Origin of the sequence: Zhenpiania hominis, from assembly GCF_014333425.1 — a bacterium.
GTDB lineage: Bacteria > Bacillota > Clostridia > Peptostreptococcales > Anaerovoracaceae > Hominibacterium > Hominibacterium hominis.
On sequence record NZ_JACRYT010000001.1, the window covers coordinates 288,358 to 346,028 of the forward strand.

53 protein-coding genes and 1 pseudogene (2 of these 54 only partly in view) are annotated in these 57,671 nt (G+C 48.6%); 47 read left to right on the forward strand and 7 right to left on the reverse strand.

Annotated features, from left to right (window positions below):
* The 5 genes from H9L42_RS01475 to H9L42_RS01495 all read left to right on the forward strand — a co-directional run.
* Window positions 1-699 carry the 3' portion of an NAD(P)-dependent oxidoreductase gene (locus tag H9L42_RS01475; RefSeq protein WP_187301673.1) on the forward strand. Its footprint begins 186 nt before the window's first position, so only the last 699 of its 885 coding nucleotides appear in the window; its start codon lies off the left edge, out of view; the stop codon is at window positions 697-699.
* 84 nt (window positions 700-783) lie between these two features.
* A complete protein-coding gene (locus tag H9L42_RS01480; RefSeq protein WP_187301674.1) occupies window positions 784-1,503 on the forward strand; it encodes a cupin domain-containing protein in 720 nt (239 codons plus the stop codon).
* Window positions 1,504-1,670: 167 nt separating this feature from the next.
* Window positions 1,671-3,149 carry a sodium:solute symporter family protein gene (locus H9L42_RS01485; RefSeq protein ID WP_187301675.1) on the forward strand — a complete coding sequence of 493 codons (1,479 nt, stop codon included), beginning with the start codon at window positions 1,671-1,673 and terminating at the stop codon, window positions 3,147-3,149.
* Window positions 3,150-3,650: 501 nt separating this feature from the next.
* Entirely contained in the window at window positions 3,651-5,456 is a 1,806-nt protein-coding gene (locus tag H9L42_RS01490) for a sigma-54 interaction domain-containing protein (RefSeq protein ID WP_187301676.1), read from the forward strand.
* Window positions 5,457-5,546: 90 nt separating this feature from the next.
* Entirely contained in the window at window positions 5,547-7,349 is a 1,803-nt protein-coding gene (locus H9L42_RS01495; protein ID WP_187301677.1) for an ABC-F family ATP-binding cassette domain-containing protein, read from the forward strand.
* 32 nt (window positions 7,350-7,381) lie between these two features.
* Here H9L42_RS01495 and H9L42_RS01500 read toward each other — a convergent pair whose 3' ends face one another.
* Window positions 7,382-8,515, reverse strand: a complete 1,134-nt coding sequence (locus H9L42_RS01500; protein ID WP_187301678.1) for a helix-turn-helix transcriptional regulator — start codon at window positions 8,513-8,515, stop codon at window positions 7,382-7,384.
* A 263-nt stretch (window positions 8,516-8,778) separates the two neighbouring features.
* On the opposite strand from H9L42_RS01500, the gene H9L42_RS01505 reads away from it, so the two are divergent.
* The 17 genes from H9L42_RS01505 (at window position 8,779) to H9L42_RS01585 (ending at window position 24,043) form a co-directional block, all read left to right on the forward strand.
* On the forward strand, window positions 8,779-10,077 hold the full coding sequence (locus H9L42_RS01505) for an ethanolamine utilization protein EutH (RefSeq protein ID WP_187301679.1): 1,299 nt from the start codon (window positions 8,779-8,781) through the stop codon (window positions 10,075-10,077).
* Complete coding sequence (locus H9L42_RS01510) at window positions 10,064-12,487, forward strand: glycyl radical protein (RefSeq protein ID WP_187301680.1); 2,424 nt, start codon at window positions 10,064-10,066, stop codon at window positions 12,485-12,487. The genes H9L42_RS01505 and H9L42_RS01510 overlap by 14 nt, the downstream gene beginning before the upstream one ends.
* A 32-nt stretch (window positions 12,488-12,519) precedes the next feature.
* The gene (locus tag H9L42_RS01515; RefSeq protein ID WP_187301681.1) at window positions 12,520-13,437 is read left to right on the forward strand and encodes a glycyl-radical enzyme activating protein; all 918 of its coding nucleotides are present in this window, start codon (window positions 12,520-12,522) and stop codon (window positions 13,435-13,437) included.
* 441 nt (window positions 13,438-13,878) lie between these two features.
* Window positions 13,879-14,436, forward strand: a complete 558-nt coding sequence (locus tag H9L42_RS01520; protein ID WP_187301682.1) for a sigma-70 family RNA polymerase sigma factor — start codon at window positions 13,879-13,881, stop codon at window positions 14,434-14,436.
* Entirely contained in the window at window positions 14,433-15,197 is a 765-nt protein-coding gene (locus tag H9L42_RS01525) for a hypothetical protein (protein ID WP_187301683.1), read from the forward strand. The genes H9L42_RS01520 and H9L42_RS01525 overlap by 4 nt, the downstream gene beginning before the upstream one ends.
* Window positions 15,188-16,075, forward strand: a complete 888-nt coding sequence (locus H9L42_RS01530) for an ABC transporter ATP-binding protein (protein WP_187301684.1) — start codon at window positions 15,188-15,190, stop codon at window positions 16,073-16,075. Before H9L42_RS01525 ends, H9L42_RS01530 begins: the two co-directional genes overlap by 10 nt.
* Window positions 16,056-17,294, forward strand: coding sequence for an MraY family glycosyltransferase (locus tag H9L42_RS01535; RefSeq protein WP_243235601.1), 1,239 nt, complete (start codon window positions 16,056-16,058; stop codon window positions 17,292-17,294). The genes H9L42_RS01530 and H9L42_RS01535 overlap by 20 nt, the downstream gene beginning before the upstream one ends.
* A complete protein-coding gene (locus H9L42_RS01540) occupies window positions 17,295-17,966 on the forward strand; it encodes a M15 family metallopeptidase (RefSeq protein WP_187301685.1) in 672 nt (223 codons plus the stop codon).
* Window positions 17,967-18,204: 238 nt separating this feature from the next.
* Window positions 18,205-18,519 carry a PadR family transcriptional regulator gene (locus tag H9L42_RS01545; protein ID WP_187301686.1) on the forward strand — a complete coding sequence of 105 codons (315 nt, stop codon included), beginning with the start codon at window positions 18,205-18,207 and terminating at the stop codon, window positions 18,517-18,519.
* A gap of 29 nt (window positions 18,520-18,548) precedes the next feature.
* A complete protein-coding gene (locus H9L42_RS01550; RefSeq protein ID WP_187301687.1) occupies window positions 18,549-18,806 on the forward strand; it encodes a DUF2812 domain-containing protein in 258 nt (85 codons plus the stop codon).
* 381 nt (window positions 18,807-19,187) lie between these two features.
* Window positions 19,188-19,943: an EFR1 family ferrodoxin gene (locus H9L42_RS01555; RefSeq protein ID WP_187301688.1), complete on the forward strand. Its 756-nt coding sequence runs from the start codon at window positions 19,188-19,190 to the stop codon at window positions 19,941-19,943.
* A 14-nt stretch (window positions 19,944-19,957) separates the two neighbouring features.
* On the forward strand, window positions 19,958-20,776 hold the full coding sequence (locus H9L42_RS01560) for an aldo/keto reductase (protein WP_187301689.1): 819 nt from the start codon (window positions 19,958-19,960) through the stop codon (window positions 20,774-20,776).
* Window positions 20,777-20,808: 32 nt separating this feature from the next.
* A complete protein-coding gene (locus tag H9L42_RS01565) occupies window positions 20,809-21,468 on the forward strand; it encodes a GNAT family N-acetyltransferase (RefSeq protein WP_187301690.1) in 660 nt (219 codons plus the stop codon).
* Window positions 21,469-22,062 (forward strand): histidine phosphatase family protein, encoded by a 594-nt coding sequence (locus tag H9L42_RS01570; protein ID WP_187301691.1) that lies wholly within the window; start codon window positions 21,469-21,471, stop codon window positions 22,060-22,062.
* A gap of 114 nt (window positions 22,063-22,176) precedes the next feature.
* Entirely contained in the window at window positions 22,177-22,548 is a 372-nt protein-coding gene (locus tag H9L42_RS01575; protein WP_187301692.1) for a GntR family transcriptional regulator, read from the forward strand.
* A gap of 3 nt (window positions 22,549-22,551) precedes the next feature.
* Window positions 22,552-23,415, forward strand: a complete 864-nt coding sequence (locus tag H9L42_RS01580) for an ABC transporter ATP-binding protein (RefSeq protein ID WP_243235603.1) — start codon at window positions 22,552-22,554, stop codon at window positions 23,413-23,415.
* Entirely contained in the window at window positions 23,399-24,043 is a 645-nt protein-coding gene (locus H9L42_RS01585; RefSeq protein WP_187301693.1) for an ABC-2 transporter permease, read from the forward strand. The genes H9L42_RS01580 and H9L42_RS01585 overlap by 17 nt, the downstream gene beginning before the upstream one ends.
* Window positions 24,044-24,333: 290 nt before the next feature.
* On the opposite strand, the gene H9L42_RS01590 is transcribed toward H9L42_RS01585, so the two are convergent.
* Window positions 24,334-25,035, reverse strand: a complete 702-nt coding sequence (locus H9L42_RS01590) for an ATP-binding protein (protein ID WP_187301694.1) — start codon at window positions 25,033-25,035, stop codon at window positions 24,334-24,336.
* Window positions 25,036-25,565: 530 nt separating this feature from the next.
* Between H9L42_RS01590 and H9L42_RS01595 the strand changes: the two genes are divergently transcribed.
* The 7 genes from H9L42_RS01595 to H9L42_RS01625 all read left to right on the forward strand — a co-directional run bounded on the left by H9L42_RS01595 (window position 25,566) and on the right by H9L42_RS01625 (window position 34,334).
* Window positions 25,566-26,045, forward strand: a complete 480-nt coding sequence (locus H9L42_RS01595) for a MarR family winged helix-turn-helix transcriptional regulator (protein WP_187301695.1) — start codon at window positions 25,566-25,568, stop codon at window positions 26,043-26,045.
* Entirely contained in the window at window positions 26,038-27,486 is a 1,449-nt protein-coding gene (locus H9L42_RS01600) for an MATE family efflux transporter (protein WP_465270632.1), read from the forward strand. Before H9L42_RS01595 ends, H9L42_RS01600 begins: the two co-directional genes overlap by 8 nt.
* Window position 27,487: 1 nt before the next feature.
* Window positions 27,488-28,849: an MATE family efflux transporter gene (locus H9L42_RS01605; RefSeq protein WP_346726256.1), complete on the forward strand. Its 1,362-nt coding sequence runs from the start codon at window positions 27,488-27,490 to the stop codon at window positions 28,847-28,849.
* A gap of 97 nt (window positions 28,850-28,946) precedes the next feature.
* Entirely contained in the window at window positions 28,947-31,373 is a 2,427-nt protein-coding gene (locus H9L42_RS01610; RefSeq protein ID WP_187301696.1) for an InlB B-repeat-containing protein, read from the forward strand.
* 156 nt (window positions 31,374-31,529) lie between these two features.
* Complete coding sequence (locus H9L42_RS01615) at window positions 31,530-32,744, forward strand: ATP-binding protein (protein ID WP_243235605.1); 1,215 nt, start codon at window positions 31,530-31,532, stop codon at window positions 32,742-32,744.
* Between the two features lie 80 nt (window positions 32,745-32,824).
* Complete coding sequence (locus tag H9L42_RS01620; RefSeq protein WP_346726257.1) at window positions 32,825-34,042, forward strand: D-alanyl-D-alanine carboxypeptidase family protein; 1,218 nt, start codon at window positions 32,825-32,827, stop codon at window positions 34,040-34,042.
* 16 nt (window positions 34,043-34,058) lie between these two features.
* Window positions 34,059-34,334 carry a putative Se/S carrier protein gene (locus H9L42_RS01625; RefSeq protein ID WP_187301697.1) on the forward strand — a complete coding sequence of 92 codons (276 nt, stop codon included), beginning with the start codon at window positions 34,059-34,061 and terminating at the stop codon, window positions 34,332-34,334.
* Between the two features lie 60 nt (window positions 34,335-34,394).
* Here the strand turns inward: H9L42_RS01625 and H9L42_RS01630 are convergent, their stop codons facing one another.
* Window positions 34,395-36,275 carry a heavy metal translocating P-type ATPase gene (locus H9L42_RS01630; protein ID WP_187301698.1) on the reverse strand — a complete coding sequence of 627 codons (1,881 nt, stop codon included), beginning with the start codon at window positions 36,273-36,275 and terminating at the stop codon, window positions 34,395-34,397.
* 166 nt (window positions 36,276-36,441) lie between these two features.
* Window positions 36,442-37,743 (reverse strand): branched-chain amino acid transport system II carrier protein, encoded by a 1,302-nt coding sequence (gene brnQ / locus H9L42_RS01635; RefSeq protein WP_243235607.1) that lies wholly within the window; start codon window positions 37,741-37,743, stop codon window positions 36,442-36,444.
* A gap of 255 nt (window positions 37,744-37,998) precedes the next feature.
* Between brnQ and H9L42_RS01640 the strand changes: the two genes are divergently transcribed.
* The 4 genes and pseudogenes from H9L42_RS01640 (at window position 37,999) to H9L42_RS01655 (ending at window position 41,773) form a co-directional block, all read left to right on the forward strand.
* The gene (locus H9L42_RS01640) at window positions 37,999-39,717 is read left to right on the forward strand and encodes an AMP-dependent synthetase/ligase (protein WP_187301699.1); all 1,719 of its coding nucleotides are present in this window, start codon (window positions 37,999-38,001) and stop codon (window positions 39,715-39,717) included.
* Window positions 39,718-39,759: 42 nt separating this feature from the next.
* Complete coding sequence (locus H9L42_RS01645) at window positions 39,760-40,299, forward strand: TetR/AcrR family transcriptional regulator (protein WP_187301700.1); 540 nt, start codon at window positions 39,760-39,762, stop codon at window positions 40,297-40,299.
* A gap of 147 nt (window positions 40,300-40,446) precedes the next feature.
* A pseudogene (locus H9L42_RS01650) lies at window positions 40,447-41,379 on the forward strand (AAA family ATPase); the annotation flags it as partial.
* 1 nt (window position 41,380) lies between these two features.
* Complete coding sequence (locus H9L42_RS01655; RefSeq protein WP_207734889.1) at window positions 41,381-41,773, forward strand: glycosyltransferase family protein; 393 nt, start codon at window positions 41,381-41,383, stop codon at window positions 41,771-41,773.
* Here H9L42_RS01655 and H9L42_RS01660 read toward each other — a convergent pair.
* Entirely contained in the window at window positions 41,766-42,677 is a 912-nt protein-coding gene (locus H9L42_RS01660; RefSeq protein ID WP_187301701.1) for a S66 peptidase family protein, read from the reverse strand. The genes H9L42_RS01655 and H9L42_RS01660 overlap by 8 nt on opposite strands.
* 105 nt (window positions 42,678-42,782) lie before the next feature.
* Here H9L42_RS01660 and H9L42_RS01665 point away from each other — a divergent pair, with 105 nt between their 5' ends.
* The 8 genes from H9L42_RS01665 (at window position 42,783) to H9L42_RS01700 (ending at window position 50,966) form a co-directional block, all read left to right on the forward strand.
* Window positions 42,783-43,031, forward strand: a complete 249-nt coding sequence (locus tag H9L42_RS01665; RefSeq protein WP_187301702.1) for a type II toxin-antitoxin system Phd/YefM family antitoxin — start codon at window positions 42,783-42,785, stop codon at window positions 43,029-43,031.
* A complete protein-coding gene (locus tag H9L42_RS01670; protein ID WP_187301703.1) occupies window positions 43,031-43,294 on the forward strand; it encodes a Txe/YoeB family addiction module toxin in 264 nt (87 codons plus the stop codon). The genes H9L42_RS01665 and H9L42_RS01670 overlap by 1 nt, the downstream gene beginning before the upstream one ends.
* Window positions 43,295-43,533: 239 nt before the next feature.
* Complete coding sequence (locus H9L42_RS01675; protein WP_187301704.1) at window positions 43,534-44,415, forward strand: MurR/RpiR family transcriptional regulator; 882 nt, start codon at window positions 43,534-43,536, stop codon at window positions 44,413-44,415.
* 195 nt (window positions 44,416-44,610) lie between these two features.
* The gene (locus H9L42_RS01680) at window positions 44,611-45,414 is read left to right on the forward strand and encodes an ABC transporter ATP-binding protein (RefSeq protein ID WP_187301705.1); all 804 of its coding nucleotides are present in this window, start codon (window positions 44,611-44,613) and stop codon (window positions 45,412-45,414) included.
* Between the two features lie 24 nt (window positions 45,415-45,438).
* The gene (locus H9L42_RS01685; protein WP_187301706.1) at window positions 45,439-48,105 is read left to right on the forward strand and encodes an extracellular solute-binding protein; all 2,667 of its coding nucleotides are present in this window, start codon (window positions 45,439-45,441) and stop codon (window positions 48,103-48,105) included.
* A gap of 26 nt (window positions 48,106-48,131) precedes the next feature.
* Window positions 48,132-48,902: a phosphonoacetaldehyde hydrolase gene (gene phnX / locus H9L42_RS01690; RefSeq protein WP_187301707.1), complete on the forward strand. Its 771-nt coding sequence runs from the start codon at window positions 48,132-48,134 to the stop codon at window positions 48,900-48,902.
* Between the two features lie 141 nt (window positions 48,903-49,043).
* Window positions 49,044-50,204 (forward strand): M20 metallopeptidase family protein, encoded by a 1,161-nt coding sequence (locus tag H9L42_RS01695; protein ID WP_187301708.1) that lies wholly within the window; start codon window positions 49,044-49,046, stop codon window positions 50,202-50,204.
* 165 nt (window positions 50,205-50,369) lie between these two features.
* Entirely contained in the window at window positions 50,370-50,966 is a 597-nt protein-coding gene (locus tag H9L42_RS01700; RefSeq protein ID WP_187301709.1) for a PAS domain-containing protein, read from the forward strand.
* 95 nt (window positions 50,967-51,061) lie between these two features.
* On the opposite strand, the gene rpsT is transcribed toward H9L42_RS01700, so the two are convergent.
* Both rpsT and H9L42_RS01710 read right to left on the reverse strand, forming a co-directional pair.
* Window positions 51,062-51,334, reverse strand: a complete 273-nt coding sequence (rpsT, locus tag H9L42_RS01705) for a 30S ribosomal protein S20 (RefSeq protein ID WP_187301710.1) — start codon at window positions 51,332-51,334, stop codon at window positions 51,062-51,064.
* A 107-nt stretch (window positions 51,335-51,441) separates the two neighbouring features.
* Complete coding sequence (locus tag H9L42_RS01710; protein WP_187301711.1) at window positions 51,442-52,143, reverse strand: acyl-[acyl-carrier-protein] thioesterase; 702 nt, start codon at window positions 52,141-52,143, stop codon at window positions 51,442-51,444.
* A gap of 111 nt (window positions 52,144-52,254) precedes the next feature.
* Between H9L42_RS01710 and gpr the strand changes: the two genes are divergently transcribed.
* The 6 genes from gpr to glpK all read left to right on the forward strand — a co-directional run.
* Window positions 52,255-53,142 carry a GPR endopeptidase gene (gene gpr, locus H9L42_RS01715; RefSeq protein WP_207734890.1) on the forward strand — a complete coding sequence of 296 codons (888 nt, stop codon included), beginning with the start codon at window positions 52,255-52,257 and terminating at the stop codon, window positions 53,140-53,142.
* Between the two features lie 22 nt (window positions 53,143-53,164).
* Window positions 53,165-54,073, forward strand: coding sequence for a stage II sporulation protein P (gene spoIIP, locus H9L42_RS01720; protein ID WP_187301713.1), 909 nt, complete (start codon window positions 53,165-53,167; stop codon window positions 54,071-54,073).
* A 5-nt stretch (window positions 54,074-54,078) separates the two neighbouring features.
* Complete coding sequence (locus H9L42_RS01725; RefSeq protein ID WP_187301714.1) at window positions 54,079-54,264, forward strand: hypothetical protein; 186 nt, start codon at window positions 54,079-54,081, stop codon at window positions 54,262-54,264.
* A 74-nt stretch (window positions 54,265-54,338) separates the two neighbouring features.
* Entirely contained in the window at window positions 54,339-56,150 is a 1,812-nt protein-coding gene (lepA, locus tag H9L42_RS01730) for a translation elongation factor 4 (protein WP_187301715.1), read from the forward strand.
* Window positions 56,137-57,303 carry a radical SAM family heme chaperone HemW gene (gene hemW, locus H9L42_RS01735; RefSeq protein WP_187301716.1) on the forward strand — a complete coding sequence of 389 codons (1,167 nt, stop codon included), beginning with the start codon at window positions 56,137-56,139 and terminating at the stop codon, window positions 57,301-57,303. Before lepA ends, hemW begins: the two co-directional genes overlap by 14 nt.
* A gap of 24 nt (window positions 57,304-57,327) precedes the next feature.
* Window positions 57,328-57,671 carry the 5' end (the start) of a glycerol kinase GlpK gene (gene glpK / locus H9L42_RS01740; protein WP_187301717.1) on the forward strand. Its footprint extends 1,153 nt past the window's final position, so only the first 344 of its 1,497 coding nucleotides appear in the window; the start codon lies at window positions 57,328-57,330; the stop codon falls past the right edge of the window.

The following is a 57,671-nucleotide window of genomic DNA, read 5'->3' on the forward strand; positions in this document are numbered from 1 at the left end:
ACTATGGTTTCCGATGGCCCAACTCTTCACGCGGTTGCCTTTGGTGATACCGGTTATGTAGCAGGTCTGAGCGCGGGCAAAATCGCAGTTGACATGAGTACGGTTTCCGTTGAGGAATCCGCCAAAGTAAACGAAGCGGTAGAAGCCGCAGGCTGCAAACTGCTGAGAGCGCCGGTTACCGGAAGTACTGTATTGGCACAGGCAGCGACTTTGGGAATTCTGGCTTCCGGCGATAAAGAAACCTATGAAAAAGTTCTGCCGATGTTTGAAAAACTGGGTGCGAATCAGTTCTATCTGGGCGGAGCAGACGAAGCGAGAGTTCTGAAACTGGCTATCAACACGATGATCGCGACAACCATGCAGATGGAAGCGGAAGCGGTTGTACTGTGCGAAAAAGCGGGTCTTGATGTAGGACAGGTTACCGAAGTAATCGCGGGTTCCGCAGTTGGATCCGGCATCTGCAAATACAAGGCCGCGACCATTACAGAAGGCGAATATCCGGCAGCGTTTAGTGTAAGGCTGATGATGAAGGATCTGGATCTGGCTCTGGCCGTTGCGAAACAGTATGGCGTTCCAATGCTGTCCACTTCTCTGACAAGACAGCAGCTGGCATCCGCGTCCGCGACAGGCAGAGGCGAAAAGGATTTCGCGGTACTGACCCAGCTTTTGGAAGAAGCTTCCGGCTACAAGAGAGCGTAATTCGGCGGCTTGGAAGACAAATTGAGTTTCGGTTATTAATTAATATCTTCATAAACAGAAGGAAGCAAAAACAGGAGGTACAAAATGAGTTTTAAGGCTTATGTAAAGAATTTTTATGAAATGCAGGATATGGCTCCGGTACAGCACGTTCTGGCTCATTCCAGACCCTTTGCCAACGCGGCGTCCATGGGATACGATCCGGCAGGCCCGGACTGGACCTATCAGTATTTCTCCACATGTGAAATTGATTATGGTGGAGCGGCTCTGATCGCCAACCACGGCCCGGCTGACCATGTATTCTACATTCTGGAAGGCGAAGGCTATTCCATGATTAACGGCAAGCGTTATGCTTACAAAGCCGGCGACATTATGTGGACTCCGGGAAACGCGGATCATGAAATGTATCCGGATGGAACCGCAAACCTGAAGTTCCTGGTAACTCTGTGTCCGCGGGGCTTCAAACCTTCCGAACCGTACATCAAGAATATCAACGACGCGAAGGTTACCGAAGGCGACGGCGTGACATTCTTCACTCTGGCAGACGAAGAAATCACCGGTTCCGCCACACAGGAATTCCACATTGTTGACGTATATCCGGGCGCTAAGCTGACTCTGGACACTCCGAAGTCAGATGTAATCGCTTATATGTACAACGGACAGTGCGTTGCCACCGTTGACGGCGAAAAGCTGGAGATGAACCGTCAGGAAGACGCGGTTGTTATTCCGATGGGAGCAAAGTGGGAAATTGAAAATGTGAGCAAACAGTGCGTGCGTTTCGCGTTATCCCTGAGCCCTTGCCGCTAAAAAACGGTACAGGATCTCGCTTTTGCGCTACTTTTACCTTATTAGAGCTATGAGCGCGGGTGTACGGAGGTCCGGTATTTCGCCGGGTCTCCTGCGTCCGCGCGAAGGATTTATCAAATAAACATAATATGGAATGGTAGAAAACTTATTTGGAGGATTTATTCATAATGAATTATGGAGTAGTGATTTCAGTTGTAATCTATGAATTAGTCGTAATTCTGGGTTGCGCTGTATGGTTAAAAATAAAGGAAAAGAAACAGGCCGCGGCTCCGACGGATGAAGATTTCGCGTTAGGCGGAAGAAATATGGGAGTAATCGTGCTTGCTCCTACGATCGCTTTGACCGTACTTGGTTCGGCGCATATTACCGGCGTATTTGAAATGTCTTACAATATGGGCGCCATTGCCATCTGGTTCAGCCTGGCCCATGTAATTATGATTGTAGTAGCCTGCTTTGGTACAGGTCTCTGGGTAAGAAGACTGGGTGTTGTTACGGTACCGCAGATTATCAAAGATATGTATGGCCCGGGCGTTGCCATCGCCATCAGCTGCGTTATGGCCGGCCAGGTATGGGGCGTTCTGACTCTGGAATGCCAGGGCCTTGGTATTGTAGTTTCCTCCCTGACCGGATGGAACATCACACAGGCGGTTATCGTCGGCGGCATTCTGGGTATCCTGTACGTTGTATTTGCCGGAATGAAGCAGGTTGGCGCGGTTAATGTAATCAACGCGACTATCATGTACATCGGACTGATTATCGCAACTATCTACGTCGCGGGTAAACTGCCGGGCGGAAATTTCGACTTTATTGAAGAAGCGATTCCGAATTCGGAAGGCGGAGCGGAATTCATGCTCAGTATCTTCGGAAACGCGGATCTGATGATCACCTTTGCCGTTGGAAATATCATCGCCGTTACCTTCTGCCAGTCGATTTCACAGATGCTGATGCAGACCATGATGTCCGCGAAAGATGAAAAAACCATCAAAAAGTCTGTATGGCTGGCGGCGCCGCTTAATGGTATGTTCGGTGTATTCGCGGTAATCCTCGGGCTGGCGGCCAGAGCGCTTCCGGAATACTCGCAGTACGGCGCGAAGCTGGCTGCAACCAATATGTTGGTTGATATGCTGCCGATGTGGATCGCGGCACTACTGCTGGCGGCACTGCTGGCCGCGATTCTTTCCACCTTCGCTATGACAGCTCTGACATCCGCTACAATCTGGGTTCATGATATTTACAAAGGATATATCAATCCGGACGCGGATGAGAAGAAACTGGCCAATATGACAAGAATTTTAATTATTGTTCTGGCTGCTGCCGCTCTGGCGGTATCTGTCGCGCTTCCGGAAATCCTGAACGCCATCAACTGGGTATTCGCCTGGATTGTACCGGTCTTCTGGATCGTTGTATTCGGACTGTTCTGGAAGAGAAATAGCAAAGTCGCGGGAACCGCGCTGGCCGTATCCTGGATCTTCAATGTAATCTGGTCCCTGACACCGCTTCCTGCCAGCATCGGAGGATTTATCGGCGGACTTACCAATCCGTATGTTACTCTGATCCTGTCTCTGGTAATTCTGATTATCGGAAATCTGGCGTGCAAGGGTGAACCGGGATACTTTAAAGCTCAGGGAATCAAGCCACAACAGTAGAGGAGGAAATAAGAATGTTTGTACAGTTATTTATTTCTACATTAGTCGCGATTGTAGTCTGCTGCGTGGTCGGACAGATTGTATCCAGCGCAGTAAATAAAGCCACGAAAGATAAATAGCCAAAGGAGGAATGGAATTATGGATGGAGTAGCTCAGGTCTATATGCTTGGATGCATGGGTATCATGGTCTTCTTTGGAATTAGCGCGTTTGTCGGATTCCAGAAGGAAAAGGCAAGAAAGCAGAATAAAGGTGAATAAAAACAGGTTGCCTTTTAATAATGAAATCCGCAGGTTAGTGGAATCTGCGGATTTTGTTGTTTAACAGGAATGATTATGAAGAAAAAACAGTAACAATTGATAACTGGCGGACGATGCGATACTATACTATAAAGTGATAAAGGGGAATATTCATAGCGCAAGGGAGCCTTTGACAGCGACGAAATTGGAGTACTCCAGGAAAAGAGAGCTGCTTAAGAAAGATTCAGGAAAGGAGGAACATTTATGACTGATGAATTTGCAAAGACAGTCAACCGGATTATAAGTGATATGTACCAGGCAATTTCCAACGTGAATACGACAGTCTTACTGATTGACAGCAGCGGAACGATTAACTGTATATGGAGAAATCTTTCTTCCCTGGAACAGTACATGCTTAATGCCGCGGTGGGAGAGGAGATTTTTAAATGTGAACCGTCGAGCCGGATTTTAATGCGAGCCATAACGAGTGAATGTTTTGTGGAAGACATTGTAAAAATTAATTCGGGAGAGAGCATGGCCATACTTGGAATTTCCATACATGTAGAGGATACGGAGGAATTAGGAGGATTGGGAGTATTCATGCCTTTTGAAAGGGAAAATATTGACTCCGCGCGCGGGCTTATTAAAATTACAGCCGCTACTTTGGAAGGACAATGGAGAGCCATATACCACAAACGGAATTATGAACAGTTATATCGAAATTTTTCAGGGGTCATGGGAACTCTGTCCGCGGGAATTGTTGTGACGGACAAAAATCTTGCCGTAGCCCATATTAATGACGCTGCTGTAAAATTGTTGAGACTTGAACACAGAGAACTGATTGGAGAAAATATAGATTTGTGTCTTCATTCAGGCGGGATGTTCTTGCATATTTTGCAAAACCTGCAGGATAATGTGGGTACAAAACGAAATATCCAACTTGAAGGTACGGATATAGAGTGTGAAATTTATCCAATATATAAGGGCGCCGCTGAAGAAGACTGCGAAGGACTGATTATTAAATTAAATCCTCCAAGGCATCTGAAATTAGATAAGAGATCAAAGAGGCATATGGGAGTCCATTTTCACTTTGGAGACATACATGGCAAATCAAAAGGCATACAGGAAGCGATCCGGCTTGGAAAAATCGCCTCAGAAAGTTTATCTAATGTATTGATTCTGGGAGAAAGCGGAACCGGAAAAGAGCTTTTTGCCCAGGCAATTCATAATTACAGTGTTCGTCGGGAAGGCCCCTTCGTAACAGTAAACTGCGGAGCTTTAAGAGAGGAATTGGTAGAATATGAATTATTAGGATGCGAAGAGAGGATGCCTGGTGGCGCGGATATAATGGGTAAGCAGGGGAAATTTGAACAAGCTAACGGCGGAACTTTATTTCTGGATGAAATCGGTGATATGTCAGCTGACAGTCAGGCAATCCTGCTGCGCGTTTTGCAGAACCAGGAAATTGTGAGAACCGGAGGCAGCAAAAAAATTAAGGTAAATGTCCGGATTATAGCAGCTACAAACCGGAATATGGATCAGTTGGTACAGGAGCATAAATTTCGCGGGGATCTGTATTACCGTCTAAACGTTTTCACATTAAATCTTCCGAGCCTCGCGGATCGAAAAGAGGATATTCTGTTGCTTTCTGATTATTTTATAAAAAACTACAGTGAAACTCTGGGAAAACCAGCAAAACGCCTTTCTTCTGATGTGGCAAAGCTTTTATTCGATTATGACTGGCCTGGAAATATTCGCGAGTTAAAAAATGTGATCCAAAGGGCCGTTAATATTTCCAGGGAAAATGTGATTTTACCGGAGGATCTCCCGTTAAATTTACAAAGCTTCAAAGCGGGAAAAAGTCAGGCGGGAATGTCAAAAACAAAGGTTATTCCGAAGATTTCTTCTTTAAATAAGGTGCAGCAGCTTGAAAAAAACGCGATTGTTGAAGCGCTGAACAAATGCAATGGAAATATCAGCAAGACAGCGGAATTCCTAGGCTTGAACAGACGGACTTTATATCGCAGAATGGACAATTATGGAATAGACGCGAAACAATATAAAACATAATGAAATACTCTTTGCCGCAGCCCGGATTGCTTTCTATATGCCGGTGTTTTATAATAAAAGGCAAGATGTAAGGAGGGGCAGGCAGAGAAAATGGTTTTGCTGACATGCGAGAATATCAGAAAAAGTTACACGGAAAAGCCGTTGATTACGGATGTTTCCATAAGCATCCACGATACGGATAAAATCGGATTTGTCGGGGTGAACGGTACGGGAAAATCTACACTTTTAAAGATTGTGGCAGGAGAGATGGAAGCGGAAGGCGGCAGTATTACCACTTCCAACGAACTGATCCGCGCGTATCTTCCTCAAAATCCGCCCTGGGACGAAAACCTGACGGTATTGCAGCAGGCTATGTCGGATATTCAAAAAGCCGGAGGAACCGTGGAGGAATATCAGTGCAGGGCAATGCTCAGCAAACTGGGGATGAATGATTACGATATGCCGATGTCGGCGCTCTCCGGCGGACAGAGAAAACGAGTCGCCATGGCCGCGGCACTGGCCCGGAAAAGCAATCTGCTGATTCTGGACGAGCCGACAAACCATATGGATAACGATGTGATTGAATGGCTGGAGGGCTATCTGAAAGCCTATAAAGGCGCGATTTTCATGATCACCCACGATCGTTATTTCCTGGATCGGGTGACCAATCAGATTGTAGAGCTGGATCGGGGCAGGCTGATTCGTTATGAGGGAAATTATGATGCGTATCTGGAGGCGAAGGCCTCCCGGGAGGAGATGGCTCTGGCTGCGGAGAGAAAGCGGCTGGCGGTCTATAAAAAAGAGCTGGCATGGATTCGGCGTGGCGCTCAGGCGCGGACGACCAAAGCGAAGGGACGGATTCAGCGTTTTGAAGAGTTAAAGGCAAATAAGCTGGAGACAGATGATTCTTCTCTGGAACTGGATGCGGTCAGCAGCCGCTTGGGGAAAAAGATCATTGAGCTTTCGGGAATCTGCAAGAGCTACGGAGAACAAACGCTGATTCGGGACTTTTCCTATACAGTGCTGCGGAGGGATCGCATTGGTATTATCGGACCCAACGGGTGTGGAAAATCAACGCTGCTGAAGATTCTCATGGGGCAGATACAGCCGGACAGCGGAACCGTGGAAATCGGGCAGACCGTAAAAATCGGTTATTTTTCCCAGGAAAACGAAGCGCTGGACCCGGAAAAACGGGTCATCAAATATATCGGGGAAATCAGCAACAGTATTCGGACAAAAGAAGGGACCTTTTCCGCCTCCCAGATGCTGGAGCGCTTTCTGTTTCCGCCCCATATGCACAGCGTTCAGATTGGCCGCCTGTCCGGTGGTGAAAAGCGGCGTCTCTATCTTCTGAGCATTCTGATGCAGGCGCCGAATGTGCTGGTTTTCGATGAGCCTACCAATGATCTGGATATTGATACCCTTACGGTTCTGGAAGATTATCTGGATGAATTCCCCGGCGCGGTGATCCTTGTTTCCCATGACCGTTATTTCCTGGACCGGCTGGCGATTCGGACCTTTGTATTCGAAGGCCAGGGACATATCGGACATTATACCGGCGGATATTCGGACTGGCTGGCACATAAAAAGCAGAGACAGGAGGCGGAGACAGAGGGCCATGAGCCGAAAAAACAGGTCAGAGAGCGCCCGCGCCCCAAAAAGAAAAAACTGAAGTTTTCCTATAAGGAAGCGCGGGAATATGAAACCATTGAAGAGGATATCACTGTACTGGAAGAACGAGTGTCGGCCCTTGAAGAGGAGATGAACCGCAACGCCAGGGATTTTGCCAGGCTTTCTGAGCTGGCGGCGGAAAAGGATGCGCTGGAGGTCGAGCTGATGGAAAAGATGGAACGGTGGGAATATCTTTCCGAGCTGGCGCAGCGTATTGAGAAGGGGGAAGAGGTGGAGCAATAGGAAAACCTCGTGCGATTTTGGAGAAAAATCCATTAAAGAATCTGCAGCTTCCGAAACAGCTGCTTCTGGTTGCTGATCCCCATCTTCTGATAAACGGTGTAAATGTGGCGTTTTACAGTGGCTTCGCTGATGTAGAGCTCCTTTGCGATTTCTGAATTTGTGAGACTCCTTTTGAGAGACAGAAAAATAATTTCGAATTCCCGGTTTGACAGGCTGAATTCCTCCTTCAAAGCGGTCAGGCGTTTTGTGAACACATCAGAAATATAGTAAACCGCCGCGGTTATTTTCGTATGAGTGCTGTCGTTATAGGCAAGCTGTACCATGTAGGTGTCATCTTCGATGTGAATCGGAATCGGTCCCAGAGTGCAAAGAGAGGTGTCCTGCAACAGTTTTTTCACACAGGAAGTGATCTTGCGAGTGAAAATGCTGTCTTTGATGGAAGGGTGATATGCTTTTGCGAAAGCGGAGAAGGACGCGTTATTGCTGAGCATATTAGCGGAAGCGTCATAGGAGCATAATCCCAGGGTTTCAATGTTATCCAGCATCCAGGATTCCTCCTGCCCGCTTTCGCTCGACGTTTTTTCGGGGACTGTTAATGCGGCCTGTTTGCTGTCCGGGCAGAACTCCTCTTTCATTCGATCCGACAAATAAGGCTGAAGACATTTCACAATCTCCAGATCCTTTTCTCTGAATTCCACCTTTTCATTTGTACGGAACAGCCCCAGAATCGCAATTGTATCGCAATCCTCCGGAAGCGGAATGTTGGCGTCGATGGAAATTTCGAGACTGGCGCCGGAAGCGAATTCCTGAAAATATTTTGTTTCTCTGCGCTCCCGCATGGAAAACAGATCGGAGTTGCGGAAGGCAATACACTGCCTTTGGGATAAAATCGGCAGTACGTCATCATTGTGCATATATGTTGTGACATAATTGTTAATTTCTTCCGTGGACCAGTTTACCGGACGGAAAGATTCCATCTCATATTTCTTTGTATCGTTGTTGTATCGAAAAAACATAAAATCACTTTTGTCAAAATAGATTAGTGATTTGAGCTTTGCCATAAACACTTCGGTAAACTCTGATAACGTAAGCGCGGGGTCATAAATGCATTTGATAATATCACTGAGAATCCTTACTTCTTCAATTGTAAAGCTTGTATTACCCATGATAAACAGACTCCTTCAAAACAAATAAATCCCTGATTTTATTATACGAAATTACAATAATTTCTGTCAATAACAGGCCGGACACGGCAAGAAAAATTGCGACTTTTGTTGTAGCTAAGAAAAAACGTTAAATCTTTCGATGTAAATTAATTTAGAATATTGCGACAAAATTAATATTTGGTTTGATTACATACCTCACAGAGAATGTTATTATTTTATTGTACTTGTTAATTCTATTTTTCGAAGAAAAGAGGAGGTTATGCATGGTTTTATTAGGTCAAATTATTATCTGGATTATCATGGCCTGCGCGGTTGTCGGCGTTATCGGCGCGATCCGGGATGAAAAAAGCGGGATTGGCAAAGAATTCATGACCGCCTTTCATCAGCTGGGAATCATCTTTATTCCCTTTGCCGGAATGCTGGCGTCTATGCCGTACATTGAAAAATTCGTTGTATTCGTATTTGGCGGTTTGTTTGAAAAGATCGGCGCGGATATCTCCATTGCCGGAGCCCTGATTATGGCGCCGGATATGGGAGGTTATCAGATTACCGAGTCCCTGGCTTCCAGTCCGGAGACGTGGGTGATCGCTTTATTTGTCAGCTATTGTTCCGGTCCCATTATTTGTTATTCGATTCCAATGGGATTTTCCATTATTGACAAGCGGGATCATAAATTTTTCGGGTTGGGAATTATGGCAGGAATTCTGAGTATCCCCTTTGCCGTTATGGCGATGACACTGCTGGTGAAATTTACAGGAACGCCGGTAAGAGAGACCATTTCCAACACAGCGTCATCCGACTTTAATCTGATCTATTCCTGGGGGCAGATCTGGATCAATATGCTGCCGATCCTGGTATTCTGTCTGATTCTGGCGCTGCTTCTGCGGTTTTTCATCGACCTTATGGTAAAAGCGTTTCTGGTGTTCGGAAGATTTCTTGACATTGCCATCAAGATTGTACTGGTACTTTCGATTATCGAATACTTTACCGGGATTTTCTCAAAGCTTTTTTCCTGGTGGGAATTCGCCCCAATTATCGCGGACGCGGAAGATCAGTTCCGGGCTCTGGAAAACGCCGGATATATCGCTTTGATGCTAGCAGGCGCTTACCCGATGATTTACTTAATTGATAAGTTTTTCGGCAAAGCTCTTCAGAAGCTGGGCGCTAAATGCGGATTTACGGAGCATGGGAGCATCGGGATTTTCGCTACATGCGCCGAGCAGATCGCCATGTTCGGTATTGTAAAGAAGATGATTCCGGAAGACAAAGTAAAAGTGGTAGCTCTTTCCGTATGCGGATCGTGGCTTTTAGGAGCGCATATTTCCATTACTGCTAACTTCCAGCCGTCCCTGCTGGCGATTATTCTGATTGGAAAGATCATAGGCGGAATTATCGCCGTATTCTTTGCTCTGTGGCTGGGAGTACCGATGGCGCGGAAGCTGGAGGCAAAGGATCGGGAAAATGGAGTGATTGGAAAAGAAGAATATTTAGAGGAAGAAGCGGTTCTTGAGGAGAGAAGAAAACGCAGACAAAAAGGAGGTAACAACAATGCTGCAGTTTGAGCGTACAAAAGAACAAATGGGTACATACTCCCTGGACGGGGAAAATCAATTTCCGAGAATTGAGAGGCTGCTGGAGCGCTATTGGGAATGTACACCGGAAGTGGACGTGGAGAGAGCGAAAATCTATACCGAGTCCTACAAAAAGACAGAGGGTGAGGATGTCCTTCTGAGAAGGGCCAAGGCGTTCAAGGAGTATTGCGAGCAAAGAGAAATCCATATTCCGGAGGACCAGTTAATTGTCGGAGATACAGCGAGACATCCGCGGGGAGGTGTCGTGGATCCGATTTTCCACTGCGGATGGCTGAGAGAGGAAGTGGACACCATTTCCACGAGAAAGCAGGACCCGTACCGGATTTCTGAGGAAGATAAAAAAATCCTCAAAGAAGAAATCTTCCCTTATTGGGAGGGAAAATCAGTGAGCGAACACTGGATCAAGCAGATTCCGCCGTACGTTCGGGAACTGGCAGTGAAAACCGGCATCATTGATGTGGAAATCAAGACCCAGAGCGCGGCGGGAGAAACCGCTCCGTACTGGGAGATGCTCTTTGAGAAGGGACTGGGGCAGATCAAACAGGAAGCGCGCGAGGCAATGGAGAATCTGGACGAATCCGATCCGGAGGATTTCGCGAAAAGGATCTTTTTTCAGGCGTCCCTTCTGACGCTGGAAGGCATGAGCGCCTACATGAAGCGTCTGGGAGATCTGGCGTCCGAGCTGGCTGTTTCCGCCGATGGAGAACGAAAAAAGGAATTGGTGGAAATCGCAGATAACTGCTATGCTCTGATGGAGAAAAAACCGGAAACCTTCTGGCAGGGCCTTCAGTTTATTTACTTCATTTTAGTGGGATGCCTGATGGAAGGAAACGGCCCGTCCTATTCGCCGGGAAGAGTGGATCAGTATCTGTATGAGCTGTATGATCAGGATATTGCTTCCGGCAGACTGACGGTGCAGAAAGCTCTGGAACTGATCGAGGCTTTCTATATTAAGACGGCTGAAACGACCTGGTTCCTCAGCGAAAACGCGGTAATGTACTTTGCAGGATACCAGCCGTTCCACAGTCTGATCGTGGGCGGAGTAAGCAAACACGGAAAAGATGTGACCAACGAACTGTCCTATCTGTTCCTGACAGCGAAAATGGATGTCAAGCTTCACGGCCCTTCCGTGTGCGCGCGAGTTCACCAGCAGTCGCCGGAGGATTTCATCCTGCATGTGGCGAAGCTGGCAAGATTGGGAACCGGCTTCCCGGCCATTTACAATGACGAGGTGGCGGTTAAGATGATGCTGCTGTCCGGCGGAACTATGGAAGAGGCGAGAAACTATCAGATGGTGGGATGCGTGGAGCCGTTTATCGGCGGCAAGATGGCAAAATGGTCCGACGGAGGCCACTATAACTTCGCGTCCGCCATGGAATTCGTGCTGACCAACGGCCGGAGCATGATGAATGACAATCGGCTGCTGGGACTTCAGACCGGAAATCCGGAGGAAATGAGCTTTGAGGAAATCAAGCAGGCAGTAAAGGATCAGCTGGAATATATGATTAAAGCCATCAGCATCTGCGCCAATGTCAATGAGAAGGTCTGCGCGGAACTGACGCCGTATCCTTTTGTTTCCACACTCCTGGACGGAACCTACCGGACGGGGAAAGATCTGACCGCGGGCGGTGTGAAATACACCATCGGACCGGCGCTCATCGGAACGGGAATCGCGGATCTGGTCAACTCTCTGTCCGCGATTCGCAAGCATGTGTTTGAGGATGAGACAATTACCATGCACGAATTGATTAAGGCGCTGGAAAGCAACTTCGAAGGGTATGAGGATATGCGCCTGATGCTGCAGAATACCACCCCGATGTACGGCAATGACATTGAAGAGGTGGATGAACTGGCAGGTGAAATGACGGATTTTGCCTACGATGTGATCTCCGGCTGCAAATCCTGGAGAGGGCCGCACTTTATTTCCGGCCTGTATCCGGTATCTTCCCACGTGCCTCATGGACTGGTGGTTGGCGCTCTCCCATACGGAAGACTGGCAGGCAAAGCGCTGGCGGACGGATGCTCGCCAAACGGCGGTACCGATCATGACGGCCCGACGGCTGTGCTGAAATCTGTTTCCAAGGTAAATCACGAAGTCCATACATCGGGAACCCTTCTGAATATGCGCCTCGATCCGGCAAGCGTAGAGGGCGATGTGGGGCTCAAGCGGATTTCTCAGATTATCCGCACCTTTGTGGATCTGAATATTTATCACATTCAGTTTAACGTAGTAAGCAGCGAGGTTTTGCGGTGCGCCCAGGAAAAACCGGAAGATTACAAATCCTTGATTGTGCGGGTAGCGGGCTACAGCGCTTACTTTACGGAGCTTTGCAGGGAAATGCAGGACGATATTATTCACAGGACGATCCATATGGCGTAGTTTGGCGAAGAAGGCAGTTAGGAGCGGGAATCATGGGTTATGAAACGACAGGTATCATCTTTAATACACAAAAATTTTCCATCCACGACGGAGACGGGATGCGGACTTTGATTTTTATGAAGGGATGCCCCCTGCGGTGTCTTTGGTGCAGCAACCCGGAATCTCAGAATCCGCAGGTTGAGATTATGGATGTGAAGTCCAACTGTATCGGATGCGGGAAATGCATGACTTTGTGCGAAAACCACGCGGTGAAAGAAGGTACCTTTGATATTGACCGGGAGGTTTGTACCCGCTGCGGTGTGTGCGCGGAAAAATGCTACGCCAATGCCAAAAAGCTTACCGGAAAGCAGGTGACAGTCCGCGAGATGATGAAGCTGATTGAAAAGGACCGGATTTTCTATACCAATTCCGGCGGCGGCGTGACCATAGGCGGGGGAGAGCCTCTTATGCAGCGCGAATTTGTGGAAACACTTCTTCAGACCTGTCGGAATTCCAATATCCATACAGCCATCGAAACCTGTGGATACGGGGAGTGGGATGAGGTAAAAGGCGTGTTTGAAGCCGCGGATCAGATCTTCTTTGATTTAAAAGCGATGGATTCACAGCTCCATCGGAAGCTGACCGGCGTGGGGAATGAACGGATTCTGCAAAATGCCTCACGTCTCGCGGCATTGGCGAGGACGGATAAGGATCTTATTTTCCGAATTCCCCTGGTGCCGGGCTGCAACGACAGTCTGGAAAATGTGGAGCAAACCGGAAGCTTCGTATCTTCCCTGGAAGGAAATGGTGGACGGATTTCCATTGAAATTCTGCCCTATCATAATCTGGGCGAGAATAAATACCGCTGGCTGAGCCGGGACTATCCTCTTCCCAAACTGGAAAAACCTTCAAAAGAGAAGGTGGAGGAATATAAAGAGCTGCTGAGGAAAAACTGCAGACATGTGATCTGAAGAAAACGGGCAGCAGGATTAAAAAATAGAAACAATCTGCGAAATCTGCGGGTTGTTTCTATTTTTTTCAGGCTTTGCGGAGGCGATATAGGTAAGAAGATGAAAATCAGACCTTTTCGCGGAGAAGAAGGCTCGGGAAGCGTTGAAAAAGTAGTAACAACGTTTGAAAATCATGATTTGTTTCTAAAGGCGAACCGGGATGAGAGAAAAAAGGTGATGGGGTGTCAGCCGGAAATTCTCTTGGGCGAACATTATGGCCGGAACAGCCGGCCTGTTTGCCCACGTCACATTTTGCGCGGCAAGCGAACATAAATTGCAACCCTGCCGCGGAAATTTTTTCATAAATCCATTAAAATCCTATCTTTTTCCGCGCCAGGTTCGTTATACTAAGTGAAATGAGAAACATGTTTGGACATTTCACGCAGGGAAAGGAGGAATTTTGTGGATACGGATTTTTCATTAATCCGGAGAATGAAGAGCGGAGAAGAAGAATCCTTCGATACGTTCGTAAGGAAATATTACCCGGATATTTTAAAATACTGCCATTATCACGGACCGCGAAGCTGCGGGGAAGATTTGACGCAGGAGGTCTTTATCCGCTTTTTCCAGAACCTTTCCGGTTATTCGCACATAGGAAAAGCGAGGAATTATCTTTACACAATCGCGGCCAATCTGTGCAGGGATGCCTATAAAAAGAAAACAGAAATTCCGTCTGAGTTTCCGGCGGAAGGGCAGCGCGCGCCAGAGGCGCGGACGAGTGGGGCGTTGGAAAGCGAGGGAGATCCGGCGGACAGGCTTTCGGAAAAACTGCTGCTTGAGGCGGCTCTGGCAAAGCTTTCGGAGGAGATGCGGGAAGTGATTGTGCTTCATTATTTTCAGGATATGAAGCTGAGAGATATGGCGGCGGTTTTAAAAATCAGCCTGCCGCTGGTCAAATACCGGCTGAGCCGGGCGAAGAAACAACTGGAAGCATTGCTGAGAGAGGAGGAAGAAGCATGAAGATTGAGGACAGACTGAAGGGTTACCGGATCCTTGAGGAACCGACTGCCCGTGAAGAAAAAATCATGGAGACGGTTCGGGCTTCACAAAACGCTTTTTTTGAGCGGGAACAGGAACAGCAGTTGTCCCGCTGGGAATTTTTATGGATTCAGATGAAATTTATCCGCAAAAAATGGTGGGCGCTTCAGGCTCTGCTGCTGGCAGGTTTCTGGTGTGTGCTGCAGTTTAACGCGGGCGCGGAAGACAGTGAAGTTCAGAGACAGATCCTGGGTATCGCGGCGACGCTGTTTACCATCCTGATTATACCGGAATTCTGGAAAAACAGGAGCAGCCGGTCCATGGAAATTGAGGAAGCGTCTTTTTTCTCCCTGCGGCAGGTTTACGCGGCGCGGATGGTGCTCTTCGCCATGGCGGATGTCCTGTTTATCAGCTTATTTCTGGGGGCGGCCTCCATGTCGGCGGAAATTTCCTTTCTGGAAGGGCTGGTTCAGTTCCTGCTTCCGGTCAGCATCACCGCCTGCATCTGTTTTCGGATTTTATGCAGCAAAAGAGCTTTCGGAGAAGGGGCGGCTATGGTGTTCTGCCTGCTGTGGAACGGAGCGTGGAGCGCCATCATTTTGAATCAGATCGTTTACCAGGCGATTCGCGTCCCAGTATGGATGGGGCTGCTTGGCATTTCGATATTTTACCTTTTCCTGTGCGCGCGCAGACTTTTGAGTCGTGAAAACAACGATTGGGAGGAAGAGCCGATATGGAATTAGAATTAAAAGCATTGACCAAAACCTTTGAGTCTTTTACCGCGGTGGATCATGTGTCCTGTACCATGAACAATGGCGTGTATGGACTGCTGGGGGTAAACGGAGCGGGAAAAACAACTTTGATGCGGATGCTCTGCACGCTCATCAAACCGACCAGCGGTGAAATCCTGTGTAATGGAAGCGATATTTTTTCAATGGACGCCCGGTATCGCGGGATGCTGGGGTATCTGCCGCAGGAATTTGGCTATTATCCGGACTTCACGGTAAAGGATTATCTGATGTATATTGCGTCCATTAAGGGGCTGCGGCCGGCGACAGCGAAAAAACGAGTAAAGGCGCTGCTCGCCAGAACCGGTCTGACAAAAGCGGCGGAAAAAAAAATGAAAAAGCTGTCCGGCGGCATGAAGCGGCGGGCGGGGATTGCTCAGGCCCTGCTCAACAACCCGGAGATTTTGATTTTGGACGAGCCGACGGCAGGTCTGGATCCCGGCGAACGGGTGCGCTTTCGCAATTTGATCAGCGAGATCGCCGAAGACCGGTTGGTTTTGCTGTCCACCCATATTGTGTCCGACGTGGAATATATCGCCAAAGAAATTTTACTGATGAAAGAGGGAAAAATCGCGCATGCCGGAACCGCGGAGGAACTGATCGCCGCTATGCCGCAGCGCGTGTGGCTGTGTACAGTGGATAAGAGCCAGGTTCCGGAACTGACGAGAAAGTATATGACTTCCAATATCAAGTCGGGAGGCCAGGGGGCGCAGCTGCGGATTCTGTCGCGGGAAGCGCCGTTTCCGGGCGCCGCGCAGGCGGCGGCTACGCTGGAGGATGTATTTTTGTATTATTTTGAGGAAAAGTCGGGGGATGAATATGACGTACTATGAGTTAAAAAAGGTGTTTGTGAAAACCAGCAGTAAGGCGGCTCTCGGGACGCTGCTGATCCTGCTGATTGTATTCAGTTTTCTTTCCGTAAACAACATGACATATGTGGATGAAAACGGAGAAACGGAGAAGGGCCGGACAGCGGCGGTAAATCTGCGCCAGGAAAAAGAGAGGTGGGAAGGACCGTTGACTGAGGAAACGGTCGCCAGGGTTATTCGTGAGAATTCCCGTATCAATCAGTCGCGGGAAGCGCGCTCCGAAGACGTCCAGGAGCAGAACAAGGCTTATTCCAGGACGCAGGGATATGAGGATATCCGCCTTCTCATTGATTCCGCCTTCGGCGGGTTTGGCGGATTTGATTACTATCGGATCGACTCGCTGAAAGCCGAAGACGCGGAAGAGTTTTATGCAAAGCGGACGGAAAACCTGAAGGCGTGGCTCGCCGATGAAAACGGCGGAGCCGGGCGCTTTACAAAGGAGGAACAGCAGTATCTGCTTCAGCGGTATGAGGCCATGCCGATCCCTTTGTACTACGAAGCCGCGGACGGATGGGACAAACTGTTTGAACGCCTGCCGTCCCTGCTGATGATTCTGGTTCTGATCCTGGGATTCCTGGTGTCCGGTATTTTTCCCTGTGAAAGCCAGTTAAAAGCGGATTCGGTTTTTTACGCGTCTTTTCATGGTAGGCGCAAGGCGGTGCGGGCAAAGCTGGGCGCGGGGTTTCTCCTGGTGACAATGGTTTACTGGGCGGCGGCGCTGATTTATACGGCGGCGGTTCTCGGATTTCTTGGGGCAGGAGGAATGGACTGCCGGATTCAGACCGCCTTTATCAGCTGGGAAAGCTTTTATAACCTGACCTTCGGGCAACTCTATCTTTTGTGTGTGGCAGGCGGGTATCTGGGAAGTCTTTTTACTGCTTTTCTTGCTATGCTGATCGGGGCAAAGACGAAATCAGCGGTTGTCTCTGTGATTGTTCCCTTTATTCTGCTGCTGATTCCCATGTTTCTGACAAATGTGGAACTTCCGGCGCTGGATCAAATCAAGCCGCTGCTTCCCAATCAGCTGGTCCAGATTAATTTTCTGGTGGAGGAGTTTCGCCTGTATTCCATTGGCGATCAGATAACCGGCGCGCCGCAAATCCTGTTCCCCCTGTACCTGGCGCTGACCGCTCTTATTTGCCCGATGTTGTACCGGCTGTTCCGGAAAGCGGAAGTGAAGTAGATGAGGAACAGGCGAAAGAGAGCCGCGGGCGGAAAGCAAAAGGGAAAGCGACTGCTGCTTATGGCTGTCATAATTCTTCTGGCAGCAGGCATGATGGCCTTTAAAGGGGGAATTGCGCGGACCGCGGACGAAAGCCTTGGCTGGAATCTGATGCTGGTAAACAGCCAGTACCGGATACCGGACGATTATTCGATGGATCTGATTCGCCTTTCCAACGGAGAACAGGTGGATTCCCGCATTTATCCGGCTCTGCAGGAAATGTTCGACGACGCGAGAGCGGACGGTTACAATCTGTTTGTACGGGCCGGCTACCGGAATGGAGAGGTTCAGGAAAATCTGATGGAAGATAAGATCGAAACCTACCGACAGGAAGGCTACTCCCAGCGGGAAGCGGAGCATGAGGCGGAAAAGTGGGTAGCGAAGCCCGGGACCAGCGAGCATGAGCTGGGGCTTGCCGTGGACATTAACGCGGAAGGGCAGACAGACGGAAACCGGCTTTACCAATGGCTTGCGGAACATTCCTGGAAATACGGGTTTATTCTCCGATATCCGGCAGAGAAAGAAGAGATTACCGGAATCGACTATGAGCCTTGGCATTTCCGGTATGTGGGGAAGCAGGCGGCGAAGGAGATGTATGAACAGGATCTCTGCCTGGAAGAATATGTGCAGTGAGTTTATCAACAATTGAAAAATTTTAAAGAATGTTTCTAAAAACAATAGGGCTGCGGGGGTGAAAATTGTCTTTTATCCCGCGGCCCTGTTATTTTTGCCAAATTGGGCTCTGGAGCTGTTGGAAACGTAGAAACAATCAGGTAAAAATCCCGTTTGTTGATAAAAGATCTCTTTTGGCTCCTGCCCAGCGGAAATCTTTGTTGACGGATATATCGGAAAACGAAATGAGGAAGGATTTATGGAAAATATCGCGCTGACAGAAGCGGTCTATTACATTTTGTTGTCTCTGGATCAGCCTCTGCACGGATACGGAATTATGCAGAATATTGAACGGATCAGTGGGGGAAGAGTCCGCCTCGCGGCCGGAACGCTGTATGGAGCGCTGAACTCGCTGTTGGAAAGGCAGTGGATCAGGGCGCTTCCCGAAGAAAAGGGCGGCAGGCGCAAGGAGTATCAGATTACGGAATCCGGCAGGGCGGCAGTCCGCAGAGAGATAGAGCGACTGAGGGAGCTTTTGGCAAACGGTGAGTGTATAACGGTATTGTGGAACTAAAATAAAAAGAGGGAAAGGAATATGGAAAAATGGGAAACATAATAAGAAAAAGGAAACTGTTTTGGGTCTGGCAGTGGCAAAAAGAAGAAAACTGGATTAACGCTATGGCCGCAAAGGGTCTGCTTCTGACGGAAGTGGGATTTTGCAGATATGAATTTGAAGAGGGCGAGCCGGGAGCATATCAGTATTGTATGCAGATGCTAAAGGGAGCGGCGTGGGGATTTGCGGCGGCTAATCTTTTTTTCAGAGTCAGAGATCTGAAAAAGGAATCGCTTCTCCGGGAATGAATACGGATGTGGAGCCTGTAGCGCGCGAACAATTTGCCGAAAATTTTATATGGGTGCCGCGGTGTGCTAACAAATAGGTAAAACGTAAAGAAAAAATGCGTTTCAAAGCTTAGATTTCTCGAAAAACCTTCAAAATTCCAAATCTTTGTGATTAATATTCCAATATAATCAATAATGTGGGAAAATTTTTAAGGAAACTGCAATAGAACTTTCTAAAAATTGAAGATGTTCGCGCCCCCCCAGAGAACTGGGGCAGGATTCGCTTATCCGCAGTCGTCAGTCGGTAGCCGGTAGTGCCCGCGCGAGTAGGGACTTGTTTTCTGTGGAAACTGTGATAAACTGAAACTGCTTATAAGGAAATAAAGAGGGAAGGGGATTTTTATGATTTTATATTTTTCAGGAACCGGAAACAGCCGCTACGCGGCAGAATATCTGGCAAAGCTGACCGAAGACGAAACCGTTGATATCGGGAATTTGCTGAAAGCGCACGACAAAGGAGGGAACTTTACCTCAGAGAAACCGTTTGTATTCGTATGCCCGGTGTACAGCTGGCGGATTCCCAGAGTGTTTGAAACCTTTTTAAGCGCCAGTACCTTCCATGGAAGCAGGGACGCCTATTTTGTCATTACCTGCGGAGGAGACATCGGGAACGCGGAAGCGCATCTTCTCAGTTTGTGCAGAAAAAAAGATTTTCATTTGAAAGGAGCGGCAGAGGTCGTAATGCCGGAAAACTACATTGCCATGTTTACCGCGCCGAAAAAAGAGGAGGCAGAGCAGATTCTGGAAGCCGCGGTGCCGGTGCTTTCGGAAACGGCCCGGCGCATTAAAAATCGGGCGCATCTGCCGGAGAAAAAAATTTCTATAATCGATCGTCTCAAAAGCGGAATTGTGAATACCTGTTTTTATACCTTCTGCGTAAAAGCCAAGGGTTTTCGGATTACGGAAAGCTGCACCGGGTGCGGGACATGCCAGAGGCTCTGTCCGCTTGACAATATCAGGATGAAGGAGGGCAGACCGGTATGGGGGAAAAACTGCACCCACTGTATGGCCTGTATCTGCAGGTGCCCGGAAGAAGCGATTGAATATAAGAATGTTTCCTGTGGGAAAGTGCGCTATTACAACGATCGGAAAATTTAGGCAAGAGGTGAAATATGTATGATATCGAATTAAATAATGGAGTAAAGATGCCGGTATTGGGGCTGGGTATTTACAAAATGACGGATGAAGGGGAAATGAAAGATGCTGTTCAGCATGCCCTTGCGGCCGGATACCGCAGCTTCGATACAGCTCAGATGTACGGTAATGAAGGAATGTTGGGAAACGTTCTGGAAAAAACAGATATTTCCCGGGAAAACCTGTTCCTTACCAGCAAAGTGGATACGGGAAATATGGGATATGAAAAAACAAGAGCTTCTTTTACGCGGAGCCTTGAAGACCTGAAAACGGACTATCTCGATCTGTTTCTGGTTCACTGGCCGGGTCAGAAAAAACAGCGGCTGCTTGATACATGGAGCGCAATGGAGGAGCTTTATTTCCAGGGAAAAATACGGGCAATCGGCGTTTGCAACTGCCAGATCCGCCATCTGGAGTGGATTCTGGAAAACAGCCGGGTAACGCCTGCTGTCAATCAGGTTGAACGAAACCCGCTGATGAATGACGAGGAGCTTTTTTTATGGTGCAGAGAGAAAGGAATTCAGATGGAAGCCTGGCGTCCTCTTTTGAAGGGAAACGTGGATCTGCCGGAAATTTCCGAGCTTGCCGGTAAATATGGAAAAACACCGGCGCAGATCCTTCTCCGTTGGGAAATACAGAGCGGGTATATCGTAATTCCAAAATCCGTTCATCAGGAACGAATCTTTGAAAACGCGGATATCTTCGACTTTGAATTGGATGAAGCGGATATGTCACAGCTTTCCTCAATGAATACGGGGAAGCATAGCAGCCACGATCCGGAAAGCTATGATTTTTAGGAAAGGGAAGGCAGAATGGAAAAGAGGCAGAAATGAAGATTCGTAAAGCAGATAGGAACGATATAAAAAAACTGGCCGAAGTTGAGGCGGCTTGTTTTCCGCCGGCGGAGGCCGCGAAGGAAGCGGATTTCCGGCAGCGCTTGTGTGTATTCGGAGAGCATTTTCTTCTGCTGGAGGAAAATGGACGGTTGATCGGTTTTATCAACGGCATGGTGACGGACGAACCGGTCATCCGGGATGAGATGTATGAAAACGCGCGGCTTCATAAGGAGGACGGGCGCTGGCAGACCGTCTTCGGAATCAATACTCTGCCGGAATACAGAAGAAGAGGCTGCGCAGCCCGGCTGATGAAGGCTTTCATTGAAGAGGCGAAAAAGCAGGGAAGAAAGGGATGCGTTCTGACCTGCAAGGAACATCTGATTCCTTATTACGAAAAGTTCGGATACCGGAACTGCGGCGTATCCGAGTCCGTACATGGAGGCGCGGTCTGGTACGACATGCGGCTTACCTTTTCAGAGGAGGAAAAAGGAAGGGTCAAAGTTCACGCGACCTTTGACGGAGCGGAATATGACGGAAGCCTGGTAAAAATGAAAACCCCATGCCATATTCTGGGATTGCGGAAGGATATTCGCGCCGCGATTGGAAAGCAGCCGGGGGATAAGGTGCGTGTAACGGTAAAGGAGCGGGAATAAATGGAGCTTTATATTGTGCGGCATGGAAGAACCGAATGGAACGCCAAGGGGCTGATTCAGGGAATTTCCGATATCCCTTTGTTAGAAGAGGGCAGAGAGATGGCGAGACAGACCGCCCGGGGTTTAAAAACCGTTTCTCTTGACGCGGTTTACGCCAGTCCCCTGTCCAGAGCCTTTGAAACCGCGGAGATCCTGGTGGAAGGAAGAAATCTGGAAATCCGAAAGGACCAGCGGCTCAGGGAAATGGATTTCGGTATCTATGAAGGGGAAGATTATGTGCGGGACTCGGAACTTTTGCGGGGATTTTACGACGCGCCGGATCAGTATCAGGCTCCGGAAGGCGGCGAATCCTTTTATGATGTCGAAAAAAGAACGTCTGATTTTCTGAATGAAATCCGAAAAATCCATGGAGATGGAGAACGGATTCTGATTGTGGCCCACGCGGCGGTTAACCAGGTGCTTTTTCACCTGATGGAAAAAAACGAGCTGAAACATCTCTGGAACGGCGGCAGGCAGCGGAACTGCGCCGTAGCGTCGGCGGTTTCAGAAGGGGAAGGGTTTCGGATTATAGAGCGGAACCGGATTTTTTATTAAGTGCAATTGAGGAAGCGGCAGTTTTGCTGCTTTTCTTTTTTTGATAAACAGTATATAACACTTGACAACTGTTACATGCTGTTATATACTGTTTGTGAACAAAGGAGGAAGAGCATGAAACTGATTATTAACCATTCTTCCCAGCAGCCCATTTACGAACAGATCGCGGAGCAGATTAAGGCGAAGGTCATAAACGGAACTGCCAGGGAAGGGGAGATGCTCCCTTCTGTTCGTTCTCTGTCAAAGGAATTGAAAATCAGCGCTCTGACGGTAAAAAAAGCTTATGACGCGCTGGAGCATGAAGGATTTGTCAATACGGTTCACGGAAAAGGAAGCTTTATTGCGGGGACCAGCCCCCAGCTTTTGATGGAGGAACACCGGAAAGAAGTCGAATCGGACTTGGAAATGGCCATTCTAAAAGGACGAAGATGCGGTATGACGGATCAGGAAATCAGACAGATGTTTGATTTGATTATGGAGGAATGAGAAATGCTGATTGAGCTGAAAAACGTGATAAAGCGATATGGAAGCTTTGCGCTTTCCTGTTCCCTGCGTCTTGAAGAAGGCCGGGTCACCGGACTGATCGGACAGAACGGAGCGGGAAAAACCACAACGTTTAAGACAATTTTAGGGCTGGTAAACCCGGACAGCGGGGAGATTCGCGTGTTCGGAAGATCCCGGAGCCAGTCGGGGGCGGAAGAACGGGAGCATATTGGCGCTGTGCTTTCAGACAGCGGATTCGGAGGACATCTGACCGTAAAACAGGCGGCGTCTATTTTAAAATCCGCATATAAAAGTTTTCGCGAAGAGGAATTTTTTAAGCGCTGCGCGGAATACGGCCTGCCGGCGGATAAAAAGATTCGAGAGTTTTCAACCGGAATGAAGGCAAAACTGAAAGTGCTGTCAGCCCTTTCCCATGATTCCAGGCTGCTGATTTTAGATGAGCCGACGGCAGGGCTGGACGTGGTGGCAAGAGATGAGATTCTGGATATGCTGCGGACCTATATGGAGACGGAGGGAAGAGGAATTTTAATCAGTTCCCATATTTCTGGAGATCTGGAAAATCTGTGCGACGATGTTTACATGATTCATAAGGGAAAACTCATTTTTCATGAAGATACCGATGTGATTCTCAGTGAATACGGACTCCTGAAGATGGAGGAAAGCGCTTACGCGAATCTGGATAAAGACTATATTCTCTGCGCGAGAAAAGAGAATTATGGCTACTGCTGTCTGACAAAAGAAAGACAGTATTATCAGGAAAATTATCCGTCGGTTGTAGTGGAGCGGTGCGGACTGGATCAGGTCCAGATTATGCTGACAGGGGGAATGGGAAATGAAGGCATTATTTAAAAAGGATTTTTACGCGCTGAAGGAATCAAAAATCCTGATTCTGATTATGTTGTTTGTGGTCGTGATTATGGGAATCTGGGGCGGCGGGGAAAGTACCGGATTTATTCTCAGTTATGTGACGGTGCTTTCCGGTGTGCTGGTCCTGAATACCATCAGTTATGATGAAATGGACAATAATTGTGCTTTTCTTCTCACAATGCCATTTTCCAGAAGCGCTTATGCAGCGGAAAAATATCTGTTCGGCATCGTCACCGGAACCGCGGGCTGGATCTTTTCCGTGGTGGTAATTCTGGCAACGTCCGGACCTTTTGAACAGAACGGGGATTTCTGGTGGTCCCTTTGCGCCGCGTCATTGTGTCTTGTTTATCTGCTGCAGGCGGGGATGATTCCCATACAGCTGAAGTTCGGCGGACAGAAGGGAAAAATTGTAATCCTGATCCTGTTTGCGGCTGTGGTGGGGGCGGTGGCCGCGGCGGCAAAGTCTGCCGGTCTGATGGAGCGGATCGAGGCATTCATGGAACACATCAGCCTGGGCGGAATCTGCGCGGCAGGTCTTGCTTTCTCCATTCTCTGTCTGTTGCTTTCCTTCGCATGCAGCGTGGGGATTATGAAGCGAAAAGAGTTTTAAGAACAGGCAGTCCGCGGCGTCGGTTGGGGCATAAAGCGCAACAATGTATAGATTGCGTATACAATCGGTGCACACCGGGGATGGAAAACAAAAAATTACGTAGAAAATGTTTCTTCCAGAGGGGATTTCCCGGGAAAAAATCCGCGAAAACCACTTGAAATCAATCATTTTTCTACGTAATTTTTGTGTTTTACCGTTTCGTGTATACCTTTGCCCTCCGCAGGCCCAGGGGATCGTCCACAGGCCCGCGGAGAGAAAATACGTCTAAAGCTTGCGGCATCTGAAATCAATTAATCCAGAATTCGCCCGTCGGTAGAGATGGTCACCACCTGCCAGGGCAGAAATTTCCCGCTTGCCTGAAGGGCGTTTTTTACCGCCGCTTCGATTCCGCCGCAGCAGGGAACCTCCATACGGGCAACAGTGACGCTTTTTATTTCATTCTGCTTTATAATCTCAGTCAGCTTTTCTGTGTAGTCAATCGGATCCAGCTTCGGACAGCCGATGAGAGTGATCTTGTTTTTCATAAACTGATTGTGAAAATCTCCATAAGCGTAGGCGCAGCAGTCTGCGGCGATCAGCAGATTCGCCTGATCAAAGTACGGCGCGTTAACAGGAGCCAGCTGAATCTGGACCGGCCATTGACTCAACTGTGTCTTCGCGGGCGCGGCGGAAGGTGAGTCTTCCTGGTGCTTTGCAAACTGCCGGACTTGGGAGCCGGGGCAACCGGAAAAGGCCGGAGCCGGATGGGAGTGCTGTTTTTCTTTATTAGCGAGAACCGCGGCCTCATCGTAAGCGGCGGCTTCCCGTTCCACAAAGGTGATGGCGCCTGTCGGGCAGGCGGGGAGACAGTCTCCCAGACCGTCGCAGTAATCATCCCGCAGGAGCTTCGCTTTTCCGTTTACCATGCCGATGGCTCCTTCATGGCAGGCCTGGGCGCACAGACCACAGCCGTTACATTTTTCTTCATTAATTTCAATAATTTTTCTTATCATAATGGTTTCCTCCATGCAATATTCTCACTTGCTATGCTCCTAGTGTAGCGTATTTTGTTCGGTAAGTCCGTTGTATTTGCAACGGATTGAAACTTTTTTTTCACAGAGCCGGTAAAAATCATACTATTTTGAAACAAAAGAAAAAAACTGTGGATAAATTATTTTGAAGAGTGGATACAAATATTGAAATTTCAATATTTGTAAAAATATGTTTATCCACAGATGCAAGGGGATAAAATTGTATACAATTTTAAAAATCCTGGGGATAACCTTTGAATCCCTGAAAAAAAGGGCATTTTGCATGTTGAAAAGTGTCGAAAGAGTTTTAGCGTGGATAAAAAGCTGAATGGTCTGAATTTAAAGACTTCACCAATGGCAGTTGACTTGTCAACCTTTTGATACTATAATACGTTTTGGACAATAGTTGAATAGTCAACTTTTGTCGAACCGGCAACGGCGGTAACGCCGTTGCGGTGCAAGATATCTGCAGGCAGTTCATAATTCCTGCGTAAGAAAAAGGAGGTGGAGAGTTGCGTCAGCCAAAGCCGACTTTTTTGAAGTTCATATCCGTTATTCAAAGAAATACCCAAAAGTATTTTGATTCAATTCTGGAAGATTACCACATTGGAGGAGGACAACAGTTCTTCCTGGTACATATTTACGAAAACAACGGCATTACAATGTACGATCTGGCAAAGCTGGGGCAGTTTGATAAAGCGACTGTGACAAAGGCGGTTCGAAAGCTGGAGGAGCTCGGCTATGTTGAAGTGCGGATCGATGAGACCGATCGGAGGATTCGGCACCTTTTTGCTACTGAGAAGGCAAAGCCGGTGGTAGAAAAGACGTACAATGTAAGAAAGTTCTGGCGGGAAGCTCTAATCGAAGAACTTGCGATATCAGAAGATGAAATCTACAAAATTTTTAAGTCAATGGCAGAGCAGTCCTGCCATACCTTGGAAAAACTCAGTGAAAAAAAGCGTATAGAAAAGGGGGAGCATAAAATTGAGTAATTCCGAACAAACATTAGCGAATCAGAAGCCTATGAATCAAAAGATAGAAAATCCGCTGGGATATCAGCCGATCTGGAACCTGCTTATTAAATTTTCCGTTCCGGCGACGATTTCCTGTCTGATTAATTCCATCTACAATATCGTAGACCAGATTTTTATCGGCCAGGGGGTCGGATATCTGGGGAACGCGGCCACAACGGTAGCTTTTCCGCTTATGACGATTCTGCTCGCTTTCGGAACACTGATTGGAGCCGGGAGCAGCGCTTTCGCGGCTATAAAACTGGGAGAGAAGAAAGAACATCTGGCTGAAAAGACACTGAACAATGCGTTTATGTTTTCCATTGTAATAAGCGTCATCATTGTTATCATCGGGTTGATTTTTCTGGAGCCGATTCTGGTGCTGTTCGGCGCTACGGAAAATGTCATGCCTTACGCGATGGATTATACATCGATCGTTTTACTGGGGTCGCCTTTTAATATGCTGGCCATCGCCTTGTCAAATCTCGCGAGAACAGACGGAAATCCGAGAATGTCCATGTACGGCATGCTGATCGGCGCGATTTTAAATACCATTTTGAATCCGATCTATATCTTTATTTTCGACTGGGGTGTTCGCGGATCCGCTATCGCCACCGTAACTTCCCAGATCATTTCAGCGATTATACTGACCAGGTATTTTGTGAAAGACGCCAAAACCCCGCAGCATATGAGGCTGAAGAAAAAACTGATGAAACCGGACGCGAAACTGATACGGCGGTTTCTTACCCTGGGTATTTCTTCGGGGATAACTTCATGCGTTGCCTGTATTATGCAAATCGTAATGAATCGATCGCTGGTTTATTACGGAGATCAGAGCGAGATTACAGGCGATGTGGCGCTGAGCGCCATGGGAATTGTTATGAAAATCGCTATGATTATCGCCTCCTTCGCGATAGGGGTAGGAATTGGGGCGCAGCCGATCCTGGGATTTAACCGGGGGGCGGAAAAATACAGACGAATTCGTACTACATACACTTATGCCGTGCTTTTAGCCACTGGCTCAATCTTTGTCGGCTGGCTGGCGTGTCAGATTTTCCCGTCACAGATTATTTCTATTTTCGGAGGTGAGAGCGCGGAATTTACGGATTTCGCGATTAAGTGTCTCCGGATTTATCTGTTCTGCATTTTCTGCGCGGGGTTCCAGATCGTATCCACGAACTATTTCCAGTCAACCGGACAGCCGCTGAAAGCATCCATTTTATCCATGCTGCGTCAGCTGCTTCTGCTGATTCCGCTGATTCTGATCCTGCCGCTGTTTATGGGATTAAACGGAATTCTGTTTTCCGCTCCGATTGCGGATTCCACTTCCGCGCTGATCGTCGCTCTCTTTATTATTCCGGAAATGAAAAAGCTGAACCGGAAGATCAAGGAAGAGGATATCAGACTTCAGGAGGCGAATTGAGTTGGATAAAGACGCTTCAAAACAATATCTTAAAATGACACAGACGCCAATCCCCAGGCTTGTGGTTACCCTGGGGATTCCAACGACTGTCAGCATGCTGGTGACAAACATTTACAATATGGCGGATACCTACTTTGTCAGCAAGCTGGGAACCAGCGCCAGCGGCGCGGTAGGAGTTGTATTCGGACTGATGGCGATTATACAGGCGATTGGATTCATGTTTGGACATGGAGCCGGAAGTATCATTTCCAGAAAACTGGGAGAAAAAGATCGGGAGAGTGCCTCTCGGTTTGCGTCGACCAGTTTTTTCTATTCTCTGGCAGTTGGCATTTTATTCGCGATTTTCGGCTTGATTTTTGTGGAACCACTGATGCGCCTGTTAGGGAGTACAGACACGATCCTGCCTTTCGCGAAGGACTACGGGATTTTCATTCTCCTGGCGGCTCCGCTGATGGTAACAAGCTTTGTAATGAATAATATTCTGCGCTATGAAGGAAAAGCCGCCCTGGCGATGATCGGACTGGGAATCGGCGGGATCCTGAATATTTTCGGCGACTGGCTGCTGGTGGTGAAGGTTGGCATGGGGGTAGAAGGAGCGGGTATTTCCACGGCTGTCTCTCAGATGGTCAGTTTTCTGATTCTGCTCGCTATGTTTTTGACCGGACGGACGGCGAGCCGGTTTTCTCCGCGCTGTATTTCCAGAGAAAAAGGAGACCTTCTGTGGATTTTGCAGACCGGTTTTCCAAGCCTGGTGCGCCAGGGGCTGGCCAGCATTTCCACGATGATGCTGAACGGACAGGCCGGCGTTTACGGGGACGCGGCGGTTGCCGCCATGGCTATTGTGAACCGGATCTGCAATCTGATCTTTTCGGTGGGGATCGGAATCGGACAGGGATTTCAGCCGGTATCCGCTTTTAACTATGGAGCGAAGCAGTACCATCGGGTGCGGAGCGCCTTTTTCTTTACTCTGGGAGCGGCGGAAGTACTGTTGGGCTGCATTGCGCTGATTGGACTTTTTCTGTCATCCGCGCTCATCGGGTTCTTCAGAGAGGATCCGCAGGTAATTATGATCGGCACCGCGGCACTGAGGGCTCAGTTGATTGCTTTATTTTTTCTACCTCTTTCCTTATGCTCCAATATGCTCTTTCAGAGTATTGGGAAGAGCGGAACCGCCAGCTTCCTTGCCGCTCTGAGAAGCGGAATCCTTTTCATTCCGACGATTCTGATACTGCCTGAGTTTATAGGACTTGCCGGAGTCGAGCTGGCTCAGACGGCTGCGGATATTGCGGCTTTTTTCATCTCTTTGCCTTTTGTTGTTCGGTTTTTCCATAAATTACCCGATTCGGATCCTATACAGATATAAGAAATGGCTACTTTTCAGACTGGAAGAAAAAGGTTCGTTTGAACTCAGGTTTTCAGGGCATATACACTCATATGCTTTTGAAAACAGGAGGAAAAGAATGAACGTAACAAGATTAAAGAAGGGCTGTCTGTTAATTGCGGCGGTACTGATGGTATACGCCTTTCTTCCGGCTGCCTGCGCGGCGGCGGAATCCGGGGAGATTCCCGTAACGGAACAGACCTTTCCGGACCCGGCGTTCCGAGGCTGGGTGCTGGATGAAAAGAATCTGGACGGCGCGGGAAGCGATGGAATCCTGACGGAAGAAGAAATCGCGGGAATCACGGAAATTTCCTTTTCCGCCGATTCTAACGCGCGGGCGGGTTCCCTTGCGGGAATTGAATATTTCACTTCCCTGAAGAACCTGAGTGTATCAGGCCACAGACTGGATGAACTGGATCTGTCGGAAAATGAAGAACTGGAATTTGTTTTCTGCAAATCCAATGACCTGCGGGTTCTGAACGTGACAAACAGTCCGGATCTTCGGACCCTGAACTGTGAGCAGAATAAGCTGTCCTCCCTTGATCTTTCGGGAAATCCGGAGCTGAAGGCGCTTCATGTAAGTAACAATCTTCTGCAAACCTTGGATTTCCGCAATAATCCGAAGCTGGAGCTGGTGGAAGTTTTTGATAACCGCCTCACGAATCTGGATGTTTCCGGACTGTCCGGCTTGAAATTTCTCAGCGCGGGAGACAACCGGCTGACATCTCTGGATCTGCGCGCCAACCGGATGCTGGAAGGCAGTGGGTTTTCTGCCAGCTATAATAATCTGCGGCAGATCTATCTGCCGGATCTTGCCGGAAGGATGCTTTCCGCAGATTCTTTTTTCCGGCAGAATCCGGTAAAGGGATATGACAATGTACAGTGGTACCGGGATGACGCTTATCAGAACCCGATTGATCAAAACGGGATTCCGGCAGATGGACAGACGATCTACGCAAAGAGGATCGCCAATTCCTATACCGTGAAGTTCAGCGCCAATGGAGGCAGCGGCACCATGAGTCCGCAGAAAGCCCAATATGGAGAACGTTTTACGCTTTCCGGCAGCCGATTTTCGAAAAGAGGATATACCTTCGCCGGGTGGAATACCTGGAAGGACGGCAGCGGAATCTCCTATGGAGATAAGGCGTCTGTAGAAAATCTGGGAGGAACCTATCAGGGAGAGACGATTTCGCTGTACGCCCAGTGGGAACCTGTCCGCTACAGGATCCGTTATGAGAAAAACAGCGAAGACGCGGAAGGGGACGCTATGGGTGAAACCCGGGCTGTCTATGGAAAGGACGCGGCGCTTTTACCGAACACCTTTGAAAGAGAACGGTATCATTTTGCCGGGTGGGCCTTAAAGCCGGACGGAGCGGCGGTATACGCGGATCAGGCTTCGGTGCGGAATCTGACCGCGCAGGAAGACGGGACCGTTACGCTGTACGCTGCCTGGGAACTGAAGCCGGAAGAAGCTCGAAAGCCGTATCTTGAGCAGATGGATCTGGCATTCGCTGATTATAAGAACGAGGATTATACCGCGGAAGACTGGGCTTCACTGGAATCGCTGTATGAAAAAGGCCGCGAGGCGATTATCGGCATGGGTTCAGATAGCGCTGCCATGAAGGCTTCGCTCTCCCGGACAATATCCGCGGCAGAGAAGATAAAGACAGAACGCCAACGGATTAGAGAACTGACCGAAGGCTGGAGCGCGCAGCACCAGGAAGCGCTGAACTGGATGGAAGTATCTCTGTCCGACGCGGTGCAGGCGGAATCCGCTGAGGAAAAAACAGGAGAAGCTTTGCAGTCCCTGGATCGGCTGGACAAGTACAGCACCCTTAAAACTCCGGAATTACGCGGCAAACTGTCAGAACAGGCCCGGAAGCAGCTTCACCTGCAGGCGGAGGAACTGGAAAATACCCATGTGGCGGCGCGGTGGCTTGCCGGTACGGAAAACGCGCATAAGCTTCCTCTGAAGCAGGTGACGCCTGCTATGAAAAACAGGCTGAAGGGTCTGATCGATGGCTATGAGAGACTGACCGAAGTCCAGCAGGCACATATTGGGGCGGATGTCGCGGAAGCCCTTTTCCTGCGTCTGGAAACAGCGGAGGCGGCAGAACCGGAAATAGACCCCGGGAAGACAGAAGCCCCGTCAGAAATTCTCTCCACAGAGAACACATCCGGAAGACAGGAAACCGCGGGCAGGAACACGGCAAACCGGGCGGTAAAGCCGAAAACGCCGGTACTGCGTGTAAAAGCCGGAAAAAAGAAGGCGGTTCTTTCCTGGAGCAAGGTAAGCGGCGCGGAGGGCTATGACATTTATCAGGCTTCCCGGAAAAACGGTAAGTTTAAGAAGATAAAGACCCTCAAAGGGGGCAAGACGAGCTACGCTAAAAAATACAGGAAAAAAGGCGGGACTTACTATTACAAAGTGCGCGCCTGGAAAATGGAAGGCGGGAAAAAACTGGTCAGCACATATTCCAAAGTGAAGAGTGTTAAGGTGAAATAAAAAGCGGGACGGCGCCATAGGAAAAGGCCGGAAATCTTGAGAAAGGATTTCCGGCCTTTTTGAATTAAAATTGTAAGCTTATAAAACGACAAAAAGTTGATTATAATAAAAACGTCAGGTATAATAATAACAAAATGGTTAAAGGACGTGAAATGTATGGAGATGATAAGACGAAATTTGTATCTGGATCGGATACGCCCATTCATTGACCAGGATCTGATTAAGGTCTTGATCGGCCTCAGAAGAAGTGGAAAGACCATCCTGCTTTCACAGATCCGGGATGTTCTTTTGGAGCGCGGTGTATCAAAGGAAAATATAATAGAAATTAACTTTGAGTCCAGACGTTTTAAAGAGCTGGAAGCTGCAGATATCTTTTATCAATATGTTACAGAACGGGTAAAACAGGCGAAAGGGAGGGTATATCTTTTTTTTGATGAGATCCAGCATGTGGAAGAGTGGCATTCGGTGATCGCTTCTTTTCGGATTGACTTTGACTGCGATATTTATGTAACAGGCTCTAACAGCAAACTGCTGTCCGGGGAACTGGCAACGAATATGGCCGGAAGATATGTTTCCTTCCATGTATACCCTTTTGTACTGTCTGAGATTCAGGAATTCTATGACAAAAATGAGATGACGTATACCAGGGAACAGCTTTTTACGGAGTATCTGAAATATGGCGGATTGCCGATGCGCCTGGTGCTGCCGGATCCACATTCGGTCCGCACTTATCTGGAAGATGTTTATGATTCGGTTGTGATGAAAGATATTCTTTCCAGGCACGCGATCCGCAATGAAAATCTTTTGAGAAAACTTTTGGAGTTTCTGCTGGATAATATCGGGAACCCATTTTCAGCGCGTTCCATCAGCCGGGCTTTGATATCATCCGGTCAGGCGACCACGGTGGAAACAATACTGAATTATATTGACAAGCTGCAGGCGGGTATGATTTTATCAAAAGCAGAGCGATATGACATTAAAGGGAAGAATATCCTGGCATCAACAGAAAAGTATTATGCCGGCGATATTGGGCTTCGCAATATAAATAAAGCAAGTGAACAAATAGACACGAACAAACTATTTGAAAATGTAGTGTATCTGGAAATGCTGAGCAGAGGGTATGATGTGAAGGTGGGAAAGCTGGATACACAGGAGATTGATTTCGTCTGCTACAAAGGGCAAAAGAAACTTTATATTCAGGTGGCGTATGTATTGACAGAGGACTGCGTTGCAAGGGAATTTGGCAATCTGGAAAAGATAGACGACAATTTCCCCAAATATGTAATCAGTAATGATATTGTGGATATGAGCAGGAATGGAATTGTTCATTATAATATGATTGATTTTCTGTTGAATAAGAAGAGCGTGTGATTTGCCGGATTTTTAGTGCTAAACCCCCGACCCGCGAATATGCTAGTAATAGCGATTCGCAGGTGAAGGGGGTTTTTTGTGTGAAAAAAAAGATTATCAGCGGCTGTCTGATCGCTGCGCTGCTGTTTGGCGGATTTATGGGAATTGATCAGTTTCAGCCGCAGGAGAGGAGCATTTCCATTGTAAACGCCAGAGTGGAACCATCGGAGAAGGAGACGGGAATGAAGGTAAAGGCGAAAGCCGCGGTGCTGATGGACGCGGTGAGCGGTGAAGTCCTTTTCGCACAGAACGCGCATAAAAAGCTTCCTCCCGCGTCGGTTACCAAGGTGATGACCATGCTTTTGATTTTAGAAGGCTGTGACAGCGGAAAGATCCGCCTCAGCGATACGGTGACCATCTCCGAGCGGGCAGCTTCCATGGGAGGCAGCCAGATGTATATGGAACCGGGGGAACAGCATACGGTGGAGGAACTTCTGAAAGGCGTGGCCATGGTAAGTGCCAACGACGGATGTGTGGCTCTGGCCGAACATCTTGCCGGAAGCGTGGAAATGTTTGTAGAACAGATGAACAAAAGAGCCGCGGAACTGGGAATGAAGGACAGCCATTTTGTCAACACCAACGGGCTTCCGGTGGCAAATCATTATACCAGCGCATATGATATAGCAGTAATGTCCCGGGCTTTGATCGCCTTTCCGGAGACTGCCCAGTGGTTTACAAAATGGCAGGATACGATTAAAGTGGGCCTTCCGGGAAAAGAAAAGGAGTTCGGACTTACCAATACCAACAAACTGATTAAACAGTATCCGGGAGCCATCGGTATTAAAACCGGCTTTACCCAGGACGCGGGCTACTGCCTGTCCGGCGCCGCCGAAAGGGATGGAACCAGATTGATCGGAGTAATCCTGGGATGCACCACATCCAATATCCGGTTCGCGGAAATAAAACGGCTCTTGGATTACGGGTTCTCCAATTATGAAAGTGTGAAAATCGCGGAAAAAGGGCAGGTGCAGAAAGCGCTGAAAATCGAAAAGGGAACCCCTTCCAAAGTCGATGTGATCATGGAGGATGACGCGGCGATTCTCGTAAAAAAGGGAAACAAGAACCGCATCAAAACAAAGATTGAGATGGACGGCTATATCAAATTGCCGTTAAAGCGGGGACAGAAGCTGGGGGAACTGGTTGTGCTTCAGGATGGAAAGGAAAAGGAGCGGTTTCCGATTGTAGCTCGGGACAGTGCAAAAAAAGCGTCAATCAAAGAACTGTACATACAGATGATGAAAAAGCTGATAGAGACATAGACAGGAGGTCCTTTTTTTGCACAATCCACAAAGCGCGCCGGATTATCTTCTGACCTTTTCTTCGTTTTACAAGGCGATGTATGCCAGGGATAAGCTGATGGAGCAGGGGATCGGAAGCCAGCTGCGTCGGGTTCCGACACAGCTTCTGCGGTCCTGCGGGCAGGCTCTGTATCTAAACGGCCAGGATCTGCAGCGGGTTCTCGCCATTCTGGCTCAGAGCCAGATTGATACCAGGGGAATCTTTATGGTGACCCATGGGAGCGGCAGCCCCGCTTACCGGCGGATTCAATAAAATATGGAAGAATAAAACACCGCGGGCAGCAAATGCTGGCGGTGTTTTTGACAGAACGATTTATTTCCGCTCACCCTTCCATTTCCATTTTAAGAGCAGGGAGGAGTTGATGATCACCAGGACAGAACCCGCGTTGTGTACCAGCGCGCCGACCACCGGGTTTAAAATTCCGGTAATGGCGAGAACGATGGCGACAAAATTAAGGGCCATGGAAAAGGACAGGTTGCATTTGATCGTGACCATCATCCGTCGGGCAAGGCGGATCAAATGGGGCAGCTCTTTGATATCATCGTTGACCAGGGCGATGTCTGCCGCGTCAACGGCGATGTCGCTGCCAACGCCGCCCATGGCGATTCCTACCCAGGCTTTTTTCAGAGCGGGCGCGTCATTGATTCCGTCCCCGATCATGCAGACCTTGTTATCTTCCTTCTGATAAGCGTCAATCCAGTTCAGTTTGTCCTCCGGGAGGCACTCCGCGTGCACTTCTCCGATGGACAGCTGTCCGGCAATGTTTTCGGCGGCATTTCCATGATCACCTGTAAGCAGCACCGGATCCACGCCGGTATTTTTAACCTTCGCGATCATACCGGCCGCGTCCTGGCGCAGTGTATCAGAAAGCGCGAGAAATCCCATAGGCTCACGGCCGGCAGACAGATAGATGACGGTGCAGCCGTTATCCAGATGCCGCTCTGCCCGGTCAATCATTTGGGCAGGCAGGGAAACGCCCGCCTCCGTGAGCATCTCTCTGTTTCCGGCCAGAATTTCCATTCCTTCAACAAGGCCCTTTACTCCGCGTCCGGGAAGCATCTGAAACTGCTGAGCCGCGGGCGGTTTTTCCGTGTATTCTTTCTGATAGCCGGATACAATGGCTTTTCCAAGGGGGTGTTCCGAAAGGGCTTCTACGCTGGCCGCGTACCGGAACAGCCGCTGTGGGGAATAATCGGAAGAACAGCAGTAAATATCGGTGACTTCCGGTTTTCCATAGGTCAGGGTGCCGGTCTTGTCGAAGGTGATCTTGGAAACAGAAGCCAGCCTCTCCAGGGCGTCTCCTTCCCGCACGAGAAAACTGTGTTTCGTGGCGTTGCCGATGGCAGCCATAACGGCCGTAGGTGTAGCGAGCACCAGAGCGCATGGACAGAAGACAACAAGAATCGTTACAGCGCGGATAATCTCACCGGAAATCAGCCAGGTTAGTGCGGCGGCACTCAAAGCGATTACAACGATCCAGGTGGCCCAGCGATCTGCGAGACTTACGATTTTCGCTTTTCCGGCATCCGCGGATTGAACAAGACGGATCATCCGCTGAATCGAACTGTCCTCCCCGACTTTCGTCGCTTTCATCTCAAAGGCGCCGAACTGATTGACCGTGCCGCTGGATACCGGATCGCCGGCCGTTTTGTCGACAGGGAGGGATTCCCCGGTCATAACCGCCTGATTGATGGAGGTCTCACCGGAAAGAATTTCGCCGTCAACGGGAATGGTTTCTCCGGGAAGCACACGGAGCACATCGCCTACGCGAATCTGCTCCGCGGGGACAATCTGTTCCTGTCCGTCTTTTACGAGACGGGCGGTCTGAGGCGTCAGATGGACCAGCTTTTCGATTCCCGCGCGGGCTTTCGCTACCGTCAGATCCTCTAAAAGGGCGCCCAGCTGCATGATGAAGGCGATTTCACCGGCAGCGAAATCTTCGCCAATGATAACGGAAGCAACCAGGGCAATGGAGACCAGCACATCCGCTTTAATGTCAAAGGCGGTTACAAGGCCGATTATCGCTTCCAGAATAATCGGCAGGCCGCAGAGAATAATCGCCACCCAGGCCGCGTCAAAAGGGAGGGGGAGCAGATCAAAGATACTGAAAATCAGCGAAATGCCGCCGAGAATTAAAAACGTAATGTCTTTTTTTGTGCCGCCCCATTCTAAAAATTCTTCCAGCTTTTCCATGAAATCTTAAACCATCCTTTCTATTTGTCCCATGAAGAAGTTCAACATAGTGAATATATACCTATAGGGGTATATGCTTATTATACCGATAGGGGTATCCGCTGTCAAGATCATCCTGTTCTTCATAGGATGCGGAAAATGCGGGAATAATAAAAGCCCGCTGTTTTCAGCGGGCGGGACTGGAGGTCTTTTTGAGCCGATGGATAACGGCTCCCGCGATTCCGAACACGACTGCGAAAATCAGCCAGCCGAATCCGAACTCAGAAAGCGGAAGGCGCGGAACAAACGAAAGAGGAACGTGCCACCCGTAAAGGATTTCACACAGGCTGCCAACCATGGCGCCGAGAACCGTGCCGCGGACGGCGTAATCCGAAAGATGGGAGGAGAAAAACGCCAGTAGGATCAGCATGAGGGCTCCCGGATAAATCAGGTTCAGAATCGGCTGAGCCAGAAGCACGATCTGATCGATTCCAAAATTCGCGATCGCGGCGCTGAAGAGACAAATAAGAACCGTCAGCAGCTTGTAACTCAGTTTTCCTTTTGACAGCGCAGCAAAATAATCCGCGCTGGCGCTGACCAGGGCAACGGCCGTTGTAATGCAGGCTAATGTGACAACAATTCCGAGAATGATAACCCCGGGATACTGCAGAAGATCCTGCGTAATGTTCAGAATCAGTTCTGAACGGTTAATATCCAGTGTATAGAGGGTGGAGGCCGTAGCTCCTAAAAATGTAAGTCCGCAGTAAATGACAAGCAGTCCGACAGCGGCAATCAGGCTGGAGTTGCGGGCGACCCTGTATTTGATGCGTGCTTCGGTATATCCTTTTTCCGCTACATTCTTTACAATAATAATCCCGAAGATCATGGCGGCCAGAACATCCATGGTCTGGTATCCCGCGTTGATTCCTTCCACCACGACATTTTCAATCTGCGCTGTATCCGAGATTGATCCTACAGGGGAAACCAGCCCGCAGATAATCAAAATGAGAAGTCCGATAAAAAGCGCGGGGGTCAGGAATTTCCCCAGAATATCAATTACTGCCGATTCCCGTATGGTCAGCAGCAGGATGATCGCGAAAAAGATCGCGGTGGGGATCAGGGAGCCGACATCGCCAAGAAGGGGTACTACAAACATTTCATAAGTAGTCGCTCCGGTTCGGGGAATCGCGATAAACGGTCCGATACATAAAATCATAGCGGAAACCATGAGCGTGCCGGGAACTTTTCCAATTCTTCCTGTAACGGAGGAAATATCGCCGCCATGTTTCAGCAGGGCGAAAATCGCGGCTACCGCGAGACCGATATCTGCCAGATAGTAGCATACAAAACCGGTAAACCAGCTCTCCCCCGCGCCCATTCCCAGATAGGGCGGGAAGATGATGTTTCCCGCGCCAAAGAACATGGAAAAAAGAGCGAATCCGACAACAAGCTGATCTTTCATTTGGTGATTGGTAGTTTGAAGTTTCATAAGTCAGGTGTTCCTTTCCGCGGAGAGAGGCAGCCTCTCAGACCGCGTAATTAACAATAGTGCCAATCTACGGTATCATATCACGAAGAGAAAATCAACATATTAATGTAACATATTAATGTAGAGAAATTTGTTTTACAGGCGGCTTGAAAGAAAAGATTGATCTTTGCATATAAAGATGGTATATTAATCAGAACCATAAAAGAAACTGAATAAAACAGGGAATTCAGGGGTTAGATGAGAGGAGAAAAAGAAATGAACGCAGCAGAACAGTTTTATCCGGTGCGGGATATGGAGTCGATCCGGGATCTGATACGCACCGGCGCGAGAGACTATAAAGAGACGCCGGCGTTTCTTGTAAAAACGCAGAAGGGCGGCAAATACCATGAGATTACTCATACAAGGCTGGAAAAGGACATGAACGCGCTGGGAACCAGATTGATTGATCTGGGACTGCGGGGAGAAAAAATCGCGGTGATCGGAGAGAATTCTTACGAGTGGGCTCTTTCTTATTTCGCGATTGTAAACGGCGTAGGTACCGTGGTTCCTCTGGACAAGGAACTGAGTATGGAAGAAATTTCGAATTTGGTAAAAACCGCCGGGTGCAAAGGCATCCTATATTCCTCGTCTTATGAGAAGTACGCGGCGAAGCTGGACATTCCGGTGAAACTCAAATTTGAATTGTACCGCAATGAAGATGTCCCATTCTCTGAAAACGACATGGCAAGTCTGATTTACGAAGGAAGGAAGCTCCTTTCCCGCGGCGACAGGCGGTTCCTGGACGCGGAAATCGATCCCCAGGCGGCGGCTGTCATGCTGTTTACCTCCGGAACCACGGGAGATCCGAAGGCGGTTATGCTGAGTCACGAAAACATTGTGTCCAATATTAAGAATATCAGTAAGATCGTGCGGATTGAGCCCGGTGACCGTACCCTTTCCATTCTGCCGATTCACCACACCTTTGAGTCAACGGTGGATATTATGACCGTGCTGTATCAGGGCGGATCCATCGCCTTTTTCGAGGGACTGAAACATGTAACAAAGAATCTGGCGGAAGCACAGGCAAGTGTCCTGGTGGGAGTACCGCTGATTTTCGAATCCATATACGCTAAGCTGTGGAAGCAGGCGGAAAAAGCGAAGAAAACCAAAGCCCTGAAAGCGGCGATTAAGCTGAACCGCACGCTGCGGAAGGCGGGAATTGATAAACGACATAAGCTGTTCCGGACGATCTATGACAGTCTGGGAGGCAGGCTGCGGCTTGTCATCACCGGAGCCGCGGGAATCGATCCCAAGGTGCTGAGAGGCTTTCATGATCTGGGACTGGAAGTGGCGCAGGGGTACGGCCTGACGGAAACCGCCCCGATTATCGCGGGGACACCGGATGGAGAAGAAAAGTACCGGAAAACAGGATCCGTGGGAAAAATTATTCCCGAAGGAGAAGTAAAGATCGCGGATCCCAACGAAGACGGAATTGGGGAAATTCTGTATAAAGGTCCCAATGTGATGTTAGGATATTACGAGATGCCGGAAAAAACAGCGGAAGTCATTGATGCGGAAGGGTGGTTTCACACCGGCGATCTGGGGTTTATGGATCCGGAAGGCTGGCTGTATATTACAGGGAGAAAGAAGAATGTTATCGTAACGAAGACCGGGAAAAACATCTATCCGGAAGAACTGGAACAGGTGTTGAATAAACTGCCGGTTATCGAAGAATGTATGGTCTACGGGCTGGATGGTATGGATGCCGGGGACGGTACAGTTGTCGCTGCGCAGGTGCGGCCGGACTACGAAGGTATCCGGGAACGCGGTCCGCGGGAGCCGGATGAGGAAGATGTTTATGAAATCGTCAAACGCTTTATTGCGGAGGAAAACCAGAAACTGCCGAACTACAAACGGATTCGCCATATTGTGATTCGTGAAGAGGAATTCGTTAAGACGACGACTCATAAAATCAAACGTCAGGCAAACCTGTAAGGCGCAGGGAGAAAAAACAGCGAGAGGAGAGCGATCAGAAGAATGCCGATCGATATGAAACAATATATTGCGGATGCCGCGGAACGGCTAATCGAAGAGAAACGCGCAAAAAAGCTGACCGTAACCGATATCGTAGAAGAATGCGCCATTACAAGGCAGACCTTTTATTATCACTTTGAGGACATTCCGGATCTGATCAACTGGATGCTGAAGCAGGAATTTGAAAAGGCCACGCGGGAAATCAACCGTTCCGGAGGCAATCTTGAGTATGCTATGAGACGGTTCTTGGAAACGGCTATGAGCAAAGAGGTGGTGATGAAACGGGTTCTCGCTACCAATTACGGGGACGTTATCCGCCAGCTTCTGATTCAGAATATGCGAGCCTATCTGTTGCAGCTGATTGAGGAAAAGCGGCTGTTCGCGGATGCTACCCGGCTAGAGCTGAAAGTGATCGTCAACTATTATGTCTATGCGATCGCGGGTGTTCTGAATGAATGGGACTCTCTGAAAACGGAGGATATTGACAAGGTGGCCCATCAGATTTATCTGCTGGTTACGGGAAAACAATATTTAAGTGAATAAGCTTGTGACAAAACCGTCAAAGTGTAAGGCTCTTTTACACTTTGGCGGTTTTGTCTATACAGATGAAAAAGACTGATCGTTGCCCCTTTTTGTCATTTCCGCTAAGATAAAGACCAAAGAAAGGGGCTTTTTATATGGCGCGTGAGATTCGAGGACAACACGGGAGTGATTATCCTGGCGGCGACCAACCGGCCGGAATCTTTGGACCCGGCGCTTACAAGACCGGGACGGTTTGATCGGAGAGTACCGGTGGAACTTCCGGATTTAAAGGGACGGGAAGCAATTCTGAAAGTACATGCCAGGAAAATCAAAACCGATGGAAATGTGGACTACCGGACCATCGCCAGAATGGCGTCCGGGGCTTCCGGCGCGGAACTTGCGAATATTATAAATGAAGGTGCTCTGCGGGCTGTTCGGGACGGGCGGTCTGCCGTAACCCAGTCGGATCTGGAGGAAAGTGTGGAAGTGGTGATCGCGGGATATCAGAAGAAAAACGCAATCCTTTCGGATCAGGAAAAGAGGACCGTTGCGTACCACGAAATCGGGCACGCTCTGGTGGCGGCCAAACAGACGGATTCCGCTCCGGTTCAGAAAATCACCATTATCCCCCGCACTTCGGGAGCGTTGGGTTATACCATGCAGGTAGAAGAAGGCGACAAATATCTTCTTACAAAAGAGGAAATGGAAAATAAAATCGCGACCTACGCGGGAGGTCGCGCGGCGGAGGAAGTCGTATTCGGACAGATCAGTACCGGCGCTTCCAACGATATTGAACAGGCCACGAAGCTGGCGCGGGCTATGATTACACGTTACGGCATGGACAGCGATTTTGACATGGTGGCGATGGAAACAGAAAATAATCCGTATCTGGGAGGCGACACTACACTAAGCTGCTCGGCGGACACCCAGAAGGAGATCGACAAACGGGTGATCGAACTGGTAAAAACGCAGCATGAAAAGGCAAGAACGATTCTGGAGGAAAACCGCGGCAAGCTGGATGAACTTGCGGATTTCCTCTACGAAAAAGAAACGATTACCGGCGAGGAATTCATGGACATTTTAAATAAGGAAGAAAAATAGAATGAAAGACCGAATGGAACTGCTGGCGACTTTAGACGCCAATTATCTGCCGCGCCTGAAAGTGATGCTGGTCTCTCTCTGGATGAACAATCCGGGAGAGTCCTTCCGGCTCTGGCTTCTGCATCGCGGCATCCCGGAGACAGAACTGGAACTTCTGGAGCGGCAGCTTGGCAGGATTGGCTGTCAGCTGGAGAGCCGGCGGGTGGAAACATCTTTGCGGCGGCTTCCCATACCGGAAAGACAGAGATTGCGAATATATGGAATTACGACGCGCGCAACTATGACAACTACTTTATCCGCAGCAAAGGAAAGGCGAAACCATGGAACCCTTTTTATCGCTATCGGTTCGGGGTGTTATACAAGCATTACATGCAGCTTACAAAACGTTATATGACGGAAATTGCAAGAGACTCTGTATCAAAATAAACCTCTGCTCCCAGGAGCAGGGTGAGACTGGGCATACAGTGGCCGGCGCGGATATGAAAAAGCGCCGGCTTTTTCCATGGCGCGAGAATTTCATAAAAAAGCCCGGCAAGTAACGGAGTTTCTCCGTCTGCATCATCGGTTTCCGTAAAAGTCCCCAGCAGAATCCCGCGGCAGTCGCGGAATTTACCCGCCAGCGCCAGGGCGGTCAGGGAACGGTCGATGCGGTAGAGCGGTTCGCCTGTTTCCTCCAGAAAGAGAATTTTATTCCGGGTGTCAATTTCATAAGGAGATCCCAGAGTATGAACCAGCAGCGTCAGATTTCCGCCGGTCAGGACTCCGCGGGCTTCCCCGGGGATCAGAACCGACGGATGATGTCCCGGCGGATGGGGGAGAGTCCCCGGGGAGGCATCTGTAAAAAGCTGCTGTGTCAGACTGGTCAGCGAAAAGGAATCGAGAGTTTTGTAATCCGAAGACGGCATGGGGCCGTGGAAGGTCTGGAAGCCGCACAGCTGATTAAACGCCAGGTGGAGGGCGGTGATATCGCTGAATCCGACAAAGCATTTGGGATTTTTCCGGATCGTTTCCAGATCCAGCAGAGGCAGAATCCGGGGAGAGCCGTATCCTCCCCGCAGACAAAAGACGCCTTTGAATTCCGGGCTGGCGAAGGCCCGGTTCAGATCCCGGGCGCGCTGGGCGTCACTTCCGGCAAGGTAGCCGCGGGACTGGGCGCAGCCGGGCAGAAGTACAGGCCGCAGCTTCAGAGAACGGATGGAATCCATACAGGCATGCAAACTCTCCCGGGAAACCGGAGAGGCGGGACAGACGAGAGCCACCGCGTCTTCCTTTTTCAGCGGGGCAGGACGAATCAACATAAAATACACTCCTTTTTGCCAGTATATGAGTTATTATCATTAACAAGAACAAGACGAATTGACAACATAGATTGCGTACGCTATAATGTACATGAGGTGAGAAACATGACAATAACGAACGTAACAAACTTTAGGAAAAATATTTTTTCCATGCTTGAGCAGACAATTAAATATAATGAGCCCATTAATATCAGTACAAAAGATGGAAATGCAGTGGTATTAAGTGAAGAAGAGTATCAGGGGATGCTGGAAACCATTTATTTAATGTCGATTCCTGAAATGAAAGAAAAGCTGATAGAAGGGAAAAATACTCCACTTTCTGAATGTGTCTCAGAAAGTGAGGTAGATTGGTAATGTACGAGATCGTTTATACAAAAGCGGCGGCAAAAGATATCTCAAAATTAAAAGGAGCGCATTTGGATAAAAAGGCGAAAGCGCTGATAGAGCTGATAAAAAAAGATCCGTACCAAAAGCCGCCGAGTTATGAAAAACTTCTTGGAGATTTGCAGGGCGCCTATTCCCGAAGAATAAATGTGAAACATAGGCTGGTATATGAAGTGTTTGAGGAAGAGAAGATAATAAAGATACTAAGCTTGTGGTCCCATTATGAAAGATAAGAACCACATCTGTCTAAGCCGCCAGGAGTACCTGGCGGTAAATTTTTTGGCCTTAGTTAAGGAAAATATTAGTATATCAGTATATTATCTTAAACAGAAAGTTCATACAAATGTCCATTTAACAAAGATTTTACATTCCCTTAAAAAACAAAAAACACCCCTTTGTTATACTGAATTTAACAAACGGGAAATCTGTTTCCTAAGAAATTTTGTAGGAAAATTACAGGGAGTTGACAATTATGAAGCGAGAAGATACGGTTGCGTTTTCCATTGATGCCGGATATGGAGACCTTCGTCCATCAGAAAAAAAGGCGGCGGATTACATTCTGGAGAATATGAAGGAAGTTCGGGATATGTCCCTTTCCCAGCTTGCGGCCCGGTGCCGCGTCAGCCAGCCGACTATCGTGCGAATGGTGAAAGCTCTGGGATATGAGGGATTCCGAAGCTTTAAGGACGCGATTATAGAAGAGATGGCGCAGGAAAGCGGCGAACGGCAAAGCCCATACGCGATTTACGGTTATTCCATTTCAGAAAACGACGAGCTCAGTGATGTGCCTGCCAAAATGGCGGCCGCGGCCTCTGCCATGATCGAACGCAGTATCAAAGCGCTTTCTCTGAAAACCTATCAGAAGGTCATTAAAGTGATTGAATCCGCGGGGCAGATCGATATTTACGGTATTGAAAATTCAAGCTCCGCCTGTTGTGATCTGGAAACAAAGCTTACCTATCTGGGGTTAAGCTGCAGGTATCTTGAGGATCCTTATCTGCAGAGGATTAGCGCGGCTTCCCTGTCCGAGAAGGACGTTGCCATCGGGATTTCTTATTCCGGCGCTTCAAGGGATACGGTGGACGCTCTGAAAATGGCGAAAAAGCAAGGAGCAGCCACAATCGTAATTACAAATTTCAGAGATTCTCTGATCAGCAAATACGCGGACTATCTTTTATGCACCACACAGGAACAGCTCTTTTATGGAAACGCGATTTTTTCAAGAACTTCTCAGACTTTGATCGTAGATATGATTTATATGGGGCTCCTTACCTCAGATTACAAAACATACTCCGAGAGACTGGATAAAAACAGCCGCATTATACGCAATAAAGCATACCACAGGTCCAAATGAATGTCGTAAAACGTGTAGATTTTCTACACGTTTTTTGGCGCCTTCTTTAACATTCCTCTTACAAAAAGTTAACATTGATTTAATTGTGTTTTACAAAATTCAGAGTTAGAATTCTTGCGGAAAATGAATTCAGCGGGAAGCCTTATTTCAAATAAAATGTTTCCCGAACGAACAATAGAGAAAGGATGAACAATTATGCTGCAATTAGAACATGTGAAAAAAAGTTATGACGGTGTGACGATTCTCGAGGATATCAGTCTGGATATCGAAGACGGCGAAATTGTATCGATCTTAGGTCCCTCCGGATGCGGAAAGACGACGCTTTTAAATCTGATCCTGGGAATTACGGAAAGTAACGGCGGAAAAATCATCTTTGACGGTGAAGATATCACAGATGTGCCGATGGAAAAGAGAGGGTTCAACATTGTATTCCAGGACTACGCGCTGTTTCCGAACCTGAATGTATATAAGAACATTACATACGGACTTCGCAACAAGCCGGCCATTTCCACGAAAGAGGAAGTTGATGAGCTGATTCGTCTTCTGGAACTGGAGCCGCATCTGGAAAAGAAAATCGATCAGCTTTCCGGAGGGCAGAAACAGAGAGTGGCTCTGGCGAGAACTATGGTGATGAAGCCGAAAATCCTTCTGCTGGACGAACCGCTCAGCGCGCTGGACGGCGTCATTAAAGAGTCTATCAAGGACCGGATCAAGACCATCGCCAAGGAGTATCATCTGACAACGATTATTGTAACTCACGATCCGGAAGAGGCGCTGACTCTGTCCGACCGGGTTATGATTCTCAACGAGGGAGGAATTTCCCAGTACGGAAAACCAGAAGATATTATTCTGGCGCCTGCGAACAATTTCGTAAAGGCATTCATTTTGAATCAGCTGGAAATTAAAAAGAATAACATCTACCGGCTTTTCGCGGCACAGATGGCTCAGACACAGATGAGCCAGGCGCAAGTTCAGCAGCAGGGCATGCAGGTGTCGTAAGCGGTAAGAGGGCAGGTGTGAACTATGCATATTAAGAAAAACAGAGAACTAAAACTGATTTTTATTCTGCTGTGCGTCGTGTTTGCGGTTTTTCTGGCAGCCCCGATGGTGCAGCTTCTCATAAAATCTTTTTATGAGGACGGAACCATAAGCTTTTCGAGCTATGGGGAAGTCCTCGGAGGCAAGGGCTTTATGGAAGCGCTGGGAAACAGTTTCCTGGTGGCTTCCTGCAGCGCGGTGCTGACTACATGCATTGCCTTCTTTCTTTCCTACACTGTGAATTATACCAATGTAGGACGTAAATATAAAGGCTTGATCCAGAAAGTCGCGGTGCTGCCGATGTTGCTGCCGACGATTACCTACGGATTCGCGATTATTTATTCGTTCGGAAAACAGGGGCTGCTCACCCGACTTTTTGGACACCAGCTCTTTGAAATTTACGGATTTAACGGTTTGCTTCTGGGATATACCATTTATACACTTCCGATATCCTTTATGCTGATTAATAACACCATGGGATATATCGATAAGAAGTTTATGATTGTATCCAGAGTAATGGGAGATTCTCCGATTCGGACCTTCGGCGTGACGGTGTTCCGCCCGCTTCTGGGAACGCTGGCGGCGTCCTTTATTCAGACCTTTTTTCTGTGCTTCACAGATTTCGGTATCCCGGCTGCGGTGGGCGGCGAATTCAATGTAATCGCCAGTGTCCTCTATGATGAAATGCTGGGAAGCGTACCGGATTTCGGAAACGGGGCGGTTGTGGCGCTGGTAATGTTGATTCCGTCAATTATCAGTATTTCTATTCTGAGATTCCTGGAGCGATACAATGTGCGTTATAATCGGATTTCTACCATTGAAATCCGCAGAAACCGGATTCGGGATTCGATTTGCGGCATCGGAAGCGGTTTGCTCATGCTGGGTGTACTTTCCATTTTCGCAGTGCTCTTTGTTGTTCCGTTTGTAGAAGACTGGCCATACTATACCAGTTTCTCACTGGATCACTTCCGCGATGTATTTAATGACCCGAACCTGTTTGGAGTATATCAGAACTCTTTGCTAGTCGCTATCATCACAGCGATTATCGGAACGGTAGTTGCCTATGGTTCCGCGCTGTTGACAGCGAGAAGCACGGTAAACCAGAAATTAAAGAATATTATCGACGGGATTGCCCTTGTGACCAATACAATTCCGGGCATGGTGCTCGGTCTGGCCTTCTTGTTTGTGTTCACAGGCACATCCCTTCAGAATACATTTATCATCATTATCGCATGTAACATTATCCACTTCTATTCAACGCCGTATCTGATGATGAAGAATTCACTGTCCAAGATGAATGCTTCCTGGGAGACAACGGCGATGCTGATGGGAGATAACTGGGTAAAGACGATTGTAAGGGTCGTAACGCCTAACGCGATTTCCTCCCTTCTGGGAGTATTCAGCTACTACTTTATCAATGCCATGGTAACCATCAGCGCGGTTATCTTTATCGCCGGAGCGAGAACCATGGTTATCACGACAAAGATTAAGGAATTGCAGTACTTTAACAAGTTTAATGAGATCTTTGTGCTGTCTCTGCTGATTCTGGTGACCAATGTGGTTGCGCAGATCCTGTTCAGCAAGCTGGCGCAGAGGTCTGAAAATAAAGATAAAAAAGTGAAAAAGGAGAGAAGTTTTAAAATGATCAAAGGAAAACGTTTCAAGAGAGCTACAGCCATGGTGCTGGCGCTGACACTCATGGTTGGAGCAAGTGTCTTTTCCCTGACCGGATGCGGAGGCGGAAGCTCAGACGAGCAGGTAGTTATTTACGCGAACTCCGATGATGAAGCGGTTGAAGTAATGAAGAACACGCTGGATGAAAACGGGTATGAAGGACAGTACATCTTCCAGACCTTCGGAACTTCCGAACTGGGCGGCAAAATGCTGGCAGAGGGAAGCGATATCGAAGCGGACATGATTGTAATGAGTACGTTCTATGTAGAAAGCGCGCAGGAAGAAAATCAGATGTTCCGCGATATCACCTTTGACGCGGCGACTCTGGAGGAGCATGACTCCTACTGCGTACCGGTTATCTGCAACGCGGGATCCATTATCGTGAATACCGAAGAGATGAAGGCGAATAATCTGCCGACTCCGAAATCCATCAAGGATCTGGCGGATCCGGTTTATAAAGGCCATCTTTCCGTAACAGATATCCAGTCCTCCTCTACCGCGTGGCTGTTGGTACAGGCTCTGATTTCCGAATACGGTGAAGAAGAGACGAAGACCATTCTGACCGGTATCTATGATAATGCCGGCGACCACCTGGAAGATTCCGGTTCCGGTCCGCTGAAGAAAATCCGCGCTGGTGAGGTTGCCCTGGGATTCGGGCTGCGGGCACAGGCGGTAGCGGATAAAAAAGAAGGTCTGCCAATCGACTACATTGACCCGACAGAAGGAAACTTCACCCTGACGGAATCGGTTGCTGTAACAGACAAAGGTGACAGCAGCAAGGATCTGGCGATGGAAATGGCACAGTGCATCGTAGAAAAAGCAAGACCGGGTCTTTTGGATATCTATCCGGTAGCGCTCTTTGAGGGAGAAACCGTGGATAAAGAAAACCAGCTTGGAAACGCGAAAACCTTTAAAGAAAAGTTGACCGTTGACCTGCTGGAACAGCATCAGGCTATCTCTGAAAGCGCCAAGAAATAAGAAGAGACTGGAGAGTGACATAGACTATGCATAAAGTTGACGCAGTAATCTTTGACTGGGCGGGGACGACCGTTGATTACGGGAGCTTCGCTCCCGTCCAGGCATTCATGGAAGTATTTAAGGAATACGGAATTGAACCGACTCTGGAAGAAGTCCGTGAACCTATGGGAATGCTGAAAATTGACCATATCCGTACCATGCTGAAAATGCCGAGAATCCGGCAGTGCTGGGAAGAAATTCACGGATCGGAGCCGACGGATGAAGACGCCCAGGCTATGTATGAAATCTTTGAAGAAAAGCTGATGGGTATTCTGGACCGTTATGCCGAGCCGAAACCGGATACGCTGGAAGCAGTAGAAAAGCTCCGGAAAATGGGAATCGCCATCGGCTCGACGACCGGGTACAATGACAAGATGATGGCCGTTGTCGCGCCGGCGGCAAAGGAAAAGGGGTATGAGCCGGACGCCTGGTTCAGTCCGGATTCTACAGGCCAGAAAGGAAGACCTTACCCATATATGATTTTCAAAAATATGGAGGCTCTCAATATTCAGGATGTTCGCCGGGTTTTGAAAGTAGGCGATACAACCTCCGATATCCGGGAGGGAAAGAGCGCGGGTGTTCTGACGGCCGGCGTTGTAATCGGCAGTTCTCAGATGGGACTGTCCCGGGAAGAATTTGAAGCTCTTTCCGAGTCAGAGAAAAAAGAGAAATGCAGGGAAGTGGAACAGAGCTTTCTGGAAGCAGGAGCGGATAAGGTGTTCCTTACCCTGAATGAGTTAGCAGAGTTCGTAGCATAAAGTTCATGATTTCCATAAAAAGACCATGCGGGAAAGCGGGAACGCTTCCGGAGCATGGTCTTTTTGTATGATATCTCATATTTCCTGTAAATCGGACATACAATGAAGGGAACGATTTTACGGAAGAGAGGTGTCCTGATATTGGATAGACAGAAATTCAAGGCGCAGGTGGAACAAGCGGCCCGGGAGGCAAAAGGGATCTTTGAGGAGCTGCATAGCTGGCCGGAACTGGGAAACGAGGAATTTAAAACGGTGACTCTGATTGGAAAAAAGCTGAAAGAGTTAGGGCTGGGGATCGAACGTCCGCTGGCAACGGCGGTCGTAGTGAATATAAAAGGGACAGGCGGAGGAACGCTAAAAAAGACGATAGCCTTTCGAGCGGATATCGATGCCCTTCCTATAGCGGAAGAGGCCATGGTGAGCTATCGATCACGGCGAGCCGGCATCATGCACGCTTGCGGCCACGACGCTCATACGGCTATTCTGCTGGGCCTTGCCCGAGTGCTGTGCGGAATGCGGGAAGCGCTGCAATGCGACGTGAGACTGATTTTCCAACCGGATGAAGAGGGAAACGGCAGCGCGGAGCGGCTGGTGCGACTGGGTATCCTGAAAGGTGTGGATCGGATTTTCGGTTTTCATGTCAGACCGGAGCTTAACGCGGGAAGCATTGGACTCCCATATGGAACAGTACACGGAGAATCCAGGGTGTGCCGGATTGAAGTGAAAGGCGAGGCGTCCCACGGAGCCCGTCCGGATCAGGGAAAAGACGCGGTTTACGGCGCGGCGGAATTTATCTCGATCTGCCAGAGCATCGTATCCCGGGATCTGGGACCGGACAAGGCAGGACTGATTAGCTTTGGAAAAATTGAAGGCGGGACAGGCGGAAATATTTTGGCCGGCCAGGTACATATTGATGGAATTGTACGTGGGGAAAACGCGCAGATCTGTGATTTTCTATGCAGCCGTATGAACGTGATCGCAAAAGGGTTGTCCCAAGTGTTGGAGCTTCGTATTACGCCTGAATTTGAACAAGGGTGCAGAGCCGTGGTAAATGATGAGGCTTCTGTTGAAATGGTGAAAACTGCAGCCGCGGGAAAGCTGATTGAAATGAAAGAGCTATCCCTTACAGTTGATGATTTTTCCGCCTATCTGCGGAAAGTGCCGGGCGCCTATTTTTTTCTGGGAAGCGGATATGAGGGAAAGAACAACAGCGGCTTGCATACAAGCCGCTTTCAGGTCAACGAGGAGTGTCTGGAGACCGGAATTGAGACGCTGGCAGGGATCTGCACGCAGAAGCTGTAATATAACATAATAAGACATGGATTTCCTTTAAAAAAAGTTGGTTACAATGTAACCAAAATGCCAAAAATCTATTGACTTTTTCGCGCTTTTTTCGTAAGATACTTGAGGCGAATCAAGAAGCGCTCAGCTGCACGAAAGTAAAGAACATGTTTGAGGGGGAATACAATGTCGATTATAAACACCAGAAGCCACATTGTTCTTGATAAAGAAGGTCTTAAGAACTACGCAGATTTATTGAATTTATCTTACGGCGGAATTGTTGAAATTAATACGAAGCTGGATGCCTATCAGGTTCTCTGCTATACAGAAAAACGATTCCCGGGAATTAATGCGGGAACAGGAAGAGAGCTGTTCACAACTGCGAAAAAGTATGTTCATAAAGAAGACCGGAAACGGCTTTTTTCCGCATTTCGCAGAAAAAAACTACGGAGTATCATACAGAACAATGAGCATGAATCCGTTGATTTTCGAGGACGCCTGCCGGAGGGAACTTACCGGTGGATGCGGGCGTTTCTGATTCCGGATGAGACGGCAAACGATACGGTTTTATGTTTGCTTCTGGATATTGAAATACAGAAGCGATGTGAAATGCTGGAACAGGAAAACCAACAGCTGCGGAAACAGCTTGAGCAGTACAGCCTGATACCGGAAACGATGAAAGCCAAGGCTGTAAAATCGGAAAAAAAGATTTTCGGCGTTTCTTTGGATAAAAGAAAACTCCGGAGCTTCACAGGGAAGTCTTCTGCAGAACAGATAAAGTAAAAAAGATATAGAAAAACCGATGGGAGACACGCGCCATCGGTTTTTTGCTCATAGCTTGTGTATTTAACTTATACACTGGTGGGGACGGGTGAGACTTACTGTGCGGCTTTCGCCTGATTGAATCTCTTGGCTAATCTGGAAACTTTTCTGGAAGCAGCTTTTTTGTGAATTGTATTTTTTGCCGCGGCCTGCATGAGTTTTTTCTCAGCCAGTCTCAGCTTTTCCTCAGCTGTCTCCATATCGCCTGCTTCGATAGCGGCGTCAAAGCTCTTTAAAACTGCTTTCAGATGACCTTTAATTCTTCTGTTTCTCGCAGTTTTCTTGTCGATTACACGGATTCTTTTCTTTGCGGATTTAATGTTTGCCATAAAATGTTACCCCACTTTCTTATTTTTAGCTAAATTCGCAAGTTTAAGTATATCGGATGCATAGGTGGATTGCAAGTAATTTTAAGAGAAAATCTGTAGATTTTTTTTTATTTTTTTGTAAGTTTCGCGCAAAACACCGTCTCTCCGTCAATGAGCTGCCCGCAGATCGTTTCTTCTTCCTTTTCTGTTTCGCGGAAAAAGAAAAGTTCATCCCCCAGCCGGGTTTCCTTAGAAAACTGGATTGTGAATTCCCGAATGGTATTCAGTCGGCTGATCTGCCGCACCAGATCCGCGTACCGGCAGTTGTTGGTGTGATCGTTGATATCCAGATCCTCCGACTGGATTGTATAAGAACCGGAAGCTTCAGGGTGTTCCAGGTGAAGCTTCTGAAATCCGTCAGCAAAGGCATCTTTCTCAAAAAGGTCATCCTCGTAATCGAAAGGGATTCGCTCGAGCTTTCTCGTTTTATAATTGATAACGCTCCAGAGACTGGTACCTCGCGCAAAGATCGTGCCGGCTTCATTGTGGATATAATAATCCCTGGGACAGATCCGGGAACGCTTTTTCCTGGGGCAGGTTGTTAAAATATAGTTCTTTTCAGGGCTCAGGGGGCTCTCGATCCGGCAGCGCAGCTTTGTAATGATCCAGATCCGATCGTCCGCGATCATATCGTCGTAGCCGATTCCCATTTCGTCCGCGTGGCGGGCGGCGGCATCCTGAAAATAGTGAAGGAGCGCGCCCAGGCGGATTTGCCCGTTTTTATCAAAATCTTCGGCGGAAAGATGAAGATTCATTTTGTATGCAAGCATGTTTCTCTACCTCGTATCCTTTTTTCCAAGTATATCATACCTTTGCGCATAAAAGAAATTGGAGGCGGGAAAATTAAGGGAAAGATCTTTTTTGGGAAAGGCGGAGGTAAATTGAAATACAGAACCGATCTGGCGATTGAGCGAAAGGAAATTCTCGATGAGGAACACGGCGGGAAGCGGGAAATTGACGGCATAGAGTTGGAAAAGGTGACATACGATGAGGACATCGAGTCCACCAGAATCCGGATTTTAAATGAAGAGGGAGAGGCGCAGCTGGAAAAGCCCAGGGGTACGTATATTACCATTGAAGTGGAGGGAATTCTGGAGGAAAAGGAAGGGATCAAAGAGAGGGCGGCCAAAGCGCTGGCCAAAGAACTGTCCCGGCTTATTCCCTTTCATGAGCATCTGAAGGTGCTGGTGGCGGGACTGGGAAATGAAAAGGTGACGCCGGACGCCCTGGGGCCCGCGACGGCTTCAAAGGTGAAGGTGACCCGCCATTTTTTCCTTATGTATGAAGCTGAAGGGGACGAAGAACTGGGGTGTGTAAGCTGCATCGTACCGGGGGTAACCGGGACAACCGGGATCGAGACCGCGGAGCTGATCCGGGGAGCCGTGGAACTGACGCAGCCGGAAGCGGTCCTTGTGATTGACTCCCTGGCGGCGCGTAATATTGAGCGTGTCAGCACAACGATCCAGATTAACGATACGGGCATCGATCCGGGAGGTGGGATGGGCAATCTGCGGACGCGGCTTTCTGAGGAGACTCTGGGCAGAAAGGTGGTAGCGGTTGGCGTACCTACGGTTATTGATTCGAGGACGATTATCCGGGAAGCGCTGGAAGATCACAGCCGGGAGGCGGAGGAAATCCAGCGGTACCTGGAGGAAAAAGGGCAGGATATGATCGTAACATCTACCGACATCGATCAGATTATCAAAGATTTTTCCGATATTCTTGCAAATGGAATAAATAAAACCCTGCATCCCGGCATATATTCGTAAGAGCAACGGATGGAGGAAAACAATGAGCAAAAAAACACTGGCGCTCCTATGCGCAGTCTGTTTTATTTTCTCTACCCTGTTTTTCTGGCACAGGATGGGCCAGACCGCGACACCGGAGGTTCGATCCTCCTCTCAGGATTTAGGGAGATTGTGTGTCGCGCAGGTCTATCCGGCGATCAGTAAAGGGGTGGAAAAAGAGGAAAACGGGAGCGACAAGAAGGCCGCGGATAAAACAGCGAAAGAAGACAGTCAGTCTGCAAAGGAAAACAAAAAAGAAACATCAGAGAAAAAGCAGGCGGAGAAGCGTTCTGAAAAGAAAGTGGATAACAGCAAGCCGCAGGTAATTATCTACCATACCCATTCGACAGAGTCCTATCAGCCTTATTCGGAAAGCAATTTTCATCGGGTCAAGGAGAAAGGAACGGTCCGGGATGTGGGCGATGTAATGACAAAGGAGCTCAATCGGCTGGGAATCGCAGTAGTACATGATAAAACGATTCACGACAGGCCTTCCTATAACGAGTCTTATGATCGTTCTCTTGAGACCATTACTTCCCTTATGAAAAAGTACCCGACTGCCAGGTATATTATCGATTTACACAGGGACGCGGCGGCCTACGCGGGAAATGTAGGAAAGACGGTTCAGATTGAAGGCGAAACAACGGCAACATTCAGTCTGGTCGTAGGTCAGAACAACGCCAATTACAACAAACTGATGGCACACGCCAAAAAGGTTTCCAACAAAGCGGAGGCCATGTACTCCGGATTCGGAGGCCGAATTATTGAAAAGGAATACCGATATAATGAATACATAGCGGATAAATGCCTGCTGCTTGAGATCGGCAATAATCAGAATAAAATTGAAGAAGTTGAGAATACGGGAAAATACTTTGCTCGGGTCCTGGCAGAGGTAATTGAGGAGGAAAAATAAAAGGTATGCTGAAAAAATGGTTAATTGTGTTTTTCGTATTTTTTCTGGGCACTGCGGGTCTGATTCAGGTCGATCAGGCATGCCGCGAGACAACGGGAGCTGGAGGGCTTCTGTGTCCTTCGATTCAGAAAACCGCCGGAGGGAATCTGACCGTTTCCTTCTTCGGGTTGACGGGAGAGATTGACCTGTAATGCGGCAGGGTCTTGAATTCCGAATGTGTTTCAAGTAAAATAGATAGGAACTTACAAAACAAAGAGAGGAACCTATGAGCGAATATCAGAAATACATTCGGAATTTCAGCATTATTGCCCACATCGACCATGGAAAATCGACTTTGGCGGACCGGATCATTGAAAAGACCGGCCTGGTTTCCCAGAGGGAGATGAAGGAACAGTTCCTGGACAACATGGAGCTGGAACGGGAACGGGGCATTACCATAAAACTGCAGACAACCCGTCTTGTCTACAAGGCAAAGGACGGGAATGAATATATCCTGAATCTGATCGATACGCCGGGACATGTGGACTTTACGTATGAAGTCTCCAGAAGTCTGGCGGCCTGCGAGGGAGCGGTACTGGTAGTAGACGCTACCCAGGGCGTGGAAGCGCAGACTCTGGCAAATGTGTATCTGGCGCTGGATGAGGATCTGGAGATCGTACCGGTTTTAAACAAGATCGATCTGCCCAGCGCCCGTCCGGACGAAGTCAAGGAAGAAATTGAAGATGTTATTGGAATTGACGCTTCCGAGGCGCCGCTAGTTTCCGCCAAAGAGGGGATCGGCATTGAGGACCTTCTGGAAGAGGTGGTACACAAAATCCCGGCTCCTTCCGGAGATGAGAGCGGGAAGCTGAAAGCGCTGATCTTCGATTCCTATTATGACAACTATAAAGGTGTTGTAATCTATACCCGTGTCTTTGATGGAAAAGTAAAGCAGGGAGATATGATCCGCCTGATGAATACAAAGAAAAAATACGAAGTCACGGAAGTGGGAATTTACTCGCCGGGACATGTGGCCTGCAAAGAACTGCGGGCAGGAGAGGTTGGATATATCTGCGCCAGCATCAAGCAGGTAGCGGACGCGAGAGTCGGTGACACGATCACCCTGGACGGCGATCCGACCCCGGAGCCTCTGCCCGGCTATAAAAAGGTGCAGCCCATGGTTTACTGCGGGATTTATCCGGCAGAGGGCGAGAAGTACGAGAATGTAAAGGACGCTCTGGAAAAGCTCCAGGTCAATGACGCGGCCTTCCACTTTGAGCCGGAAACCTCGGCTGCTCTGGGATTCGGATTCCGCTGCGGATTCTTAGGCCTGCTTCATATGGAGATTATTGTGGAACGGCTGGAACGGGAATTTGATCTGGCGGTTATCACCACCTCGCCCAGCGTTATTTACAAGGTGGTGCGCACAGACGGAAAGGTGGAGATGATTCAGAATCCGTCCAACCTGCCGGAACCGTCGGAGATCGATCATATTGAAGAGCCGATTGTAAAGGCGGATATTATGATTCCTAAAGACTATGTGGGAAATATTATGGAGATCTGCCAGGAACGGCGGGGGAAAATGCTTCATATGGAATACATCACGGAAAACAGGGTGCAGCTTCACTATGAGATGCCTCTGAACGAAGTAATCTACGATTTCTTCGACGCGCTGAAATCCAAGACCAGAGGCTACGGCTCTCTGGACTATGAATTCCTGCGCTACGAAAAATCAAATGTCGTGAAGATGGACGTGCTGCTGAATAAGGATCTGGTGGACGCTTTCTCCATGATCGTGCATGAATCAAAGGCTTACGCCAGAGGGCGTTTTGTCTGTGAAAAGCTAAAGGAAGTGATTCCGATGCATCAGTTTGAGGTTCCGATTCAGGCGGCTATCGGGCAGAAGGTAATCGCCAGGGAAACGGTAAGAGCTTACCGGAAAGACGTTATCGCCAAGTGTTACGGCGGCGACATTTCCAGAAAAAAGAAGCTTCTTGAAAAACAGAAAGAAGGAAAGAAGCGGATGCGCCAGTTTGGAAAGGTGGAAGTGCCGCAGGAAGCGTTTACCGCGGTTTTGAAATACGATGATAATAAATAGGAAAAAGGGAGCGGCAGGACTTTATCTGCATATTCCATTTTGCCTGCGAAAATGCGTTTACTGCGACTTCCTTTCCTTCGGGGGCCGGAGGCAGGGAGAAATGCGGCAGTACGCGGAGGCTCTCAGTGAGGAACTGCGGCTGCGAAGCGCCCCGCGGCGGGAAGTGGATACCATTTTTATCGGAGGAGGGACTCCCTCTCTTTTGGAACCCGATTCTTTACAAGGAATATTGAAAGCGGCGAAAGCCGCTTTCTGCGTAGAGGAATCGGCGGAAATCAGTCTGGAGGCGAATCCGGGAACGCTGGACGGAAAAAAGCTGAAGGCGTATCGGCGTATGGGGATTAACCGGCTGAGTATCGGCGCCCAGTCCATGGATGATGGACTGCTGCGGTTCCTGGGACGAGCCCATGACAGGAAGACGTTTCTGGACAGTTTCCATGAGGCGAGGACAGCCGGCTTTGAAAATCTCAATGTGGATCTGATGTTCGGCATACCCGGGCAGACAATGGAGGTCTGGAAAGACACTCTCGCCCAGGTGATGGAGCTCGCGCCGGAACATATTTCCTTTTACGGTTTGCAGCTGGAAGAGGGTACGCCTCTCTGCCGCCAGTACAAACGGGAGGAAATCGATCTTCCTCCGAGGGAGCTGGAGAGAGCCATGTATCATGAAGGAATCCGGATGTTGAAACAGGCCGGATATGCGCATTATGAGATTTCAAACTGCGCGAAGCCGGGATATGAATGCCGCCATAATCAGAAGTACTGGAATTTTGAGGAGTATCTGGCGGCCGGACTTTCCGCTCATTCCTTTCAGTATGAAACCGGGCGCAGGCGCAATGTATCCGACCTGGATGCGTATTTTCAGGCGATCCGTGAAGGCCGGCTGCCGGAGGACGCGGCGGCGTGTGAAGAAGAAACGCTTCGGGATTACATGGGGGAATACGCCTTTACGGCTCTGCGGAAGGCGGAAGGCCTGGATACCGCGGATTTTGAACGCGCTTTCGGTGTGGCGTTTACTGAGGTATACGGCGCTCTCGCGCCGCTGCTTGCCCGGTATGAAAAGGAAGGGCTTTTAAAACAGCAAGACGGACGGCTGATGCTGACGGAAAAAGGGATTGATTGCTCGAATTCCATTATGGCCGAGTTCGTTTAGAAATCCAGTGAGGAGGATACGCTTATGAATACCTATATTATGGCTCTGGATCAGGGAACAACCAGCTGCCGGTGTATTTTATACGATCGGCAGGGGCGGCCGGTGAGTACGGCGCAGAAAGAATTCCGGCAGATTTATCCCCATGCGGGATGGGTGGAGCATGACGCGATGGAAATCTGGTCCACGCAGATGGGAGTGGCACAGGAAGCGCTTTTGAAAATCAACGGTACCTGGAAAAATGTACAGGCCATTGGGATTACGAATCAGAGAGAAACGACGGTTGTCTGGGACAAAAAAACCGGAGAGCCGATCTGTAACGCCATTGTCTGGCAGTGCAGGAGAACGGCTGAGTACTGCGATGAACTGAA

Excerpts from the sequence above, each read along its gene's own strand:
- H9L42_RS01665 (WP_187301702.1), top strand. The coding sequence starts at position 42,783 with ATGACAATAACGAACGTAACAAACTTTAGGAAAAATATTTTTTCCATG.
- H9L42_RS01580 (WP_243235603.1), top strand. The coding sequence starts at position 22,552 with ATGCTGATTGAGCTGAAAAACGTGATAAAGCGATATGGAAGCTTTGCG.
- H9L42_RS01515 (WP_187301681.1), top strand. The coding sequence starts at position 12,520 with ATGGGTTATGAAACGACAGGTATCATCTTTAATACACAAAAATTTTCC.
- hemW (WP_187301716.1), top strand. The coding sequence starts at position 56,137 with ATGATAATAAATAGGAAAAAGGGAGCGGCAGGACTTTATCTGCATATT.
- lepA (WP_187301715.1), top strand. The coding sequence starts at position 54,339 with ATGAGCGAATATCAGAAATACATTCGGAATTTCAGCATTATTGCCCAC.
- H9L42_RS01565 (WP_187301690.1), top strand. The coding sequence starts at position 20,809 with ATGAAGATTCGTAAAGCAGATAGGAACGATATAAAAAAACTGGCCGAA.
- H9L42_RS01640 (WP_187301699.1), top strand. The coding sequence starts at position 37,999 with ATGAACGCAGCAGAACAGTTTTATCCGGTGCGGGATATGGAGTCGATC.
- H9L42_RS01585 (WP_187301693.1), top strand. The coding sequence starts at position 23,399 with ATGAAGGCATTATTTAAAAAGGATTTTTACGCGCTGAAGGAATCAAAA.
- H9L42_RS01685 (WP_187301706.1), top strand. The coding sequence starts at position 45,439 with ATGCATATTAAGAAAAACAGAGAACTAAAACTGATTTTTATTCTGCTG.
- rpsT (WP_187301710.1), bottom strand. The coding sequence starts at position 51,334 with ATGGCAAACATTAAATCCGCAAAGAAAAGAATCCGTGTAATCGACAAG.
- H9L42_RS01535 (WP_243235601.1), top strand. The coding sequence starts at position 16,056 with ATGAATATGACGTACTATGAGTTAAAAAAGGTGTTTGTGAAAACCAGC.
- H9L42_RS01610 (WP_187301696.1), top strand. The coding sequence starts at position 28,947 with ATGAACGTAACAAGATTAAAGAAGGGCTGTCTGTTAATTGCGGCGGTA.
- H9L42_RS01575 (WP_187301692.1), top strand. The coding sequence starts at position 22,177 with ATGAAACTGATTATTAACCATTCTTCCCAGCAGCCCATTTACGAACAG.
- H9L42_RS01630 (WP_187301698.1), bottom strand. The coding sequence starts at position 36,275 with ATGGAAAAGCTGGAAGAATTTTTAGAATGGGGCGGCACAAAAAAAGAC.
- brnQ (WP_243235607.1), bottom strand. The coding sequence starts at position 37,743 with ATGAAACTTCAAACTACCAATCACCAAATGAAAGATCAGCTTGTTGTC.
- H9L42_RS01680 (WP_187301705.1), top strand. The coding sequence starts at position 44,611 with ATGCTGCAATTAGAACATGTGAAAAAAAGTTATGACGGTGTGACGATT.
- H9L42_RS01480 (WP_187301674.1), top strand. The coding sequence starts at position 784 with ATGAGTTTTAAGGCTTATGTAAAGAATTTTTATGAAATGCAGGATATG.
- H9L42_RS01530 (WP_187301684.1), top strand. The coding sequence starts at position 15,188 with ATGGAATTAGAATTAAAAGCATTGACCAAAACCTTTGAGTCTTTTACC.
- H9L42_RS01490 (WP_187301676.1), top strand. The coding sequence starts at position 3,651 with ATGACTGATGAATTTGCAAAGACAGTCAACCGGATTATAAGTGATATG.
- H9L42_RS01655 (WP_207734889.1), top strand. The coding sequence starts at position 41,381 with ATGAAAGACCGAATGGAACTGCTGGCGACTTTAGACGCCAATTATCTG.
- H9L42_RS01495 (WP_187301677.1), top strand. The coding sequence starts at position 5,547 with ATGGTTTTGCTGACATGCGAGAATATCAGAAAAAGTTACACGGAAAAG.
- H9L42_RS01700 (WP_187301709.1), top strand. The coding sequence starts at position 50,370 with ATGTCGATTATAAACACCAGAAGCCACATTGTTCTTGATAAAGAAGGT.
- H9L42_RS01510 (WP_187301680.1), top strand. The coding sequence starts at position 10,064 with ATGCTGCAGTTTGAGCGTACAAAAGAACAAATGGGTACATACTCCCTG.
- H9L42_RS01725 (WP_187301714.1), top strand. The coding sequence starts at position 54,079 with ATGCTGAAAAAATGGTTAATTGTGTTTTTCGTATTTTTTCTGGGCACT.
- H9L42_RS01485 (WP_187301675.1), top strand. The coding sequence starts at position 1,671 with ATGAATTATGGAGTAGTGATTTCAGTTGTAATCTATGAATTAGTCGTA.
- H9L42_RS01570 (WP_187301691.1), top strand. The coding sequence starts at position 21,469 with ATGGAGCTTTATATTGTGCGGCATGGAAGAACCGAATGGAACGCCAAG.
- phnX (WP_187301707.1), top strand. The coding sequence starts at position 48,132 with ATGCATAAAGTTGACGCAGTAATCTTTGACTGGGCGGGGACGACCGTT.
- H9L42_RS01505 (WP_187301679.1), top strand. The coding sequence starts at position 8,779 with ATGGTTTTATTAGGTCAAATTATTATCTGGATTATCATGGCCTGCGCG.
- H9L42_RS01500 (WP_187301678.1), bottom strand. The coding sequence starts at position 8,515 with ATGGGTAATACAAGCTTTACAATTGAAGAAGTAAGGATTCTCAGTGAT.
- H9L42_RS01545 (WP_187301686.1), top strand. The coding sequence starts at position 18,205 with ATGGAAAATATCGCGCTGACAGAAGCGGTCTATTACATTTTGTTGTCT.
- H9L42_RS01590 (WP_187301694.1), bottom strand. The coding sequence starts at position 25,035 with ATGATAAGAAAAATTATTGAAATTAATGAAGAAAAATGTAACGGCTGT.
- H9L42_RS01670 (WP_187301703.1), top strand. The coding sequence starts at position 43,031 with ATGTACGAGATCGTTTATACAAAAGCGGCGGCAAAAGATATCTCAAAA.
- H9L42_RS01645 (WP_187301700.1), top strand. The coding sequence starts at position 39,760 with ATGCCGATCGATATGAAACAATATATTGCGGATGCCGCGGAACGGCTA.
- spoIIP (WP_187301713.1), top strand. The coding sequence starts at position 53,165 with ATGAGCAAAAAAACACTGGCGCTCCTATGCGCAGTCTGTTTTATTTTC.
- H9L42_RS01525 (WP_187301683.1), top strand. The coding sequence starts at position 14,433 with ATGAAGATTGAGGACAGACTGAAGGGTTACCGGATCCTTGAGGAACCG.
- H9L42_RS01615 (WP_243235605.1), top strand. The coding sequence starts at position 31,530 with ATGGAGATGATAAGACGAAATTTGTATCTGGATCGGATACGCCCATTC.
- H9L42_RS01540 (WP_187301685.1), top strand. The coding sequence starts at position 17,295 with ATGAGGAACAGGCGAAAGAGAGCCGCGGGCGGAAAGCAAAAGGGAAAG.
- H9L42_RS01555 (WP_187301688.1), top strand. The coding sequence starts at position 19,188 with ATGATTTTATATTTTTCAGGAACCGGAAACAGCCGCTACGCGGCAGAA.
- H9L42_RS01550 (WP_187301687.1), top strand. The coding sequence starts at position 18,549 with ATGGGAAACATAATAAGAAAAAGGAAACTGTTTTGGGTCTGGCAGTGG.
- H9L42_RS01560 (WP_187301689.1), top strand. The coding sequence starts at position 19,958 with ATGTATGATATCGAATTAAATAATGGAGTAAAGATGCCGGTATTGGGG.
- H9L42_RS01710 (WP_187301711.1), bottom strand. The coding sequence starts at position 52,143 with ATGCTTGCATACAAAATGAATCTTCATCTTTCCGCCGAAGATTTTGAT.
- H9L42_RS01660 (WP_187301701.1), bottom strand. The coding sequence starts at position 42,677 with ATGTTGATTCGTCCTGCCCCGCTGAAAAAGGAAGACGCGGTGGCTCTC.
- H9L42_RS01675 (WP_187301704.1), top strand. The coding sequence starts at position 43,534 with ATGAAGCGAGAAGATACGGTTGCGTTTTCCATTGATGCCGGATATGGA.